This is a genomic window from Photobacterium sp. WH24 (genome assembly GCF_019204055.1).
Classification (GTDB): Bacteria; Pseudomonadota; Gammaproteobacteria; order Enterobacterales; family Vibrionaceae; genus Photobacterium; species Photobacterium arenosum.
Genome location: NZ_JAGSOZ010000011.1, coordinates 115,344 through 159,756 on the forward strand (window position 1 = coordinate 115,344; position 44,413 = coordinate 159,756).

The following is a 44,413-nucleotide window of genomic DNA, read 5'->3' on the forward strand; positions in this document are numbered from 1 at the left end:
CAGCGTGAAATACCCGTCCAGCATTCTCTCCATAGCCCGACCGACAAAACCAGACGCCCGGCCCACTGCAAGCCCATCGGCCGCCGTTAAATTATCCAGGCCAATATCCTGTACAGAGATCGCATCGTGCAAACCTGTATGCACCCCCAGTAACATACAAGGTGAATGGGTGGGTTCAGCAAAAATACAGTGGACGTGATCGCCAAACGCCATTTTTAATCCAAAGGCAACGCCACCCGGCCCGCCCCCGACGCCGCATGGCAGATAAACAAACAGCGGGTGCGCATGATCAACAACAATCCCCTGCTCTTCGAATTGCTTTTTCAGACGTTCACCGGCCACAGAATAGCCAAGAAACAAGGTACGGGAATTTTCATCATCAATAAAAAAGCAGCGCGGATCTTTCTCTGATTCTTTGCGCCCTTTTTCTACCGCAACGCCATAATCCTGTTCATACTCCACCACATTCACGCCATGGTCTCTGAGCTTCTGCTTTTTCCACTCCCTGGCATCCGCTGACATGTGAACCGACACAGAGAAGCCCAGTTTGGCACTCATAATACCAATCGACATCCCCAGATTACCTGTCGAGCCGACCGCAATACTGTATTGGCTGAAAAAATCCCTGAAAGCATCCGAATGCAATTTACTGTAATCATCGGAAACAGACAGCAGCCCGGCTTCTGTCGCCAGTTTTTCAGCGTGTGTCAGGACTTCATAAATACCGCCCCGCGCTTTGATCGAGCCGGAAATAGGCAGATGGCTGTCTTTTTTCAGCATCAAACGACCCGCAATCTCAGTGCCGTAACAAGCCTCAAGACACTGCTTCATCGCAGGAATATCAACCAACTCAGACTCAATCAAACCGTTTGTCTTTGCCGTTTCAGGAAATACAGTTGCCAGAAATGGCGCAAATCTCGCCAGCCTGTCACTGGCATCCTGAATATCCTGAGCATCTAAGCCTACGTAAGGTAAGGCTTCACTCACACTGGTGACAGCCGGGTTAAACCAGCACACTTCCTCCAAAGCAGTCAATTGATTAAGTAATGGGTAATCAGCCTTAAGCTTTTCCACATCATTGGGAGTCATTGCGGCTTCCTTTTGGTAACTAAAGACAACGAAGAGTTTACTGAGCAAAGTGATTCTAAGTGGAGTGATGACAGATGAAAAGCAGCCTCTTACAAAGACACAAATATGCAACAAAAATAAAACAATGATCACAAATGAGAAACATCCATGAGGCGGGGCTGAAATTTGCCACTATGATTCCAACTCATCGGAGGTCTAACAAGGAGTGTGACAATGAAACAGTTAATCAGCTTATTCATCTGCTGTATCGCAACCTTTACCAGTCAGGCAGGTACCAGTACTGCTGGTGTGTCAGAAAAAGGCTACACAGAAACCCAATACCCCATCGTACTGGTTCATGGTTTGTTTGGTTTTGATTCCCTGGCTGGAATTGATTATTTCTACGGTATTCCACATGCGCTCAATAAAGACGGCGCGACCGTCTATGTTGCCCAGGTCTCTGCCACAAACAGTAGCGAATTACGCGGTGAGCAGCTATTGGCGCAAGTGGAAGACGTGCTGGCCATCAGCGGCGCTGAAAAAGTGAACCTGATCGGACACAGCCACGGGGGCCCGACCGCCCGCTACGTCGCTTCAGTTGCACCTGAACTGGTTGCTTCTGTAACCAGTATCGGCGGTGTGAATAAAGGTTCGCGCATTGCTGATATTGTCCGGGGCACGATACCGGAAAACTCTCTGCCGGAAGGCATCGCCGTTAAACTGGCACAGGGACTGGTCACCTTGATCAACCTTCTATCCGGCGGCAGTGAATTACCGCAAGATCCGCTTAAATCACTGGCTGCTCTCACCACTGAAGGCTCGCTGGCATTTAACCAGAAGTATCCGGAAGGTATCCCCACAACCCGATGCGGTGAAGGAGACTATATCGCTGGCAATGGCGTGTATTACTTCTCGTGGAGCGGTACAGGTAACTTCACCAATGCGCTGGACCCGACCGATGCCGCAATGGCTGTATTAGGTCTGGCATTTGACGAACCGAATGATGGTCTGGTAGGCCATTGCAGTTCGCACCTGGGCAAAGTGATACGTGATGATTATAAGATGAATCATCTCGATGAAATCAACGGTTTGCTGGGCATTACGCATTTGTTCGAAACCGCGCCCACCACACTTTACCGCCAGCATGCGAACCGTTTACAGCTACAAGGCTTATAAATAATGAAAAAGACCGTACTTTCACTCATAGGTGTAGTTGCAGCAGCGAGTGCGGTCTGTTTCTACTACCCAACGACCTCCGATACACCCGTTATGCAAGTGCCTTCCCAGCAAGACACAAAGGTAGACACTTATTCATCTCGCGATACTTTTGATTATTTTCTGTCGGGACTTGGCGAGGCAGATCTAGAAACACTAAAGACACATTTCAACACTTACAATACCGGACAGCCGGAGGCTTATCAGCTGGACAACGACTTGTTCGAGCGATTCATTCAATATCGGGCGGCACTGAGCAATCTTAACCCTGACAACAGGCATCCATTAAATACTGAAAGCCTGCAGCGATTGAACGATCAGGTGATGCAAATCCAGTCTGCATTTTTCAGTATCGAAGAACAGCAAAGGCTGTTTGGCGAAGAAAATATGCAGCGCCAACTCGCCTTACGGCAGCTTGAATTAAAAGATCACATAATCAATCAGGACGATTACTACAATGCCTGGGAGCAGGAAATCAATACCCTTCCACCTGTCATGCAGCAGAGCTACCGAAATGCAGCCATGTTGTCGCAGCTGCAAGCTACAAACTCGCTAGAGGAACAGGACAGATACCTGAAACAGCAAGCATTAGTGGGGCCTGAAGCCGCTGACAGACTGGTAACTTTGCGCAAAGCACGGGAAGCATTTCAAACTAAGCTGGAGCACTATTTTCAGCAGCGGGATGCAATTTTAGCGGATAACAACCTGGCGAAGGAGGAAGAGCAGCAGGCGCTGAATGACCTCAGGCAGACCACATTTACTGCCAGCCAGATCCGCCGTGTTCAAGCTCTGGAATCTATCCGGGAGACTCAATCAGTCACGCCAGTTCAGTAACCCAGCGAGAGTGAATAGCGATACGCCCTGACTGTCCGGCCAGGGCGTATCGCTAATAAACAAGAAGTGACAACAATATCAGCCTTGCATCAGTCTTTTTGGGGACGTTTGTTTTTCGGGACGTAATTGAGCACAGTCACCGGCACAGGTTTTTTCGGCGCAAAACCTTCGACTTCCCGACGCTCAATCAAATGTCCAAGACGACTTTCGATCATGCACAGGTTTTTGAAGTTATCTTTTGACACAAAAGAGATCGCTTCACCTGTCGCATCTACACGTCCGGTTCGGCCAATACGGTGTACATACTCATCTGCCGGGAATGGCAAATCGTAATTGACCACACGTGATAATTCTTCAATGTCGATACCACGGGCGCCAACGCCAGTCGCTATCAGATACTTAATCTTGCCTGCTTTAAAATCCGCCAGCAATTGAGCACGTATAGCCTGGCTGCGGCCACTGTGAAACGCTTCGGCTTCAATACCGCGCTTTTCCAGTTGAGAGGCCAGTTTCGCTGCGCCGTGCTTGGTTTCGATGAAGATCAATGCCTGATCCCACTGATTTTCCTGAATCAGATGACTCAGGAGCGCAGATTTTTTGTCTTTATCAACCGTTATTAACCATTGTGAAATATTCGCTTTTGATGCCTGATTGGCCGCGATGCTTATTTCATACGGGTTATTGACAACCGATTTTGCCAGATCCCGCACCTTGTTCGACAAAGTAGCAGAAAACAACAGAAACTGACTATTGTCTGGCAGACGATCCAGGATCTTGTTGATGGCTTCAATAAAGCCCATATCCAGCATCCGGTCCGCTTCATCCAGCACCACCATCTCGATTTCTTCGAAATACACGGCACGCTGACCATACATATCAATTAAACGGCCCGGAGTGGCTACCAGCACATCCACACCGTCGATCAGACGTTGCTTTTGCTGCTGCTCATCGACACCGCCGTACATCGCCAGCGACGTCAAACCAAGGTGCTTACCGTAATGGGTGACCTTTTCTTCCACCTGCATCGCCAGCTCGCGGGTTGGCACCAGAATTAGGGCTCGAACGCGCTTTTTACGCTGGGTCTGACCTTGACTCAGTCTTTCCAGTATTGGCAACACAAAACTGGCTGTTTTACCTGTACCTGTCTGGGCGGCAGCAATAAGATTCTGCCCTTCCAGTATCACAGGAATGGCTTTCGCCTGAATCGTTGTCGGTTTTGTGTAACCCAGTTCGGCCACTGCTTTATTCAGTGGTGCACTAAGTCCGAGAGTAGAAAATGGCATGTATCGCCCCTGGTTGATCTGAACGCGGTAAAAGTAGAGCTGCCCCTACATCAAGCGCGGGAGTTTACCACGGAGTCTGCTTACCAGTGAGAAGAATTATCTTCCGATCTCCCTCTCTAAACATTGAGAGGGAAACCGAGGCTAAATCAAACCCTCTGTGCAACGTCTGTACCCGCTTCATCTTCCGGCACAATATCGGTTTCCAGCAATGCTTCTTTCAGCCAGGCTTTCACCGATGCCGACTGCAACACTTTATCCATATAGAGCTTGCTGAGATCGGACACTTCAATGCCATAGGTTTTAAAGCGAAGTACGACAGGCGCAAACATACAATCAGCGATACTCCACTCACCAAACAGCCAGCCACCATTGTCACTGTATTTCAGCATCTGTTCACGCCAGATCTGATCAATCCGGGCGACATCATTCTGCGCCGCCTCAGACAACTCAACATGCCGTCGGGCACGGCAGTTCATCGGCATTTCATTGCGCAGTGCAGTAAAGCCTGAGTGCATCTCACAACTGATTGCCCGCGCTTTCGCTCGTTCTGCGTTACCCTGCGGCCAGGCACGTCCCTGACAATAAGTTTCATTTACGTATTCACATATCGCCAGCGAATCCCAAACCGTGACATCACCATCAATTAGCACAGGTACTTTCGCAGCCGGTGAGTAAACTTCCAGCGTTCGGTAAAAATTGTCGGTAAACAGCGTGAGCTTATTTTCATTAAAAGGTATACCATTCTGAACCAGCATCAGCCAGCCACGAAAAGACCAGCTTGAATAGTTTTTATTGCCGATAATCAATTGCATATCTTGCCCTCATACTGAATAGCGTCTAAACATTTCAGTACACCCTACGCCTTTCTTGGCATAGTGACTAACGCATAATTCTGATAGCACATATCAGGATTCAGAATGTATATTCATCCATTTTTATGCCGTTATGAACTCATACACTCAACTCATACCTCGTATACCAGAATGTTTATGACCTTGAGCGCATTTTCACACTTAACATTTAATCTTTTTGCGAACCGCTCTGCAGTTTAAAAAACACCTGCAAAAAGAGTGAAAATGACAGGGGGAAACGACACTTAACCTACAAATAAACCATTCACATCAATAAGTTACACCTGTACAATCGCCAGACATTCTTTGGTCTCTTCGATAAAAACACTATGTCGCTTATTAACAATAAACCCAAACGGTTTGTAAAAGCGGGTTATAAACCACTGGAAGATTATAGCTCGTCGAACAAACCATCAGTCACTGCATCCAATAAGACTCAGCAACCTGTCGCTGAGTACGCATGTAACCTGCTGATTTATTGTTCTCTCGATGAACTCAGCAGCTTGCAGGTTGGCTGCTGGCTCCTGAAACGTACCGCCACAGAAAACGCGGTGACGAGCTGGGAAAAGTCACCAGGAAAGAGTGGACACAGCGTACTGACTGCTTACTGTATTGAACAGGAAGAAAAACACCTTTTGCACGAGGTTTTCCAGCAGGCGGGCTTAGCCTCCTCTTATACCATTCAGCCTCAGCCAATAAACACCGGCCATATTAACGCAGAATTTGTACCGGTAAAGTTAGCCGTACAATTGGAAAAATGGCTTGGTTGGCCCACCCTTGGCTACTTTTATTATTTTTGCGACAACAAGCTGGCTAAAGAATGTAAACTGACCGGTGATGACAGGTGGAGCTTTCAATTTACCCGCTCTGACGCCACAACACTGACCGACGAATTATTGTCTGATCATCATTACAGCAGCCTGCTGCTGCCTTATAAAATCGAAGGGCAGCCCGTCTCAGATCAGTACATACTGTTTCGCAAACAAAAGCTCTCTGACGACGAGTTTGCCAAACTCTCACCGGCCTGGCTGCAAGAGCATGCCGTTGCGCTGGATATGCAGAGTATTGTCGCCAGCCGCACGCAGCCACTACTTGAGCGCAGCACTCAGGAAACCGAACCGTCAGAAAACGCCGCCGCGAAAACACATCACACAGTCAAAATGCGGCCGGATACCCGACAACGTGAAAGCTGGCCGGATATTGCAGAACAATACGGTCTGACTGCAAAGCAATTACTGGATCTGAACCCGCAGTACAACGATGATCCCCTTAAACTACAAATCGGCGATACTTTACAAATCACCGAGCTGAGCAGTAACACACAGCCCAAACAACCCGATGCCCCCTCTCCGCTCACCGACATAGAAACAGGAAAAGCTTATCCTTTTGGTAATGTGTGGGGCACCTACAACCAGCGCTACATGATGCCGGACCTGCTGCATATTCAGGCGAACAGTAAAATTCTCGCCCATACACCTGTCGTCAATACTACGCAGGTAAAACAGCGCATCCTGCGAATCGGCGTATTCTTCGACGGCACCGGCCAGAACAAAGACAATGACTTGTATAAAGAGACCTATGGCAACAAGTCCCGTTCGAATATTGGGCGGTTGTATGAGGCTTATCCGCAAGAAGAAGGTAAATCTTATGCTATTTATGTCTCAGGAGTGGGAACGGTCGATGGTGCGCATCAAGATCCAACTCTAATTGATATTGGTGACGACGAATCAGGTATCGGTATGGGTTTAGGCGTTTGGCATAAAACAGGTGCATTTACAAAATGGCAAAATTTGATTCAACAACTTTCCACAATAATTAGAAAAGCCATTGCAGTTGGCTATTACAGTGAAATCACGGACATTGAGTTTGACGTCTTTGGTTTCAGTAGAGGGGCAGCTTTATCACGGCATTTCGTTAATGCAGTAAAAGCAGGCTTCCCAGACTACTCTCGTAAAAGAGATAATGGTAATCCAGTTAGCATCATCCCTAATTTGTTAGGTACTGAAAAAACAGAACAATTCGATGAAAATACAGGATATGAAATTGATCATTCACGCAGTGTAAGCGTTCGTTTTCTTGGACTGTTTGATACAGTTGGATCCTTTTATTGGCCGGGAAATGAAGATGATGGCGAATTTCAACTCCAGCTTAAGCCTGACTGTGCGCAGCGAGTTGTGCAGTTGTGCGCACATCATGAATACAGAGTGAACTTTCCGTTAACGACATTGAAAACCAACGGTACACTGCCAGACAACTTCTATGAAGAAATTTTCCCTGGCGCACATTCTGATGTTGGCGGAGGCTACTCATCAATTGAACAGTATGGAAAGCAAGGGTTAAATGAACGCTATGGTCTGCCTGTCGATACCACATTTAATCGTGAGCTTGTAAAATCAGAATCATTTGAAGGAAAATATATTCATACCAATAAGGGTTATACCGAGATCCGAAAACATCCTGATGCCAGCATGGTCGCTCACATTGAATATGTCAGAACACAAAGGGAAAAGGACTGGAAAACACATTGTATGACGAAATATGGACAGTATGGAGCTATTAAAAGAGATAAGGCCGTACTGTATTACTATCGGCTACAACCAGTAAACAATGCACTGTCTGGTTTGACTCAAGAAAGAATGAAACAGCAAGCAGCACTTATCGGAATTCAATGGAAAGAACTGGATTATGTTCAGCCAGCTGATTTCCATACAGATATCATTGCTAAGAATCTCTGGAATAAACTACACTTAAAACCTTTAGGCACGATTCAACCAATTGATTGGCAGCGTGAAATTGAACAAAATGGACATATTTTAATCCATCGTCCACACGACACAATGATCAACCCTGGCTGGAATTCAAGCTATGAATGGCTGGTAAATCGCCCCAGCAGGAATGACGATGACGAAATTGAAAGACAGGTTTTTGAAAATGCTTAAACTCTTGATTACATATATCTTTGTAGCTACTTTGTTTGGTTGCTCCTTTTCTCAAGCAACGACAATAGTAGCAAAAATTGGTAATGCAGGCAGCACTACCGGCTACCATAGTATTAGAGTAATGAATGTAAAAGATACGACAGGTGCAAATGCAGGTTTTGGGTATGGTGCAGTAAGCAGTTACAGTGGAAAAAGTGCAGATATTGGTGCTATCGGTACACCTGAAAAAATCACAGGATTTTGGGCTAAATACAATATAGAAGAAAATAAATTCTTAGCGTTTTACAATATAAATAAACAAATAGACAGTGAGCTTGCAGGGCTGAAAATTAATGCTCTCCGCAAATATTACAAGAGCTTTAAAACCGCAAATACTTCAATGCAATTAATTGTAGACGGCCCGCGCGTTCGCCTTCTTTACACAATGAATTGTTTTTCAAAACTGGATGACTGCACGCCAAGAAAAAACGCTGACCCCAATGGTTGGATTGTTCGCTCTCCGGATGACACCACCGAAGTAGTCGTACTCTTCGACGGCATTGGCGAAGCCTCCGATACTCCGTTTCCTGGTTCACCGTACGATAAATGAATAGCAAACTCTTCATCATACCCATGATTTGCTGCCTGTTTACAGGCTGTTCAATCACTTCAGCATCTAATGCCTCGATTGGAAATGCCGGAAGTACAACTGGTCCACATATTATTAAACGGATGACTGTGAGCGATACGAATGGCGGAAGGTCAAGCTTTGCTTATGGTGCCGTTAGTAGTTATCCCGGCGCTAGTGCTGATATCGGACGTATAGGAAAACCTAAAAAAATTGAAGGTTACTGGTCCAAAGGCTGGGATGATTATGAAAAGTACTACCATATTACGGCCTCAATCGACAGTAAACTGGCAGAAAAGAAAATCAGCACATTAAGAGACTATTACAAGAATCACGGGGATTATCTGGCAGCTATGGTACTTACTGTTGATGGCCCGCGCGTTCGCCTTCTTTACACAATGAATTGTTTTTCAAAACTGGATGACTGCACGCCAAGAAAAAACGCTGACCCCAATGGTTGGATTGTTCGCTCTCCGGATGACACCACCGAAGTAGTCGTACTCTTCGACGGCATTGGCGAAGCCTCCGATACTCCGTTTCCTGGTTCACCTTACGATAAATGAATAGCAAACTCTTCATCATACCCATGATTTGCTGCCTGTTTACAGGCTGTTCAATCACTTCAGCATCTAATGCCTCGATTGGTAATGCAGGCAGCACCACTGGTTACCACAGTATTAGAGTAATGAATGTAAAAGATACGACAGGTGCAAATGCTGGCTTTGGATATGGTGCACTAAGCAGTTATCCAGGTAAAAGTGCAGATATCGGAAGCATTGGTATACCTATGTATGTAGACGGTTATTGGGCTAAATATAATGCGGATAAAGATGGTTTTGCGGCTTTTTATCGTATTAGTAAAACTATTGACAGTAATCTGGCAAAGCAAAAGATTGAAGCACTTCGTAATTACTACAAAAACCATAAAACATTTAACACCACTATGCAGTTAGTTGTAGATGGCCCACGCGTTAGACTGTATTACACTATGAATTGCTTTTCTTATCGTATGGACTGCAGCCCGAAAGAAAATGCTGACCCCAATGGCTGGGTTATTCATCAGTCAAATGATGCCACTCAGCTCGTATTACTCTTCGACGGCACTGGCGAAGCCTCCGATACTCCGTTTCCTGGCTCACCTTACGATAAATGAATAGCAAACGCTTCATCATACCCATTATTTGCAGCCTGTTTACAGGCTGTTCAAATACCTCAGCACCAATTGCCTCGATTGGCACGGCAGGCAGTACATCCGGCGATCACAGCATCAAAAGGATGTACATAAAAGATACACAAGGTGGGGGAGCCAGTTTTGCTCATGGTGCAGTAAGTAGCTATTCGGGAGCTAGTGCAGATATCGGCAGTATTGGAATTCCTAAATACATTGACGGGTATTGGGCCAAATATCATGCTGACGAAGATGAATTGATTAATTTTTATCGTATATCGACATCCATTGACAGCAACCTAGCAAAGCAAAAAATTGAAACACTCCGGAATTACTACAGAATCCATAAAACATTGAATACAAGGATTAGAGTTGTCGTAGACAATGAAAGAGTGCGTGTTTTATATTCGATGAATTGTTATTCATATCGGATGGACTGCACCCCCAGAAAGAACGCCGATCCTAACGGTTGGGTAGTCCGCTCTCCGGATGACACCACCGAAGTAGTCGTACTCTTCGACGGCACTGGCGAAGCCTCCGATACCCCGTTTCCTGGTTCGCCGTATGACAAATAAAAGCTTACATAGCGCTTATAATAGATAAAAATTCCATTAAACATTCATCCATTATGCAGTCGCCTATCTGAAAGAGCTGATTACAGTATTAACCGTTTCGTCACGATCTTGTTTTCTTACTTAAAGGTACAAAATGAATTCATCTTTAAAGCCAACCAAAGCGTTCGTGTTCACATCGTGGGCGGCACTCGCGATTGCACTATGTGCCTATGCCGTCGGATTACTGAATGCCGATCTTCAGCTCAATGAAAAAGGCTACTATCTTGTTGTCATGCTCTTTGGCCTCTTCAGTGTGATCACTTTACAAAAGACGGTACGGGATGAAATGGAAGGCATTAAAGTCACCAGCGCATATAAAATGCTGGTGATTGCCTGTGTGGCTATCGCCTGTGCATTAATGGTCATTGGTCTGTGGAACGCCGATACACTGGCACTAAATGAAAAAGGCTTTTTTGCCATTGCATTTGTGCTCGCGCTGTTCAGCGCAATTGTGACCCAGAAAAATGTCCGTGATCTCTCTTATTTTGACCAAGAAACGCCTCATAACATTGCAAGTTCACCTTCAACGGAAACTGCCGATACTGCATCAGAAAAGCTGTAATAGTCTGTCTCTCAACTCTATCCCTCCCTGTCACGATCATAGGCAGCCCTCATGGCTGCCTGTGTTGTTTGCTGGGTTTAGCTTAGTGACATTTTGGCCACACTCGCTGTATGCTTGCCTGACTCTTACATGTAGATGGATTTTCGTCAGGGACGCTTATGGATATTGATGCGCTGCGCAGCTTTCTCGCTTTTATCGATACAGGGAGTTTCACCCGAGCAGCAAAACAGACCTTCAGAACACAGTCTGCTATCAGTATGCAGATGAAAAAACTGGAACAGGAATTAGATAAATACCTGTTTCAGCGTGAAGGTCGTCAATTGGTGCTGACTCACGAGGGGCAACAATTAGCAAGCTATGCCCGCCGCTTGTTAAGCCTGCATGACGAGGCAGTGTCCAGCCTGAAATCGAATACAGACACCCAACCTTTGCTGATCGGTTGCCCGGATGATTATGCTGAAACCTTGCTGCCGCACCTTGTTTTCCTGATTCGCGAGCAACTTGGTCCGGTTCAGATACATGTCACCTGTGCATCCAGCGTGCGTTTAAGGCAACTGATGGATAAAGGCGAATTAGATGCCGCCATGCTGACACGCCATCCAGACTCGGAAGAAGGCCACTTTCTGATGCATGATCAGGGAGTGTGGTACGGCACATCGCAATCCGATTTACTTCATCGTCGTCCACTGCCCATTGCGCTTTTCCAGGCAGATTGTAAATTTCATGCGGCGGCGCTGGATGGTTTGATGAAACAGGAAATCAGCTTTGATCTGATCAGTTGCAGCAGCAGTGCAACAGCACAACGCGGTATGGTGCGGGCCGGGCTGGCTATCGGGGCAATGGCACGAAGCAGTATGGCGCCGGATTTACGGGTCCTCATTGCCGATTGGCTGCCATCACTGCCGAATATTGATATCGTGCTGGCGCTGGCATCCCGGTCACAGTCCCGACTGACGGCCCAGTATGCAAAGTCGATCAGCCATGGGTTTCAACGCAATCCGCCCGTGATTCCATGTGATTCACAGCCGATGGACAAACCTCACGGAATCACAATGATGAAAACTGCAATCAAATGTGAATAGCACTCGCCTGCCGGTTTATTTTGTGGCATTGTCCCGCGACAGAAAACTGTCATACGCACTAACCCGAAGATATTAAAACTATGCCCGATACCCAGCCTAAATGGATGTCACTACTGACTAAAATCACTGTTTACCTGTCGCTGCTGATGCTGGTCATTGGTGGCGGACTCGCCTTGTACGCCATCGTGTACGGCCCCTAGTTTATTGACAATACTTTACGGGCCATGAATTGACGGGCCAGTGATGGCCCGTATTGCCTGAAGCCTTAGTCAAACAGAAAAACGCTGACTACATTCTCATACCGCCATCCACTTCCAGCACCCGTCCGGTGAAATAGTCATTTTCCAGAATAAATTTCACCGCATGAGCAATTTCTTTGGCCTGACCAACACGCTTTAACGGGATCATTTTCTCAAGCCTGTCTATCGCTTCCTGCGGCATTTGATCAGCCATTGCCGTTCTGACGACTCCCGGCGCGATAGCCGCGGCGCGAATGCCATAACGTCCCAACTCTTTTGCCCAGCAAACAGCCATAGTAGCTACTGCGGCTTTGGAAGCAGCATAGTTGGACTGACCAAAATTTCCGGCTCTGGCGACACTGGAAATATTAATAATCACCCCAGGCCGTTGCGTCTGGATCATACGGGCAGCAGCTTCACGCCCACAGAGAAAAGTCCCTGTACTGTTGACTGTCATCACGGCATTGAATTGCTCAAGGGACATTTTTGTTACTTCACCCTCTTTCACTTTTACCAGCAAGCCGTCACGCAGAATACCGGCATTGTTCACTAAGCCGTCCAACTGACCAAAATCGTCAATGATCTGATCGAATACCCGCTCAACCTGGCTTTCCTGAGTGACATCCGCTGCATAGGTCAACGCTTTGCTGCTTAACATCTGGCATTGAGTTCGCGTCTGCGCGAGGCCTTCCTGATTGAGATCTATCAAGGCCAGGTCAGCACCGGCCTGAGCCAGCGTCACGGCCATCATTTGCCCTAATCCCTGACCAGCACCGGTGATTGCAATCACAGCATTTCGTAGATCCATACTGATCTCCTTTCACTTTAATGTTGTTTTACTTCACCGTGATAAAACTCAAACAGGCTGGAAAAATCGCGCTGTTCATTGCCGTTCGCATTATGAAACGCATACAGATTGCGAGCCAGTGCTCCCATTGGCACCGACGTCTGACTTTGCAGTGCAGCATCCATGCCTAATCCCAAATCTTTGAGCATCAGTTTACTCATAAACCCAGGCTGATAACCTTTACTGGCAGGTGCATTGTCCATCACCCCAGGACAAGGGTTGTAAAGCTCCAGTACCCAGTTACGGCCGGAGCTTTGCAGCATGATGTCCGACAGCACCTTGGGATCCAATCCGTTTTCCATGCCCAGATTAATCGCTTCACAGGCACCCGCCATTTGAACGGCCAGCATCAGGTTATTACAGATTTTTGCCATCTGCCCGGCACCGGCCGGTCCCGCATGGAAAATATTTTTTCCCACATGCTGCAGAACCGCTTCGGCGCGATGAAAAGCTGAATCCGTTCCACCGACGATGAATGTCAGCGTACCGGCTTCTGCACCGGCAACACCGCCAGAGACAGGAGCATCAACAAACTCCAGCTGATGCTGCTGGGCATGGCTGGCCACTTCTTTTGCCGTTGCGGGATCAATAGTGGAAGAGTCAATCAGAAAAGTGCCGGATGAAACCAGATTGAACAGGCCGGCTTCAGGCTGTCCTTTTGGCCCCAGATAGACATCATGGACATGCTGACCTGCCGGCAGCATGGTGATCACGGTATCCGCTCCGGCCACTGCTTCTTTTAAAGAGGACGCCACCTTAGCCCCCTCATCTTCCAGCTTACGAGCCGCATCAGTATTGATATCGTAAACATTGACGTGATAACCCGCGCTGAGTAAATTCCTCGCCATCGGGCTGCCCATGTTGCCTAATCCAATAAATGCTATTGCTGCCATAACACACTCCTGTTCAGACTCTGTAAGCACGGCTCTATGCGTTGGGTGCAGGTATTACTCTACGCCTAAGTTGCGCAGCGGGTGATCATCATCACTCCACATGGGTGCAAAGAGATCATCAATCACGCTGCTATCTACTGCCGACACATTGGGGAAAATCCATTTCGGTTCGCCGCACTTATCAATCAATCGTGCCCGGACGCCTTCCTGAAACTCGCCCAGCATGCCGCAGCGAACAGATAAACCAAGCTCAAGGCGGAAACAATCAGCCAGAGAAAGGGCTTTGTAGTCCGTCATTTGCCGGTAGCAAATATGCGCCGTAACCGGACTGCCCTGTTTCAGGGTTGATTTCGCAGTTTCCAGCCAGGTACCTAAGCCGTCAATGGCCTGAATTTGCTGACAGATTTCGTTCAGGTCTCGCCCTACGCTGGCAGCCTGAATCTGAGGAAAATACGGGATCATCTGGCTGGGCGGCCATGCTGGTTTCGCGGTTTCCGCTAATTGACCCAAACACGCTGTGACCGCCAGGTCTGATTCCCCAGCCTGCTGCCAGTCAATCGCCTGCAAACCGGAAAGCACGGCCTGTTTGTGCTCAGACAATAAAATATAATCCGCCATTTTCAGATCGAGGGCATCGCTGGCATTCACACGTGCCCCCGTCAGCCCCAAAAACAGGCCAATGCCGGGAGGTAACTGATTCAGAAACCAGGTGCCACCAACATCCGGATACAAGCCAATCGTGACTTCCGGCATCGCCAGTAGGCTGGTCGGCGTCACTACCCTGTGGCTCGCCCCCATATACAGACCGATACCACCGCCCATTACAATGCCTTCACCCCATACGATGAGCGGTTTTTTGTACTGATGGATCTGATAATCACAGCGATACTCAACACTGAAATATTCAGTCAGAAAAGCTTCAGGTGATGCGCCGCTTTCACCGGCCTGCTTGTGGGCATCGGCTTCAATCATGGCATGGTACATGGCGCGCACGTCACCGCCGGCGCAAAAGGCTTTGCTGTGCTCGCTGTGAAGAAAAACACACGCGATATTGCTGTCATTTTCCCAGTCAGCCAGTTGAATGCTTAACTGCTTGAGCATTGGCAGTGTCAGTGCATTCAGTGCTGCGGGGTTTTCCAGTGCCGCGACACCAATGCGGGAGCCGTCTGCGCATTCCAGCTCGTTAAATTTGATTGTTCCTGTCATGATCTCTCCATTCATGAATTCTCCATTCATGATCTTTCCATCCTGCGTGTCTGCCAGAACCATTGTGGCGGACACGACATCCAGTCTTTCTGTATTATTCGTTTTTCCAGACAGGTGCACGTTTCTCCAGAAACGCATTCACGCCTTCTTGTTGATCGGCTGTATCAAACAGGCGGACAAAACGCTCCCTTTCCTGAATGAGCCCCTGATGTAAAGGCGCAAACCTTGCTTGCTGTATCAATGCCTTACAGGCTGTGACCGCTGTCGGGGACTGGTTAGCCACTTCCGCCGCCAGTTTCATTGCCGTCTCCAGCCCTTGCCCTGACGCCACCACTTCTTCAACCAGACGGATGTCCAGCGCCTGCGAGGCGCCCACCCGCTCACCACACAAAATCATACGTTTTGCCCAGCCTTCACCCACCAGCCAGGCCAGATTCTGCGTACCACCAGCGCAAGGAAGCAGGCCAACACTGGCTTCCGGCAATGCCATCACCGCATGGGCCTCAGCAATGCGGATGTCGCAGGCTAACGCCACTTCAAAGCCACCGCCCATTGCATAACCGTTAATCGCAGCAATCGAGACACCCCGGTACGACGACAATGTTTCAAAGGCCTGACCGAAGCAATAGGCCATGTCAGCCGCCACGCCTTTATCGCCGCTGGCAAAGAGTTTGAGATCGGCACCGGCAGAAAAGAATTTCTCACCTTTTCCCGTCAGCACCAAGGCATAAATGGATTTGTCTGCATTCAGTGCTTCGACCAGAGATTTCAGCTGATGAAGACTGTCTGCCGTCCAGGTGTTAGCTGGCGGATTATTCATGGTCAGTACTGCAACATGGCCATCAATCGTCACTTCAATCGGGCCGTTTGTTTGTGTCAGTGGGTGCATCATCCCGCCCTCTTTATCTTTAATTGCGTACTCTGTGATTACGTAGTTTGGGTAACTTCTTGCCTGTGGACTGAGCACAACGATTCAAAGCAGTGCAGTATCGTCGTTCAATAACCGGCGCGCGATGATCAAGCGCATGATTTCATTGGTTCCTTCCAGAATCTGATGTACCCGCACATCGCGGAAATGGCGTTCAATCGGATATTCCTGGATATAGCCATAGCCGCCATAGAGCTGCAACGCCTGATCACAGACCGCAAAACCCACATCGGTTGCAAAGCGTTTTGCCATGGCGCAATACGCCGTCGCTTCCGGATCGCCGCGATCCAGCTTGCTGGCGGCATATCGCACCAGTTGACGGGCCGCCACCAGTTCAGTCGCCATATCGGCCAGTTTGAATTGCAGGGCCTGAAAGTGAGCCAGCGGTTTACCAAACTGTTTGCGCTCTGTCATGTACTGGCGGGCCAGATTCAGCGCCTGCTGCGCGGTACCCACGGAGCAGGTTGCTATGTTGATCCGGCCGCCATCCAGGCCTTTCATGGCGAATCTGAATCCCTGGCCTTCTTCACCTAGCAGGTAATAAGCCGGAATCCGGACTTTATCGAATGTCACCGCGCGTGTTGGCTGGCTGTGCCAGCCCAGCTTAGGTTCTTTGCGGCCATAGCTGATACCCTCAGCACCGGCCGGCACTATGAACGCCGAGATACCGTCAGGCCCGGCTTCACCGGTTCGGGCCATCACAATCAGCAAATCCGTATCTCCGGCACCGGAAATAAAGGCTTTAGCGCCAGAGATCTCATAATGATCCCCTATACGCACCGCCTTGGTCGTCAGCGATGCCGCATCAGAACCTGCGTTAGCTTCAGTCAGACAATAAGATCCGAGCCATTCACCGCAGCTCAGTTTCGGGCAGCATTCAGTTCTGGCCTGATCGGTCGCGAAACTGGCAACCATCCAGCTCACCATATTGTGTATCGTCATAAACGCTGTGGTTGAGGTGCAGCCCATCGCCAATTGTTCAAAGATGACGGAGGCATCCAGCCGATTCAGCCCCATGCCACCTTGCTCCGGCGGTGTATACAGGCTGAGAAATCCCATTTCACCGGCCTGACGCAACACATCCTTGGGGAAAGTAGAGGTTTCGTCCCAGCTGGCAGCCATAGGTAATAACTGCTCCCTGGCAAACTGACGTGCTGCTTCTTCAAAGGCACGCTGATCTTCATTGAGTTCAAAATCCATCGCTTACTCCGGCACAGGTAATCATCAATGATCCATATTTATAGTCAGGTTAGGGCCTTTCGGGATGTCGTCATCAAACCACCGCGCTGTCACCGTTTTGGTCTCGGTGTAAAAACGGACGGCCTGCTTGCCATAAGCATGTAAGTCACCATAGAAACTGCCGCGCCAGCCCGTGAATGAAAAGAAAGGCAATGGCACAGGAATCGGCACATTGATACCCACCTGACCAACCTGAATCTCATGCTGAAACTTGCGCGCCGCCGCGCCGTTGGCGGTGAAAATAGACGTCCCGTTTCCGTAAGGGTTGTTATTGATGAGTGCAATCGCTTCTTCAAGCGAAGCCGCTTCGACACAGACCAGCACAGGACCAAAAATTTCCTCGCGGTAAATGCTCATTTCCGGGGTGACGCCACTGAATAACGTCGGCCCGACCCAGTTACCATTCGGGTAATCTTTCACTGTGCATTCAGTACCATCCAGCTCGCACACCGCCCCTTGCGCTTTGCCTTCCTGAATCAGTCGCAGTACCCGCGTTTTGGCCTCCGCGCTGATCAGAGGACCGTAAGCGGCATCTTCCTCATCCCAGCCGCCGGGCTTCATGGCTGCCATGGCTTCTTTCAGTTCGGGAATCCAGGCTTTTGCACCGTCAACAAACACGGCAACCGAAATTGCCATACAACGTTGACCAGCCGCCCCGACGGACGCCCCCACCAGATTGTTGATCACCTGTTCTTTGTTCGCATCAGGCATGACAACCAGATGGTTCTTCGCACCCGCGAACGCCTGAACACGTTTCAGATTGTGTGTACCGGTTTGATAGATATAGCGTGCGACCGGCACTGAGCCGACAAAAGACACAGTACGGATATCCGGATGTTCCAGCAGATGATCAACCTGGGCTTTGCGGCCATGTACGACCTGCAGCACACCGGGAGGCGCACCGGCTTGTTCGAACAATTCAGCCAGCCTGACTGATGTCAGAGGCACCTGATCGGAAGGTTTAAGTATGAAGGTATTACCGGCAGCGATAGCCAAAGGGAACATCCAAAGCGGGATCATGGCCGGGAAGTTGAACGGCGTAATACCGCTGCAAACACCCAGTGGCTGAATCAGCGAGTAAGTATCGATGTTAGTGGCGACATTTTCAGTGGTTTCACCCATCATCAGGCTGGCAATGTTTGCCGCCTGTTCAACCACTTCAATTCCGCGCCAGACATCCCCTTTGGCGTCGGCCAGAATTTTGCCGGTTTCACTGGAGAGCAAACAGGCCAATTCATCATGGTGTGCTTTGAGCAGTTGCTGGTAACTCAGCATCAGTCTGGCCCGTTCAGGCACGGGCACAGTTTTCCATTTCTCAAAGGTGGCTTTGGCACTGGCGATGGCTTTATCGATCTCGGATGTCAGCGCGCAAGGCAGATGGGCGATGACCTCGTTGGTCGCGGGGTTAGTCACATCAATCCATTCATCTGACTGCGACTGGCAAAATTTTCCTTCAATAAACAGAGGTACTTTCTCAATCATTTTCACGTCCTCTCACCTGTCTTTCCATAGCTGGCGTCACCGCTGCCAGGCACGAATAATTACTGAGCCGGTAATTCGATAGCGATTGCTGTGGCTTCCCCGCCACCAATACATAACGAGGCAATACCTTTGCAGACGGCGCCGTCTTCCTGCTGTTGTCGACGAAGGGCATGTATCAGGCTGACGATGATTCGTGCGCCACTGGCCCCTATCGGATGCCCCAGGGCGCAGGCGCCACCATGAATATTGACCTTGTCGGCATTTAAATGCAGTTCACGCACCGCAATTTGCGTAACGACCGCAAACGCTTCATTGATTTCCCACAGATCCACCTCATCGACTGACCAGTTCAGACGACCCAGCAACTGACGGATGGCGTCTACCGGTGCCAGGGTAAATTCAGACGGCAGGCGTGCATGGGTTGTCTGACCGCGAATGATCGCTATGGGCGATAAACCATGATGGCGGGCAGTTTCACTGTCCATCATCAGCAACGCGGCTGCGCCATCGGCAATGGAGCTGGAATTAGCGGCAGTCACTGTGCCGTCTTTGGCAAATACCGGCTTAAGCTGCGGGATCTTTGCCGGATCGACTTCATTGGGGTGCTCATCGGTTTTCACCAGATGCTCCCCGCGACGATCCGCCACCACCACCGGGCAGGTTTCCTGATCAAACCAGCCATGCTCTATCGCCAGACGCGCCCGCTCTACTGACATTGCAGCCCAGTCATCCATGTCTTCGCGGCTGAATTGCATCGCATCGGCAATCTGCTGTGCATACACGCCCATCAGTTCGCCTTCGTAAGCATCCTGTAAACCATCCAGAAAAATGTGGTCTTCCGTTGTCTGATGCCCGAGGCGAAAACCGCCCCTTGCCTGCCGAAGAAGATACGGTGCATTGGTCATGCTTTCCATGCCTCCGGCCACCGCAGTGTGAATACTGCCGGCACGGATCATATCCGCAGCCAGCATCACGGTTTTCATCCCGGATCCGCACACTTTATTTACTGTCACGCAGCCTGTAGAAATGGGTAAACCGGCATTCAGTGCCGCCTGACGGGCCGGCGCCTGACCACAGCCGGCCGGCAGTACACAGCCCATCAGCACTTCGTCAATGTTCAGACCATCGGGCTGATCGGGGGCTAATTCATCGGCGAAAATACCAATGCTTTCCAGTGCGCCTTTTATCGCATACGCCCCCAGTGTTGTTGCCGACAAAGAAGAAAACTGCCCCTGAAAACTGCCCAGAGGAGTTCGCTTGGCAGACACTATCCAGACTTCCTTTTCCGGTTGCTGAGACTCGCCGCGTTGGGGTGCGGCTGTCTTGGTGGTGGTTTCCATTACCCGGCTCCACTTTTCTTGACGTTTACGTAAGCATAGCACTAACATTTACGTAAACGTTAAGAAACAAAACAACAACAGTATCACTTCTATTTGGTTGATAGGCGTACAGAATTGTTGCCATGATGCCGGCCTGGCCAGCGTTCTGACTCCACTCTGTGACAGTCGGTTATTCAGTCCCGCTTAATCCGCAACGAGAGGACAGCAGCGTGGTGAACACCTTTAAGATCAGTGAACTTGCCAAAGAGTTTGGTATCACCACCCGCAGCATTCGTTTTTATGAAGATGTGGGGCTGCTCCAGCCAGACAGAGAAGGTGCCATACGCATCTATCAGCGGCGGGACAAAACACGGCTGAAATTAATTCTACGCGGAAAGCGACTGGGTTTTTCGCTGGCCGAAATCCGCGAGCTGTTTGACCTGTACGATACCAACCAAAGTGACGGCCAATTGCGGCAAATGATCACAATGATCGACGAAAAACAGCACAAACTTCAACGCCAGTTAGACGACATTAGGGTTGTCATGGAAGAACTGAACGCCGCCAAAAGCCGATGTAAACTGGCACTGAACGGTAAAACGAAAGAAAAATAGCCCGTTGGCTAATCGCCAACTGAGCATCACGACATCTTGTTGAGAATACAGCCGTTTCTCAGGACCAGTCCGGTTACCGGATAAAGGAGATCCTATGAAAGACCTGTTTACCCCGCTCAACTTTGGCCTCGGTGAAACACTGGATATGCTACGCGATCACGTCAACCACTTCGCCGCCGATGCCATTGCTCCCATTGCCGGACAAATTGACAAAGACAACCAGTTTCCCTCCCACTTATGGGCTGCGCTGGGTGAAATGGGTTTGCTGGGGGTGACTGTCAGTGAAGAATTTGGCGGGGCTGGTATGGGCTATCTGGCGCATGTGGTCGCCATGGAGGAAATCAGCCGGGCTTCGGCCTCGGTCGGGCTCAGTTACGGCGCACATTCCAACCTGTGTGTGAATCAGATTTTCCGCAATGGCACCCAGACGCAGAAAGAAAAATATCTGCCTGGCCTCATCAGTGGTAAGCAGGTCGGCGCGCTGGCTATGAGTGAAGCCAACGCGGGTTCCGATGTGGTCAGCATGCAGCTCAGGGCAGACCAAAAAGACGATCGCTACATTCTGAACGGCAACAAAATGTGGATCACCAATGGACCGGATGCCCATACCTTTGTCGTGTACGCAAAAACCGATCCCAAGGCAGGGTCGAAAGGCATCAGCGCCTTTATCATTGAACGTGACTTTCCCGGTTTCACCCGCGCCCAGAAGCTCGACAAATTAGGCATGCGCGGCTCCAACACCTGTGAGCTGGTGTTTACCGACTGCGAAGTGCCGGCGGAGAACCTGCTGGGCCAGCACAACAAAGGCGTCGAAGTGCTGATGAGCGGCCTGGACTACGAACGCGTGGTGCTGGCTGCCGGGCCGCTGGGTATTATGCGAGCCTGTCTGGATGTGTGTCTGCCCTATATCCACGACAGAAAACAATTCGGAAAATCCATCGGGGAATTCCAGCTGGTACAAGCCAAAATGGCGGACATGTACACGCGGATGAACGCAGCCCGTGCCTATGTTTACACTGTGGCTGCGGCCTGTGATCGCGGAGAAACCACTCGCCAGGATGCCGCGGGCGTCATTCTTTATTGCGCTGAACTGGCCACTCAGATGGCGCTGGATGCGATACAACTGCTGGGCGGAAACGGCTATATCAACGAGTTTCCTGCTGGTCGCCTGCTGCGGGACGCCAAGCTGTATGAAATTGGTGCAGGTACATCGGAAATTCGTCGCATGCTGATCGGCCGGGAGTTATTTGAACAAAGCCGTTAAACAGGATTTTAACGACTATTGCAGAAGACAGCCGCCAGAACACAGTCACCATAAGACAGTTAACAGGGACACGGCATCATGGCAATCATAGACAGTCATATCCAGACACATGACTCACAATTCCAGAACAACCAGCAAGCCATGGCTGAGCTGGTTGATGAGCTTCACACTCGCCTTGCTCTTCAGTTGCAGGGCGGCGGTCAGAACGCGCAGGCCAGACAACGCAAAAAAGGCAAACTCCCCGTCAGAGAACGTATCGACAGTTTGCTGGATTCAGGCAGCCCCTTTCTTGAAATCGGCCAGTTTGCGGCCTGGGAAGTCTATGATGAGGCCATACCCTGCGCGGGCGTTGTCGCTGGTATTGGTCGCGTGTCCGGCGCAGATGTGATGATCATTGCCAACGACCCGAGCGTTAAAGGGGGCACCTATTACCCGATTACCGTGAAAAAGCATTTACGGGCACAGGAAATTGCCGAACGCTGCCACTTGCCCTGTCTGTATCTTGTGGATTCGGGCGGCGCTAATCTTCCCCATCAGGCTGAAGTCTTTCCGGACAAAGATCACTTCGGGCGGATCTTCTTCAATCAGGCCAGAATGTCGGCCAAAGGAATCCCCCAGATTGCCATCGTCCTTGGCTTATGTACCGCAGGCGGTGCTTATGTGCCTGCCATGGCTGATGTCGCCATTATGGTAAAAAATCAGGGCACCATTTTTCTGGCAGGTCCGCCATTGGTAAAAGCAGCCACCGGTGAAGATGTCAGCGCGGAAGAACTGGGTGGGGCCGATGTGCACTGTAAAACATCCGGCGTTGCTGATTATTACGCCGATGATGAGCGCCACGCTCTGGCATTAGCCAGACAGGCTGTCGCCAGTTGTCACCGCCCTGCGTCAGTGGCTGAGCAACCAACCTCTGTTCTGCCTCCCCGATATCCTGCCAGCGAACTCTACGGCATTGTCGGCACCGATCTGCGCAAACAAATTGATGTCCGAGAAGTCATCGCCCGACTGGTTGATGGGTCAGATTTTGATGAATTCAAAGCCCTGTACGGCGAAACACTGGTCTGCGGTTTTGCACGATTACACGGATACCCCATCGGCATTGTTGCCAACAACGGCATTCTGTTTTCTGAATCCGCGCAAAAAGGGGCGCACTTCATTCAGCTTTGTAGCCAGCGCGACATCCCTTTGTTATTCCTGCAAAACATCACTGGATTTATGGTCGGGAAAAAATATGAAGCGGAAGGAATCGCCAAGCACGGTGCCAAAATGGTAATGGCGGTTGCCTGTGCCAATGTGCCGAAATTCACTGTCATCATCGGAGGGTCATACGGCGCAGGTAACTATGGCATGTGCGGCCGTGCTTATGATCCCACTATGATTTGGATGTGGCCAAACGCCCGGATATCCGTGATGGGCGGTGATCAGGCAGCCGGTGTACTGGCTCAGGTCACGCGGGACAGCAAACAGCGTCATGGCGAGACATGGTCGGCTGAAGAGGAAGAAGCCTTCAAAGCCCCGATTAAAGCACGGTATGAAAAAGAAGGATCACCGTATTTTGCCAGTGCACGCCTGTGGGATGACGGCATTATCGATCCCGCGCAAACCCGGGATGTACTCGGTATGGCATTGCAAGCGGCAGCCAATGCGCCTGTTGAAAGCACACAATTTGGCATATTCCGAATGTAACAGCCGACGACTGTGAGGATGGATCATGACCTCTATAATTACCCCGGTATTTCAATACAGCGATACCGCAGAAATTCTCCATGCGACAGCCAGTGACCCTGTGCTCTGTACTATCAGCCGTCAGGGGATTGCCACACTCACACTGAATCGCCCGGATAAAGCAAACGCCTTTGATGACCAGCTGATTGCGGCAATCCGGCATTATCTTCAGCAATTGGCGAGTCATTCAGAGGTCTCCGTGCTGGTGTTGCGCGCAGCGGGAAAACATTTCTCGGCCGGTGCTGATTTGCGCTGGATGAAAGCCATGGCCCGGAAAAAACGCCATGACAATCTGAACGACGCGCAGGCACTGGCCTTTTTGATGAATGAACTGGATACCTTCCCCCATCCGACCATTGCCCTGGTGCAGGGTTCGGCGTTTGGCGGCGCTCTGGGCCTGATCTGCTGTTGCGACATTGCCCTGGGCAGTCAGGATGCGCGCTTTTCCCTCAGCGAAGTAAAACTCGGACTCATCCCGGCAACCATTGGTCCCTATGTCTGCCGCACCATAGGACAACGGCATGCCAGACGGCTGATGCTGACCGCTGAAACCATGAATGCTGACATGGCGCATCAGCTTGGCATACTTCATGAGGTCAGTCGTAATGTCAGTGCCAATGACAGTGGCGCAGACACGGATAACTCTACCGGCTCTGGAACCTTGGAAAACCTGCTGCAACTGACCCTCAACCGCTTGCTGGCGAACAGTCCGGCGGCGATGACTCAGGTCAAAACCCTGTGCAAGCTTTGCGAACAGCAGCCAATTGATGCAGCCCTTATCCGACAAACCAGCGAAATGATCGCCGATATTCGCGTTTCCTCTCAGGGACAGGAAGGACTGAACGCTTTTTTTGATAAACGTCGCCCAGCCTGGGTGAAACACAACACCTCAGGGCAAGGAGAGCACAATGAGTAAACCAGGCGATTTGCTGCACCCCGTTTCCGAGCATCCGGCTCTGCACGCCCAGCACACTGCTGTAAGCGAAATGGACAGCGCGCAGACCCCCATTCGTCGCTTGCTGATTGCCAATCGGGGAGAAATTGCCTGTCGGGTAATTCACTCCGCCAAGTTAATGGGGATAACCACTATCGCGGTATATTCTGATGCCGATCGCCATGCCAAACATGTCAATATGGCGGACGAGGCGATATATCTCGGCCCATCCCCTGCGCTGGATTCCTATCTCGCCATTGATAAACTGATCAAAGCCGCTTCAGCCACTCAGGCTGACGCTGTTCATCCGGGCTACGGCTTTCTCTCGGAAAATGTGGCGTTTGCCAAGGCCTGCCAGCAGCATGGCATTATCTTTGTCGGGCCCGGTCCGGATGCTATGGCGGCCATGAGCTCAAAATCAGATGCTAAAGCCATCATGGAGACGGCTGGCGTCCCACTGTTACCCGGATACCATGGCGATGACGACAGCCTTGAAAATTTAACCACCGAGGCAGCACGCATAGGTTTTCCTGTCATCCTCAAACCGGCGCTGGGCGGTGGTGGTAAAGGGATGAAAATCGTGCGCCAGCAGAGCGATCTCGCCGAGGCTGTGTTGTCAGCGAAACGGGAGGCAAAATCCGCTTTTGGCGATGACAGATTACTGTTAGAAAAATACCTGACCGAACCCCGTCATATCGAAGTCCAGATTTTTGCCGATCAGCATGGCCACTGTGTTTATCTCTCAGATCGTGACTGCTCTGTCCAGCGACGCCACCAGAAAATTATTGAGGAAGCCCCAGCACCCGGCCTCAGCGACTCACTGCGCCAGCATATGGGCGAAGCGGCGGTTCAGGCCGCACAAGCCATCGACTATGTCGGAGCCGGTACTGTCGAATTTCTGTATGACGCCCGACAGCAAACCTATTTCTTCATGGAAATGAACACCCGATTACAAGTTGAGCATCCGGTTACTGAGATGATCACAGGGCAGGATTTGGTGCAATGGCAGATCCGGGTAGCCGAAGGCAGGCCTTTGCCGCTTACCCAGTCTGAGATCCGTCATCAGGGTCATGCCGTGGAAGCCAGGCTGTATGCTGAAGACACGCAGCAAGACTTTCTGCCGGCCTCAGGTCTGGTTCACTTTCTCAGCGAGCCGGAATCAGGCGCGTTTTCTGTCGGTAAAGCGCAAGCGATCCGCTCACGTATCGACAGTGGTATCGCGCAAGGTGACACTGTCACTACTTATTACGACCCTATGCTGGCGAAAGTCATTGCCTGGGGTGAAGACAGGGCTTCTGCTATCCATCAGTTACAGTCTGTCTTGTCTCAGTACCAGATTGGCGGTGTTGCCACCAATATCCAGTATCTGCAGCGGATTCTGGCCCACCCTTCTTTCACTCAGGGCCAACTGACCACACATTTCATCGAGCATTATCAGGATTCCCTGCAGACAGCGGCTGCCAGCGTTATCAATGTACAAACACCGGACGGCGCTGAATATCAGTTACCCCGGAATCTGGTGCTCAGTGCCGCCAGTCTGTGCGTGATTCAGAACGATATGGACCACCAGTCCGGCTGGCGGCTAAACCAAGCAGCACAACAGCTGATCACTCTGTATGATACAGAAATGGCGGCCAACACTTTCAGCTTCGTCACAGACAAAGACGATCACCATCATGTATTACTTAGCCGCTGTTCAGTGGCCCGAACGCTGCATACTGACAGTGAAGAACTGGTGTTATCCCCGCTGTCCCTGCGCTTGCTGTCAACAAGATCCGTTCAGCATGTCACGGACGTCACGCTTGAGAACGATGGAAAGCGCGAACATGTCCGTCTGGTATTCGATAGTGCTGCACAGACTGTATTGACCTTCACCGGACAGGAACAGTACGCTTATCAGCTTCGGCCGACCTTTGGCCCGCATGAGTCCGGCGCTAAAGACAGTCCGACGGCGCCGTTAAATGGCATAGTGGTTGACGTGCTGTGCCAGCCGGGAGACAAGGTAAACAAAGATCAGGGACTGATTGTGATTGAAGCCATGAAGATGGAATACACAGTGCGCGCCCCCCATCAAGGCCAGGTGTTGTCCGTATTGGCGAGCACAGGTGATCAGGTACAGCATGGCCAGGAGCTGGTTCAGCTCAGCCCGGCCACCGATTCAGCCGATTGAAACCAGAGTGTGTAAATAATGACAGCTTTTTTTCCTGCCACCAGCGATCTGCCGAGTCGGGTAAAAATCGTCGAGGTCGGCCCGCGAGACGGCCTTCAGAATGAAGCCAATGTCAGCCTCAGCGATAAAATTCAGCTAATTGATATGCTGTCAGCAACTGGGCTGACGCACATTGAGTCCGGCTCTTTCGTCTCACCGAAATGGGTGCCACAGATGGCCGACTCAAGCGAAGTGTTCCAGCGCATTCACAGAGCGCCGGGAATTGTTTATTCAGCCCTGACCCCCAATGCCAGAGGTGTTGATCTCGCCATTGCGGCCGGCGCTGACGAAATTGCCATTTTTGCTTCAGCGTCGGAAGGCTTCAGCCAGAAGAATATCAACTGCAGTATTGCCCAGAGCCTGGTTCGGTTCGAGCCTGTGTTACTGAGAGCCAGAGAGCATCAACTTCGTGTACGTGGTTATCTGTCCTGCGTCACCGATTGCCCTTACGACGGGCAGACAACGCCTGAGCAAGTTGCCAATGTCGCCAGACTGCTGTACCAGATGGGCTGTTATGAAGTGTCACTGGGTGATACGGTCGGCAAAGCCACGCCGCTGCGCTTTGCACGTATGCTGGACGCCTGCCTCTCCCATATCCCTGCCGATGCACTGGCGGTGCATTGTCATAACACCTGGGGACAGGCATTGACGAATATTTATCAGGCGCTTTTGATGGGGATTAGCACTGTGGATGCCAGTGTCGCCGGTCTCGGCGGTTGCCCTTATGCTCCGGGCGCAAGCGGTAATGTAGCCACCGAAGATGTGGTTTACCTTTGTGAGCAATCCGGAATATCGACGGGGGTCGATCTCATGAAGCTGGCTCAGGCGGGTGAGTTCATTTGCAAGCAATTGGGCAAACCCCCTGCTTCAAATACAGCATTGGCACTTTTAGCAGGCGACTCAGACAGATAACAGATAGCTTATAAAAAAACATGACCAGCCTTATTACTGGTCATGTTTTCTACTCCGGTGAAAACGTCAGTCAGAACGCAAAAATCGCTGTTCTGCTTCCAGCTCATTCACCACTCGCCATACCTTCTGCTCACGTCGTTGCTTGGTATCAGATGACATGTTCAACCCGGCGCCTTTCAGCGAATCATCAGGCCCGACATACTGATCAATATGTTCATTAAACATGGTCCGAAATTCTTCCATTGTCGGCATGCAATAATGTTCTTTTTCGTAGACTTCGAAAATATGTTCTACTTTTAGTGAGATATCACGTTTGATTCCATCAAAATCTGACATATCCATCTTACACCTCACCACAATAACCCATACAGGCATGTATAGATTTTCTAATCCAGATTAGTGTAGCCCAGTTCTGTGACAATAAAGTTGCCGGTTGAAGGGCAAAATATTCGTAAATCATTCCTATTTGCGATAACTCACCGCGGCAAAAGCGTTTTCCGCACATCCTGATTACGCGCCCACTTGTTAATTTCATTTGTTGCTTACAAAACTTAGATCACCTTCGAATTTTTTATTCTCAATATTAAATGGCTACACCCTATCCCTGATAGCTATACTCAATTGGCTTGAGTTTCAATTTGTTAGCATTCGGTTTCGAGGGCTTACATGAGATGTCTGCTACTTTTCAGCACCCTACTGATACCTGCCATCTGGCTTGCATTGCCTGTGGTATGCCTGGCAGATGACCTGCCAGAGACAGATCCCCGGCTGCTTCCTGAAGACGGTCCGGAAGACATTATTTTTTCAGGCTGGCTGGAAGAAACTCAAACATCGCTGTCAGAAACCATTATCGATATGAGCTCAAATATTGACCACTTCCTCAGTCTGGAAGACGATGAAGAGCCTATGATCAATGAAAGCTACCTGCGGATTCGCATTCAGCCTAACTACTCGCACAGGGAATACTTTGAATTTGATTCAAGCATATCGCTGCGGATGGATCTTCCCCACACCGAAAAAAACTGGAAACTGATCTTTGAAACGGATCCTGAAGACTTCGAAAGTCTCGAAGACAAAGAGCGGGGACTGGTGGAAACAACCCGAACCGGCAATCGGGGGGCCATTGGCGGCGTGCGGCTTGAAAGCCGTCAGATTGGCGAGTGGTATGCCGATTTTGATATCGGTCTGAAACTGCGTTTACCGTTAGATCCTTTTACCCGGGCACATTTCCGGCGCGTAGACAAACTGGGCGAAGGCTGGACAGCCTTACTGCAGCAGGAGTTTTTTTATTTCCACAGCCGAGGCCCCGGCAGCGTCACTTCTGCTGACTTCTATTACACTGTCGATCCCACAGAGCTGACCATTCTCAGAGCCGGCACCAGCGCACAATTTCTCGATGATGACAATAACTGGCAATTCGTTAACCTTGCAGAGATTTATGACAGAGTCAGCAGCCGTAATCTGTTCACTTACACCATAGGCGTGAGTGCCAACAGCCGGCCTGATCTGGCGGTTGAAAACGCCTGGCTCGCTTTCAGCTGGCAGCGGCGGCTGCATAAAAACTGGCTGTATATGAAATTAACGCCAACAATCAACTTCCAGGAAGAGTTCGACTATAAAGCCAATCCTGGCCTGCTGGCCGAAATAGAACTGTATTTCACCAAAAACCGGCAATTTAACCAGCTCTACCGCAGCATTCCGCGGCCCTGATGTTACGACAGGGTAAACCACACAAAGCCAGTGTGTAACAAATCAGTACCAGAACGAATAGTTAAGGCGAAGCACAGTCTGGGTTGGTACAATAGCGGCCATTATGCCTATAAGCACGGTTCGGCGTTTATCATGAACACAGCTAACTTTAATGGCAGATCGTGCTAACCCCCTATTTCTTCGTGGTTAGTCATATTAACCACCTATTACAGGACACATACCTTGAGCCATGCCGACATTGCTTCGACTCCGTCGAACGATAACCCGCTGCTTTTTTCAGCACTGTCATTGAAGCCTGAACTGTTGGAAAACCTCGCCACTATAGGTTTTACTTCTATGACGCCGATTCAGGCACAAAGCCTGCCGTCAATTCTGAACGGTAGCGATGTTATCGGCCAGGGTAAAACCGGTTCAGGTAAGACCGCCGCTTTTGGATTGGGTCTGCTGAACAAACTGGATGTAAAACGTTTTCGAGTGCAGTCGCTGGTGCTGTGCCCTACCCGCGAACTGGCCGATCAGGTCGCGCAGGACATCCGTACTCTGGCTCGTGGTATTCACAATATCAAGGTACTGACATTGTGTGGCGGTGTGCCTATGGGCCGTCAAATCGGCTCTCTTGAACACGGTGCCCATATTATTGTCGGCACGCCTGGCCGCGTGCTCGATCACTTAGAGCGCGGCCGTTTAAGCTTAAGCCATCTGAATATGCTGGTGCTTGATGAAGCCGATCGCATGCTGGAAATGGGTTTCCAGCCCGCACTGGATGCCATCATTGAACAGGCCCCGCAACAGCGACAAACCCTGCTGTTCAGTGCAACGTTTCCCAAACAGATCCAGTCTGTCGCGGAACAAATCCTTCACAAACCTGTGATGGTGAAAGTCGCCTCGACGCATGAAAAAAGCACCATTGCCCAGTCCTTTTTCCGTCTGGAAGACAACAAAGAACGCATGCAGGCGCTGCGTCTGCTGCTGCTGGATAAGCAACCGGAAAGTGCCGTGGTGTTCTGTAATACCAAGCGCGAAACACAGCAAGTCGCAGATGAGCTGGCCGATTCAGGCTTCAGCGTGTTAGCGCTGCACGGCGATCTGGAACAAAGAGACAGAGATCAGACGCTGCTGCAATTTGCCAATAAGAGCGCCTGTATTTTAGTTGCCACAGACGTTGCCGCCCGCGGACTGGATATTGATGCTCTGGACGCTGTCTTTAACTACCACATGGCCCACGATACCGAAGTGTATATTCACCGTATCGGCCGAACAGGCCGTGCCGGCAGCCAGGGTAACGCGTATACCTTCTATGGCGAAAAAGATGGCTACAAAATGGCGTTGCTTGCTGATCATTTCGAGCGCGAGATCACCAGCGATCCCTTGCCGCCAACGACATTACTGAACAATACACCTGCGGCACCTGCCATGGTCACTATCCAGATTGATGGCGGCAAGAAGCAAAAACTGCGTCCTGGTGACATTCTGGGCGCACTCACAAGCAATAACGGTATTGAAGGTACGCAAGTCGGAAAAATTCACATTACCGATTTTCGTGCTTATGTTGCCGTTGACAGAAAAGTCATGAAAAAAGCGCTCGCTAAAATCACCAGCGATAAAATCAAAAGCCGCTCTTACCGGGCCAGAGCTTTACGCTGATTGTTGATTGCTGACTGTTGGCTGTTGGCTGTTGGCTTAGCCATCAGACCGTAGACAAGAAAAACGGACCGTCATTAACTATGACGGTCCGTTTTTTTCAGGACATATTGCCGTTAGACGCTCAGTGTCCGGCAACGAAAGCAAGCACTGGCCCTGTACCTGTTTCGTAAATCAGTTTAACCGTCATCAATAAAGTGACCGTGATGAATATCGGCCGCACGACTCTGTCGCCATTGCGAATCACCACTTTGCTGCCCAGCACAGCCCCCAGCACCTGAGCGACGCCCATGACCAGTCCGATCTGATAATTCACGCTGCTGATTGAGATAAAGAAAATCAGCGAAACCAGATTACCCATCAGATTTAATGGTTTAGTGGCAATACTGGCCTGTTTGATCGTGTATCCCAGCAAGATTGCAAACGCGATCATCCAGATCGCACCTGTGCCCGGCCCGAAGAAACCATTATAGAAACCAATGATCAGCCCCATAGACAGCATGAAAGTTCGGGAAGACACCTTCGCCTGTTCAGCAACGACATTTTTCAGACGTTTAGACAAAATGGAATAAACAGTGATAGCCACCATCAGTATGGGCAGCAGCGCCCTCAGAATATCAGCCGGGAACAAGCTGACGGCAAAAGAACCCGCCGTTGCTCCTATTGCCGTCGCTATCATGCCAAGCAACAGGCCGGAGAGGTTCACTTCTCTGTGCCACAAATAGGTCACAAAAGACGTCAGTTCACCAATAACGGCCTGTAAGCGGTTAGTACCGAGAGCCGTCAGCGGCGGCACACCTGCCAGCAAGAGACTCGGAACCGTAATTAAACCGCCACCACCAGCAATAGCATCGACAATACCGGCAATAAATGCCGCACAGAACAGCATAATTAATACACTGTCTGAGGGAACAAAGGTTATGGATTCCAACATATTTTTTCCTTTCTTTTTCAACTACTTCATTCATCAACCACATGTACAGCGCTGCAACAAATTGTCGGGCGCTGTACATGTATGTTGTTTAACGCATTGCCGAACGGACAATAATACGGTGCATCACACGCAACTGGCCGTAATAGTCGTTCACGGCATGGTGCTGAAGGCCACGGTTATCCCACAATACAATCGTATCGTTTTCCCACCGCACTCTGGCCGTGAACTCATCACGGGTAATATGGCTAAAGAGATATTCCAGGATAGGCGCACTCTCTTCTGCTGACATAGACGTAAAGCGGCTGGTGTGCTCAGCGTTCACGTAGATCCCAGGGATCCCTGATTCTTCATGTCGCTTGGCAGCAAAATGTGAGGCACTAAAGAAGGTATTAGCCATTGCGATATCTGTAAAATTCACCAGATGCGGGGCTTTATTACCGGCTTCCTGAATTTTATTTGAAATGAATTCCGCTTTTTCCGACAGCAGAAATTTCTGCATCCCTTCCGACAAAGCAGCAAACGCTTTCTGAGAATCTGAAAATACCGTATCTCCGCCAACTTCCGGTGTCTGTTTAGCCGCCAGCAGAGTGAAATCGGGCGGAGATTCCAGATAAGTGGAGTCGATATGCCATACACCACTGAACACATTTTTCTGATCCGGCTCTTTACGGATTTCGACAATTTCCGGGAAGCCTTCAATGCCGCTCGAAAATGGATAGCGTTGCACGTTACCAAGCTGCTCCGCAATCTGCATCAGCTGCTGAGACGATGTGTCCTGCTTGCGAAAAATGAGTAACTTATGCCGGACCAATGTCGAGTACAGTTCGTCGAACTGCTCTGATACTAAAGTAGCGAGTTGCTTGTTGGTAAACTCCAAACCAAAGCTTGGAGCCAGGGGCTTAGCTTCACTAGCCAATGAAGCAATTGTTGCGTCAAGACGAGTCATTGTAATTATTCCACTCTTAATCAGTTAGAAGGAGCGGACATAGTTGTAACAAGGTTGCATATTAAGTTAAATTAATCATTATTTATTGCCATATTAAGATAGAGATTAATGATAAATTCTCAGGATATTGAATTTTTCAGTGTGATTGCAGACAGTCCCTCTCTGGCGGCTGCCGCCAGAAAACTCAATGTGACACCACCCAGTGTCACCCAGCGTCTACAGGGATTAGAGCGGAAAATGTCCGTCACTTTGGTAGACAGAAATCTGAGAACCACCAAGCTGACGCAGGAAGGAAAAAAGCTTGCCCGAGAAGGCAGAGAGATACTGCTGGCACTCGAAGCACTACAAAATGATCTCCTGTCGAACCAGTCAATGATCGAAGGCAGACTGAATGTCCTTGCCCCGCTGGGATTTGGCACAACCCACATTGCGCCACTCATCGCCAGGTTTCAGAATCAGTACCCCAATCTGATTATTGATTTAACGCTCACCGACAAACCGAGCTGGTCGCACCCTATCAAGCCGGATGTCATGATCTATATCGGGCGACTAAAAGATTCATCGCTGCGATGTATTCACCTGGTTGAGAACAAACGCTTTCTTCTCGCGTCGCCCGGTTACCTGGCTTCCGCGCCACCGCTGAAAACACCGGAAGACCTTCACCATCATTCGTGTATTGCACTGAAAGAGAATGACGAAGATGTCACCATGTGGAAATTCAATCTTCCGTCGAAGCAAACTATCAGTATTCGGATCGAACCCAAGTTATCCTGCAATGTCGGTCAGGTTGCCAAGCAATGGGCTCTGGATGGCTACGGAATTATTCAGCGTTCTGAATGGGATGTCAGGAAGGAAATTGATGCCGGTCTGCTGGCCCCGGTGCTGACTGACTATCAGTTACCTAAAGCCAATATCGTAGCATTGGTATCGGCGGAGAAAAGTAAGCGATCCCGTAAACTCAGTCTGTTCCTCGATTACCTGAGCACCCATCTGCCTGAAAGTTGGTAGCGCGAAACCGATACGACTATCAATGCGATAGCCTGCAGGTGACAAGAATACCCGGAGGATGAAACAGTTTTCAGCGAAGCTGAAGATCCCAGTTTATTTAAACGGGATAATCACGCCCATGCTGTATAAAGTGGGGTTCATATCATTTAACCCAACCAGCGTACTCGCTTCAGCGTAGCCGATCCATTTGTCATTAAATGCACCAGACACACCGGCGTGAAACCGACCGTAAAATTGATCGTCCGACTGAGTAATCACAGGCAAATTACTGCTGCTGTAGGCAGATTTAAACTGGCTGATAATACGCTCTGAATCGAACTGATAGTCATAATGCAGATAGCTTTTCACATAAGGCTGGAACAGCCCTAAGCTGGTTCGGAAGGGTTTTGAAATCGATGCACCAGTAATAAAGGTGGTCCCTTCCAGGTTATTGACATCATCAACCTGTGAAATCACATAGTTTGAATTGCCTTTCGACAACCTTTCGTTGTACCTGTCCTGATCGGACAAGGTGTACTGCACCGAACTTTCTAATGCAATGGTCGCATAGGGATAGTCAACCACATAGCCGCCGCCCAGAGTAAATACCCACACGTCAGAATCGGCATCATCCATGCTGCTGACCACAGGATCGGTATACATATTGACCTGACGTTTCATGTCTTTGTCTATCAGTGCATAGCTGGCGGAAAAATCGAGAAACCACTCGTTCTCAAAATAGCTGAAATAGCCAGATGCCACTAAGCCTTCAACGCCACTGCTGCTTTCATTTTCAGTACCGGATGTTCGGTACGACGGCATACCCAGCGCTAAACCAAACAGGTAATTATTATTCAGCAGATAGTCACCGCCCATGGTCAATGAGTAACCATCACTAACAGGCACAGTGCGATCAACCGGCGACGATTTGAAATGAAGCTGCGGCTGCGAGCGATCGACTCGCATATAGGTGCCCAAACCGCTCTGCGAATTTTCGAAATAGGATGAATTAGCGTAATCACTGCCAAAGTATGAAGAACTGAATGTGCGAAGACGGTTATCTTCCCTGACACTGCTTGTTCGTGTACTGACATCACCGGGATATAAAGCAAAAGATGAAGTATTGAGACTGGCGGCTGGGTGAAGGGATTCTTTCTTACTGCGTTTATCTACTCTGACGTCGCTGGCCATTGACGATAAAGAGTCGATCACCTCATCAGATACAGAACTGACAAAGCTGAATTTATCGCTGTCTGCCCATGCAAGTGATGGTAAAGTGACTGCCACAACCACGACAGACAACCCGACACCGCGACACCGATGTGCGCTCTTCATACAGCCCCCTAAACTACACGCTTTATGTTATCCGTACGCCTTCATTAGACGTATCTAATACATCGTCACAAGTGCTTTCCTCTTGAGTATAGGGAGGTGAAATTTTGAGCAGCGTCTCAAAAATAACACTACGATTTTTTTGCGATTCGAAGTATTACGCCTCAGTATGTAATGGATACAGGATCCTTGAGCAACTCGTTGAAGTCAGGCTATTTACTTTTCTGACACTGTACCTGATGCATAGCACCAAACTTTTTCTTTTTTTATGGACATGCCAGGAGGTAGAGATGAAATTCCTGATAGCCCCCTTGTTTATCGCCTCCCTGACGGCTTTTCCTGTTCAGGCCGATGATCTGGACCAGGCCGCAAAAGATGTCTGCGGCTGCCTCGCCCAGCCCTATGCCGAACTTGAGAAAGCGTTACAGGCGGTGAAAACAGATAAAGGTAATGACCTTTCCAGCCTGATGAATTCCAAAGACGAGCTCACTAAGATGATGGAAGCCACGCAGACGTGCATGGAAGATCTCAGGAAACAGTACCCTGAGATCGAGGCTGATAAAGCCTTGCAAAAACAGGTGATGGAGAAGACCCGGCAGTATTGCCCTAACCCGTTAGAAACGCTGGATCTGAAAGCGCCGGCCGTGCCGGCGGCTTGAGGTTTGATCTGAGTTTTTCTCTGGGGTTGGGGATTACGTCAATTTGGCGCAGACGATAAATAAGCGATTTCCGGTAAAGCTGAATGTATGTCGCGCTTGAGTTTGGTGTATCTCTCAGCATTGTGTGACGCGCGCCAGACACTCTTTGTTGGGCCAAAGAGTGCCCAGAAAGCCCCTTTTTGTTCTGTGGTGTGGCCCGGGACGGTTGTAGGCGCTCCCGGCGCCGACAACCTGAAAATTCGTCCTGAATTTTCCCCTCGTTTTTCAAAAAATTGTATTTCTAACTCGTTGTTAGGTAGACACTATTTAAATATCTTGTGCCGAATCTCTCAGATTCAATTTAATTAATTGAAGCATGAAGTTTTGGTCGTTTGCGTGCCAAAATGACACAAAGATGAACACCAGACTCAAATTGGCTTCTGAACGCTATGAGAACAAACCTCAAGGATAAATTCAGCCCTTTCTCGAATAGAAAGCTTTGGAACCTCAATCAGTTCATAACCGAACTTTTTGTATGCGTTCACCATTTCATGATATGTCGCAACCGCTTCATTAAAATCTTGTTTACGCTCGATATCATTTTTATAGATTGTTTCCAAAGGTGGGAAAATAAACACATTTTTGTGATAAGTCAGTTCGCGACAACTTCTTAACAAGAGCTCTGAAACGGCTATTTGTTCAAGCTGACTATAACCATATGAATCGATGATACTCCGATCAAAGAAGGTCAAAACTGTATTATCGTTTACTTTGTAGTTGTTCAGTTCTTCAAGAACCATTGCATCACGAAATGCCACTTTATCTTTCCAGGGTAAAGCGCCCCCATTCCGCTCAACCTGTGTTTGAATAACTTTACGGCCAACTTCTGTCGCACTTGGGTATCCCAATTGCTCTAAAAACTTGATCACTGAGGTTTTCCCTGAGCCAGGACCACCCGTAAAAACGACCCGATTATTCAAAAAACCTCCCAAAACGGCTAACAGATGACATGGATTCCTCCCACATCAGGCTCTGTCAACCAGCAGAGTAATCCTGACAGCCTAGTCAATACAGTTTCCTTCCTGATATTACTTTCTTAATAAGAAACGGCGTAAGTCTCTTTCTACTCGCATGACAAACAAGATATACACTTTTTCAGCCTCATACTTGTAAAAAATGCGGCAGGGATTAATCACAACTTCACGGTAATTTAAATAATCCAGTTCAGGCGGTACACGTCCTGATTCCGGGAAGGTTTCCAGGCGTCCAACTTTTGCAAAAATGGTTTGAACAAGTTCTTTGGCAGCATCAGTATTTTCAAGGGCTATATATTCAGCAATCTCGTTAAGATCAGATAACGCTGGTTCCGTCCAGATTATTTCAGCCATTTTGACATTCTGTCCTTCGCTCCTTCATGACTCACAGTCTTACCGTCCGCTAATGCGCGCTCACCACGAGCGATCCCTTCAAGGATTGCTAAACGATTTTGCATAAATTCATAATCATCAACATCAACGAGATAAGCTGACGGCTTACCGTGCTCAGTAATCAGCACTGGCTCTTTTGTTTCATGAAGATCAGCAAGGATCTTAGTCGCTTGACGCTTCAGTGATGTCACCAGTTCTACTTTCATTCGAACCACTCCAAGAAAAAGCAAAAGTGATACTATTCTATCACTTAGAGTATAGCAAGCTCCATACTGGCGGATGAATGACATGCCCTGCCCTCAGCAGTCTTTGCCAAAACAGCCAAGCCTGATACTGAAATTAGAGGAACCCGTCATGACGAAACCTATTTAAAGGTATGATTTGTATAGCATATTAATAAATCATATCCTGAAAATGCCACAGTTTCACAATCCCGCGAAGCCGGTTGTTATAAAGACTGTGCAAAGTCACGTAACGCTTTGCCTTCAAAACGGAAATACTCTTTCTCCTGGACCAAACTGGCCCCAATAGATACATAGAATTTGCCTGCTGTCGGATTCGTACGCTCTGCAGTCCAATCCAGACGCTGACAATCATGGCTCACTGCAATTGAAGCCAAGTGCCTCATCAACGTCAAACCAACACCTTTACCCCGCGCTGAAGCAGAAACAAACAGGTCTTTCATATACATCTGGCCAGAGAGTTTTGGGGCGGGAAACATCATCGCATAGGTCGCGAATCCAACAACCTTATCGTTATCAAAGGCCGCAACCACTTTCACACCAGAGTGCTCAGAAAACACTTGCTGGCTTAAGTAGTTAACCAATTCACTCTCTGACGCAGCTTTATCCCCGAAATAATACTTTTCAAGCTCAATAAAAATTGAGAGGAGATCGAGACAGTATTCCTTACTCACTTGCTTTAGTTTCACCAATATTCCTTATCTGTGATGCTCTGAGAATGCGGCGGGCATGTTTAGCGCCTTTTAATGAATGAAGAACCGTAACCGCATCGTGTCATTAGGATCAAGTCATCAATGCCAATAAACAGACCGAATTTAGAGCAAGGAGACATAGCGATTAAGTACCTTTTCAATACCGCTGCTTGCAATATGGTTTCCATCAACCGCGTCATGATAAACACGGTAAAGCGATCCGTTTTCGCCTTCGGTGGTTTTTATATAGTAATAATCACCACTACCCGCTAAACACATCGCAACCGGTACATAACCCTCTTTTAACGCTACGATTCCTGGATAGCATTCAGTTGCTTCGGATATGCATTGCTCAATGCTCATGATTCTCATATCAGCACCAAGCTGAGACAAGTCGTCTTCTTCCGACACTTCAAAGTCACAACCAATTATGTCATTAACAGAAATAAAACTACGCCAATATGCAGGAATCATGGTTACCTCTTAACGCCCAAAGCAGCTGTGCGCGTTATCCCGTCCAGCCCGTTGGGCGATGCTGCCTTTGCTTGTTATGTTTTTACTCTGGGACAATTCTAATACCTCTGTTTTCTGCCACACCTTCATTGAAGATGGAAAGAACTTTTTGCTGAAATTCAGCCAAATATCCAGGAACACTACCTGAGTTGATACTATGGATCGTATATGGAGGTTCTATGGAGTTTATACCCCCAGTAACCACGCTATCTGCAAGAGCGTCAAGGTTTCTACCGTGCCACTCTGGCGCTTTTACTTGAATGAGAAAAATGTTGTAGAAATCTTCTTCTCTCTCGACTTTCTTCCAGTCTACAATTATCTCCATGATGCATCCTGAAACATAACGAATAACATAGCTCTCCCTCGTCAGGCTTTGCCACACTTGGTAAGTCTGACTACGAAATTACCGGAGGCCACCAAGTCGCATTTGTCTATGGCATTGATTTAGCCAAACATAGCTTCAGTATCCACGGTGAAGATCACCAAGGCAAGCTGTTGATCCGCAGAACAATATCACGCTCAATATTTCTCTCGGCATTTGCCAAAGGTCATGGCATCTAAGTGCGTGATATCTTTCAGCACATTCATGTAACCCACTGAAGTTATTTCCTTAATCATGCCTCTTTGGACTTGTCCAACACCCGGATAAAGTGCCGGTGACGAGACACATATCCTTATTTATCAGTTTTTATATTTCCTTCTAAGCAATTCAATTTTTTGTGATCTCCCTGAGATCACTCTTAAAAATCCTCTATTTGCATTATCAGGGAAAGCCAGTTCCCAACGAGCAAGGCATGAAACGCACTGAAAATCATATAAGCCAAATGGTTTAAGTTCACCAGACACTTTCATTGCTTCAATTTGTGCATGAGCCTTCACAAAATCATCATGTGTAGTAAACCCAACACATTCAAAAGTCTTCAATTTTTGGCAAGTTGTACATCTCATATAAAAACTAATACTTTGCTAAGTTGCAGTTAAATACCATACTGTGGCAGTTTGGTTGATATATGCAAAACGTCTGATAGCCATGAGCCTTGTTCTTGGCTAGGTAATTACCACTACCACACCTTCCACCATGGATTACGATTTAAACCAAAAACGTTATTTGCAATTTTGTTTAGTTCCAGAGCTTGTCGTTCTGAAAGATAAAACCAAATACTCGCTTGACCATTACCTTTTGGGTAAAAGTCATATCCTGGCTCTTTTAGGTCGTTCATTATGGCCTCAACAACACCAGCATCAGCCCAGTCATTGTCTACGACAGGTTCGAATTTTCTTTCTACACCATCGATTTCATAATGTAACTCTGCGTGCGATTTCTCAACATCCACAAGATCGGCCAACCTTTCAATGCATTTTGACCTTCCGCTTATACGATGGAACTGCTTAACAATATTAATGTAAGAACCGTTATCTTCAATCGCTTCAACATCAAAATTCCATGCTTTATCACAAATGAAACGACCCCAGGGTTCTTCTTCAATCTCAATACCATAGACAAATAGAATTAAATCGAATGGAGTGCTTTCATACTCGTCTCTAGAGAACGATATGAGAAGATCATCAATAGAAACACCCTCATTTAAAACCAAACCTATCTCAGACAGCTTTTCAATTTGTTCTTCAAGTTTCATCTACTTTCTCTATTTGCTCTATTTGCATACCGTCCAAAGCAGTGGTGCGCGTTAGCACGCCCAGCCCGCAGGGCGATGCTGCCTTTGCTTGTTATATAGTTACTCATGTTTTTGCCAGCGTGCTTTTACATTTTGGTACTGTTCAGGAATTTTTTCTTTTGCCTCATCCACAGATTGATAATCTGAATCTTGCTCAGTCTCCCAGTTAGAGCCGCAGCTAAAACGATAGATAACATCTGAATCACTATACTTACAAATTGCGATACCAAATATTTCATAAGCAACTTCACCTGACTCAAAACAAATCACTCCAAAAGGCTGATCGCCTGACCAAGCCCACTCAAGAACCTTTGCGCCGTCTATTTTTTCTGGAGGTTTACTCATATTTTCTCTGACATACAACGAATGACATGGACTCCTACTCATCAGGCTTTGCCACACTTGGTAAGTCTGACTACGAAGTTACCGGAGGCCACCATGACACATTCTGTCTATAGCATTGATTTAGCCAAACATAGCGTCAGTATCCACGGCGAAGATAATCAAGGCAAGGTGTTGATCCAAAAAACAATAACATAGCCAGAACTCTTGAGACATTTGTCAATATCTCGTCTGTAATCATCACGGTGAAAGCTCATTTCTTAGAACGAGAGTTGGATAAGCTCACTCATACGCCAAAGTTCATAGCATAGAAGTATGTAGTGCTATTCAGAACAGGAGCCAAAATTGATCTTAATGACGCTGTTGCAATTTGCAGGACTGTCACTCTATCCTTCCGCGCGCTCCGTTCAGATCAAACCTGTTCTGTCCGAAATTCTATAAACTCCCGCCATGAAGAAGTTAGCTTTAGCTTTGCCCTTTCATCTTGCGTCAAAAACTCCCAGTAAGGTGTCCAGAGCCAAGTAAACCAAAAATCTATATCTCCCTGTAAACTCCCATACTCATCCGGGTTTATGTCAGGGAATGAAATCATTGGTTCTGGTGGGGATAAATAGGCATCTAAAATCGCGTCGACAATTGAGTGATCGTTCGTGATCAGATGGACTACACACCCTCCGAAATCATCCAGTAAATTTAATTGAAATATTGATTAATCAGAGCCTTTTATCTCCTGTGTCTTTCTATAGACCTCAACACTGACCTCTGGGTACTGGATTTGCAAAATGCTCTTCAACTGAGACAGGCATTCAATATTTATCAGGAATAAAAGGTTATAAGCCCGTTATTGAACGCGTTAGACAATGTGACTGTCGGATAAGACTGATGAAAATCCAATGTTAACGGAACAACAGGGAACTGCTGTTTCTTTTTAATAAAAAATCTTTCAATAAATTTAATTTTCATAAATAAAATCTGCTACCCAGCCTGCACCAAAATATCCAGCAGCACCAAAAAGGACTCACCTATTGCTCCGGTAATAATGACTCCAGGACCAGTATCAATACTAAATTTGGAAAGTCTGAACACAATATCACTGGAGGCCATCTCATCATAATTTTTCTATGGCATTGATTTAGCCAGTCACTAAACTAAAAAAGCACACTGAACTTCACATCAAAACCACCTAGAGTAACGGCTCACCTTGATTATCTGAACTCTGCAGCACTCGATATTTCTAAGCTCATCGCTAAAAAGCAAATTCCCGAACCTGACTCAAAGTTTTGAACCTCAATTTGGGCATGGGACCATTGACGACAACTAATGTCTACAATAACCATGCCTCCTAAATAACCAGTAAAGCCGTCTTCTATGATTAGGTTTGATACATTCTTAAACTTGAACCTTCGAAAACGACCTGTCCTGTCATGAGAAACCATTTCAATCGAACTATTCAGTGAGTCCCAAGGATCTATGTTATATTTGAACTCAACCAAATCTGTGTTTACGAAATCGGCAAAAAGCACTTTTTCTGACAAGTTTACCTCCTGACGCATAACACCCAAGCTACCGACCATGTAAATGCCGAAAAAATTACGGGTATACCTATTCAATAGTCAGTTATCTTAGGAGCATTTTCATTTTCAGAAGCTAATGGATTATTCATTTTTGTGTTCTTAATTGTAGATTGTCATGTTCTCTAGTTTATATGCGTGGTTCTTTGGATAAGTTTCAATACAATTACCAGAGCCATTCACCCATACTTGCTTATTGGACATCTGTGCTGATAACAACATAGATAACAAAGCTCTGTTGTAATCAGTGTCTGGTTTAAAATAATACCGACTCCCACAACTAGAATTACTGCCGCTTAGCTGAAGGATGATTTCTCCATCAACCGCAAAGAGCTGAACATTTCCACTGGCTTCCTTTCCTGAAGCTATCGCACCAGCAGATACAAAAAGTAGAAACACTGTCACAAATATTTTCATATGAAATTTCCTCACTTGATTAGAACATAGCGCATGACATGGACTCCACCCTCATCAGGTTTTGCCACACTTGGTAAGTCTTATCCTGTAGCTACCGGAGGCCACCATGTCACAATTTGTCTATGGCATTGATTTAGCCAAACATAGCTTCAGTATCCACGGTGAAGATCACCAAGGCAAGCTGTTGATTCAAAAATCAATATCACGCTCAAAGGTTCTCTCGACATTTACCAATATGCCACCCGCAATGATCCGGATGGAAGCCTGCGGTGCTTCTCATTACTGGACACGGGATCTGGTGAAATTCGGTCAAATGCCAGAGACACTGCATGAAAACCAGTTAACAGACTGAATGCAGATGTACCGGACTTACGCGGCTTGCCGGACTGACAAGCCTGAACTGCAGCAAGCTGCTTTTTTATCAAACACTGAACCAGTCTGTTGCAATACTGCGAGCCCACCAGAACCTGTAAAATTTTTAAGCGAAGCCCAGAAGAACAACGTGACCAATACCCGAAAACCTGCAAACGCTCAAATTTAGCGCGGAAAACCTCGCTGCGGGTTGACCTTTTTGCTGGCGATAAAATTAGTTTATTCGCGTCTGTACTCGCAAAGACGTGCTACTTCATCTTGTGTTTCTGGTGAAAATAGCGTCAATTGTTCATCAGTTAACACGCCATAATGCTTTAAAGCTGCAATCTTAAACAATGCATTACTTCGTTTGAGATCATTAAACATCTCAGCGATGGCGTCATCTTCTTTGCTAATCAACTTCCAAAGCTCTAAATAGCTCTCATATTCCCGACCTTTACGGTTAGATGATACTTGCTCAATACGTTGAAAGATCGTCTCGCATACCGAATTGAGCAGGTTCGCCTTGAGACCACTAAGCACTTTCCAATCATTTTCAGATACAGATGACATCTGAAGTTTCTCCTCAAGACGCTAACAACACCAACAGCGGCCAAACGTAACGAGATCCAGCCCCCAGGGGCGATGCTGCCTTTGTTTGTTATGTGCCCACTCACAATTTTCTAACCCACAGATTTGTGTGCCATTGTCATTGTGCTTCCTTACAAGACTAATACACTTAAATGCCTTGCCACATGTTACCCACTCAAGATTTGTCTACTTTATCGTTCACTATATGCACTGATTGAGCTGGCACATCACGCGACTATAGGCGCTGGCAGCACACTACCATCAAACTTCATCGCAACAGCCCTAACCACTTCAGGCCATTGGGACTGGAAACGCCACGCGTTGACAGTCTCTCTTGAGGCGTTTGCTATCTGCGGCTTATGATGACCA

46 protein-coding genes (1 of these 46 running past the window's edge) are annotated in these 44,413 nt (G+C 48.3%); 21 read left to right on the forward strand and 25 right to left on the reverse strand.

Annotated elements, in window-relative coordinates; translation table 11 throughout:
• Positions 1-1,089, reverse strand: the 5' portion of a protein-coding gene (locus KCG43_RS14510; RefSeq protein WP_218385786.1) for a D-serine ammonia-lyase. Its footprint begins 255 nt before the window's first position; 1,089 of the gene's 1,344 nt are visible here — the first part of the coding sequence; it begins with the start codon at positions 1,087-1,089; its stop codon lies off the left edge, out of view.
• A 213-nt stretch (positions 1,090-1,302) separates the two neighbouring features.
• On the opposite strand from KCG43_RS14510, the gene KCG43_RS14515 reads away from it, so the two are divergent.
• Positions 1,303-2,244 carry a triacylglycerol lipase gene (locus KCG43_RS14515; protein ID WP_218385787.1) on the forward strand — a complete coding sequence of 314 codons (942 nt, stop codon included), beginning with the start codon at positions 1,303-1,305 and terminating at the stop codon, positions 2,242-2,244.
• Positions 2,245-2,247: 3 nt separating this feature from the next.
• Complete coding sequence (locus KCG43_RS14520; protein ID WP_218385788.1) at positions 2,248-3,117, forward strand: lipase secretion chaperone; 870 nt, start codon at positions 2,248-2,250, stop codon at positions 3,115-3,117.
• A gap of 89 nt (positions 3,118-3,206) precedes the next feature.
• Here KCG43_RS14520 and KCG43_RS14525 read toward each other — a convergent pair whose 3' ends face one another.
• A complete protein-coding gene (locus tag KCG43_RS14525) occupies positions 3,207-4,400 on the reverse strand; it encodes a DEAD/DEAH box helicase (protein ID WP_192013654.1) in 1,194 nt (397 codons plus the stop codon).
• 146 nt (positions 4,401-4,546) lie between these two features.
• Entirely contained in the window at positions 4,547-5,212 is a 666-nt protein-coding gene (locus tag KCG43_RS14530) for a glutathione S-transferase family protein (protein WP_192013652.1), read from the reverse strand.
• Between the two features lie 368 nt (positions 5,213-5,580).
• Here KCG43_RS14530 and KCG43_RS14535 point away from each other — a divergent pair, with 368 nt between their 5' ends.
• From KCG43_RS14535 to KCG43_RS14570, 8 genes are all read left to right on the forward strand, one after another.
• Positions 5,581-8,190, forward strand: a complete 2,610-nt coding sequence (locus tag KCG43_RS14535) for a phospholipase effector Tle1 domain-containing protein (RefSeq protein ID WP_218385789.1) — start codon at positions 5,581-5,583, stop codon at positions 8,188-8,190.
• Entirely contained in the window at positions 8,153-8,779 is a 627-nt protein-coding gene (locus tag KCG43_RS14540; protein ID WP_218385790.1) for a hypothetical protein, read from the forward strand. Before KCG43_RS14535 ends, KCG43_RS14540 begins: the two co-directional genes overlap by 38 nt.
• Positions 8,776-9,360 (forward strand): hypothetical protein, encoded by a 585-nt coding sequence (locus KCG43_RS14545; RefSeq protein ID WP_218385791.1) that lies wholly within the window; start codon positions 8,776-8,778, stop codon positions 9,358-9,360. The genes KCG43_RS14540 and KCG43_RS14545 overlap by 4 nt, the downstream gene beginning before the upstream one ends.
• Entirely contained in the window at positions 9,357-9,950 is a 594-nt protein-coding gene (locus KCG43_RS14550; RefSeq protein WP_218385792.1) for a hypothetical protein, read from the forward strand. The genes KCG43_RS14545 and KCG43_RS14550 overlap by 4 nt, the downstream gene beginning before the upstream one ends.
• Positions 9,947-10,540, forward strand: a complete 594-nt coding sequence (locus tag KCG43_RS14555) for a hypothetical protein (protein WP_255558053.1) — start codon at positions 9,947-9,949, stop codon at positions 10,538-10,540. Before KCG43_RS14550 ends, KCG43_RS14555 begins: the two co-directional genes overlap by 4 nt.
• A 133-nt stretch (positions 10,541-10,673) precedes the next feature.
• Positions 10,674-11,141 (forward strand): inner membrane protein YiaA, encoded by a 468-nt coding sequence (gene yiaA, locus KCG43_RS14560; protein ID WP_218385795.1) that lies wholly within the window; start codon positions 10,674-10,676, stop codon positions 11,139-11,141.
• A 158-nt stretch (positions 11,142-11,299) separates the two neighbouring features.
• Positions 11,300-12,223, forward strand: coding sequence for a LysR family transcriptional regulator (locus KCG43_RS14565; RefSeq protein WP_218385797.1), 924 nt, complete (start codon positions 11,300-11,302; stop codon positions 12,221-12,223).
• Positions 12,224-12,303: 80 nt separating this feature from the next.
• Positions 12,304-12,423: a 3-ketoacyl-ACP reductase gene (locus KCG43_RS14570; RefSeq protein WP_225444986.1), complete on the forward strand. Its 120-nt coding sequence runs from the start codon at positions 12,304-12,306 to the stop codon at positions 12,421-12,423.
• 88 nt (positions 12,424-12,511) lie between these two features.
• On the opposite strand, the gene KCG43_RS14575 is transcribed toward KCG43_RS14570, so the two are convergent.
• The 7 genes from KCG43_RS14575 to KCG43_RS14605 all read right to left on the reverse strand — a co-directional run bounded on the left by KCG43_RS14575 (position 12,512) and on the right by KCG43_RS14605 (position 20,397).
• Positions 12,512-13,270: an SDR family oxidoreductase gene (locus KCG43_RS14575; protein WP_218385799.1), complete on the reverse strand. Its 759-nt coding sequence runs from the start codon at positions 13,268-13,270 to the stop codon at positions 12,512-12,514.
• Between the two features lie 17 nt (positions 13,271-13,287).
• Complete coding sequence (gene mmsB / locus KCG43_RS14580; RefSeq protein WP_218385802.1) at positions 13,288-14,202, reverse strand: 3-hydroxyisobutyrate dehydrogenase; 915 nt, start codon at positions 14,200-14,202, stop codon at positions 13,288-13,290.
• 54 nt (positions 14,203-14,256) lie between these two features.
• On the reverse strand, positions 14,257-15,408 hold the full coding sequence (locus tag KCG43_RS14585) for an enoyl-CoA hydratase/isomerase family protein (protein WP_218385804.1): 1,152 nt from the start codon (positions 15,406-15,408) through the stop codon (positions 14,257-14,259).
• Positions 15,409-15,502: 94 nt separating this feature from the next.
• Positions 15,503-16,297 carry an enoyl-CoA hydratase gene (locus tag KCG43_RS14590; RefSeq protein ID WP_218385850.1) on the reverse strand — a complete coding sequence of 265 codons (795 nt, stop codon included), beginning with the start codon at positions 16,295-16,297 and terminating at the stop codon, positions 15,503-15,505.
• Positions 16,298-16,381: 84 nt separating this feature from the next.
• On the reverse strand, positions 16,382-17,536 hold the full coding sequence (locus KCG43_RS14595; protein WP_192013636.1) for an acyl-CoA dehydrogenase family protein: 1,155 nt from the start codon (positions 17,534-17,536) through the stop codon (positions 16,382-16,384).
• A 24-nt stretch (positions 17,537-17,560) separates the two neighbouring features.
• Complete coding sequence (locus KCG43_RS14600; RefSeq protein ID WP_192013634.1) at positions 17,561-19,057, reverse strand: CoA-acylating methylmalonate-semialdehyde dehydrogenase; 1,497 nt, start codon at positions 19,055-19,057, stop codon at positions 17,561-17,563.
• A gap of 59 nt (positions 19,058-19,116) precedes the next feature.
• Positions 19,117-20,397 (reverse strand): acetyl-CoA C-acyltransferase, encoded by a 1,281-nt coding sequence (locus KCG43_RS14605; protein ID WP_218385806.1) that lies wholly within the window; start codon positions 20,395-20,397, stop codon positions 19,117-19,119.
• A 212-nt stretch (positions 20,398-20,609) separates the two neighbouring features.
• On the opposite strand from KCG43_RS14605, the gene KCG43_RS14610 reads away from it, so the two are divergent.
• The 6 genes from KCG43_RS14610 to KCG43_RS14635 all read left to right on the forward strand — a co-directional run bounded on the left by KCG43_RS14610 (position 20,610) and on the right by KCG43_RS14635 (position 28,034).
• Complete coding sequence (locus KCG43_RS14610; protein ID WP_370630697.1) at positions 20,610-20,990, forward strand: MerR family DNA-binding transcriptional regulator; 381 nt, start codon at positions 20,610-20,612, stop codon at positions 20,988-20,990.
• 94 nt (positions 20,991-21,084) lie between these two features.
• Positions 21,085-22,254, forward strand: a complete 1,170-nt coding sequence (locus tag KCG43_RS14615; RefSeq protein WP_218385810.1) for an isovaleryl-CoA dehydrogenase — start codon at positions 21,085-21,087, stop codon at positions 22,252-22,254.
• Between the two features lie 78 nt (positions 22,255-22,332).
• A complete protein-coding gene (locus tag KCG43_RS14620; RefSeq protein WP_218385812.1) occupies positions 22,333-23,940 on the forward strand; it encodes a carboxyl transferase domain-containing protein in 1,608 nt (535 codons plus the stop codon).
• A 25-nt stretch (positions 23,941-23,965) separates the two neighbouring features.
• Positions 23,966-24,895 carry an enoyl-CoA hydratase-related protein gene (locus KCG43_RS14625; protein ID WP_218385814.1) on the forward strand — a complete coding sequence of 310 codons (930 nt, stop codon included), beginning with the start codon at positions 23,966-23,968 and terminating at the stop codon, positions 24,893-24,895.
• The gene (locus KCG43_RS14630) at positions 24,888-27,083 is read left to right on the forward strand and encodes a biotin carboxylase N-terminal domain-containing protein (protein ID WP_370630693.1); all 2,196 of its coding nucleotides are present in this window, start codon (positions 24,888-24,890) and stop codon (positions 27,081-27,083) included. The genes KCG43_RS14625 and KCG43_RS14630 overlap by 8 nt, the downstream gene beginning before the upstream one ends.
• Before the next feature lie 18 nt (positions 27,084-27,101).
• On the forward strand, positions 27,102-28,034 hold the full coding sequence (locus KCG43_RS14635) for a hydroxymethylglutaryl-CoA lyase (protein ID WP_218385816.1): 933 nt from the start codon (positions 27,102-27,104) through the stop codon (positions 28,032-28,034).
• Between the two features lie 66 nt (positions 28,035-28,100).
• Here KCG43_RS14635 and KCG43_RS14640 read toward each other — a convergent pair whose 3' ends face one another.
• Positions 28,101-28,376: a hypothetical protein gene (locus tag KCG43_RS14640; RefSeq protein WP_218385818.1), complete on the reverse strand. Its 276-nt coding sequence runs from the start codon at positions 28,374-28,376 to the stop codon at positions 28,101-28,103.
• A 324-nt stretch (positions 28,377-28,700) separates the two neighbouring features.
• Here KCG43_RS14640 and KCG43_RS14645 point away from each other — a divergent pair, with 324 nt between their 5' ends.
• On the forward strand, positions 28,701-29,744 hold the full coding sequence (locus KCG43_RS14645) for a hypothetical protein (protein ID WP_218385820.1): 1,044 nt from the start codon (positions 28,701-28,703) through the stop codon (positions 29,742-29,744).
• Positions 29,745-30,011: 267 nt separating this feature from the next.
• Entirely contained in the window at positions 30,012-31,388 is a 1,377-nt protein-coding gene (gene dbpA / locus KCG43_RS14650; RefSeq protein ID WP_218385853.1) for an ATP-dependent RNA helicase DbpA, read from the forward strand.
• 121 nt (positions 31,389-31,509) lie between these two features.
• Here the strand turns inward: dbpA and KCG43_RS14655 are convergent, their stop codons facing one another.
• The gene (locus KCG43_RS14655) at positions 31,510-32,319 is read right to left on the reverse strand and encodes a TSUP family transporter (RefSeq protein WP_192013617.1); all 810 of its coding nucleotides are present in this window, start codon (positions 32,317-32,319) and stop codon (positions 31,510-31,512) included.
• Between the two features lie 88 nt (positions 32,320-32,407).
• Entirely contained in the window at positions 32,408-33,265 is an 858-nt protein-coding gene (locus tag KCG43_RS14660; RefSeq protein WP_192013615.1) for a TauD/TfdA family dioxygenase, read from the reverse strand.
• 108 nt (positions 33,266-33,373) lie between these two features.
• Between KCG43_RS14660 and KCG43_RS14665 the strand changes: the two genes are divergently transcribed.
• A complete protein-coding gene (locus KCG43_RS14665; RefSeq protein ID WP_218385822.1) occupies positions 33,374-34,273 on the forward strand; it encodes a LysR family transcriptional regulator in 900 nt (299 codons plus the stop codon).
• 93 nt (positions 34,274-34,366) lie between these two features.
• Here the strand turns inward: KCG43_RS14665 and KCG43_RS14670 are convergent, their stop codons facing one another.
• Positions 34,367-35,587 carry an autotransporter outer membrane beta-barrel domain-containing protein gene (locus KCG43_RS14670; RefSeq protein WP_218385824.1) on the reverse strand — a complete coding sequence of 407 codons (1,221 nt, stop codon included), beginning with the start codon at positions 35,585-35,587 and terminating at the stop codon, positions 34,367-34,369.
• A gap of 287 nt (positions 35,588-35,874) precedes the next feature.
• Between KCG43_RS14670 and KCG43_RS14675 the strand changes: the two genes are divergently transcribed.
• Positions 35,875-36,243, forward strand: coding sequence for a hypothetical protein (locus KCG43_RS14675; protein ID WP_218385827.1), 369 nt, complete (start codon positions 35,875-35,877; stop codon positions 36,241-36,243).
• A gap of 407 nt (positions 36,244-36,650) precedes the next feature.
• Here the strand turns inward: KCG43_RS14675 and KCG43_RS14680 are convergent, their stop codons facing one another.
• From KCG43_RS14680 to KCG43_RS14725, 10 genes are all read right to left on the reverse strand, one after another.
• Positions 36,651-37,202: an AAA family ATPase gene (locus KCG43_RS14680; protein ID WP_192013606.1), complete on the reverse strand. Its 552-nt coding sequence runs from the start codon at positions 37,200-37,202 to the stop codon at positions 36,651-36,653.
• Between the two features lie 108 nt (positions 37,203-37,310).
• Positions 37,311-37,610, reverse strand: a complete 300-nt coding sequence (locus KCG43_RS14685) for a type II toxin-antitoxin system RelE/ParE family toxin (RefSeq protein ID WP_192013604.1) — start codon at positions 37,608-37,610, stop codon at positions 37,311-37,313.
• On the reverse strand, positions 37,598-37,855 hold the full coding sequence (locus tag KCG43_RS14690) for a type II toxin-antitoxin system Phd/YefM family antitoxin (RefSeq protein WP_192013602.1): 258 nt from the start codon (positions 37,853-37,855) through the stop codon (positions 37,598-37,600). Before KCG43_RS14690 ends, KCG43_RS14685 begins: the two co-directional genes overlap by 13 nt.
• A 242-nt stretch (positions 37,856-38,097) precedes the next feature.
• Entirely contained in the window at positions 38,098-38,586 is a 489-nt protein-coding gene (locus tag KCG43_RS14695) for a GNAT family N-acetyltransferase (RefSeq protein ID WP_192014513.1), read from the reverse strand.
• A 120-nt stretch (positions 38,587-38,706) separates the two neighbouring features.
• The gene (locus KCG43_RS14700; RefSeq protein WP_192013600.1) at positions 38,707-39,057 is read right to left on the reverse strand and encodes an SMI1/KNR4 family protein; all 351 of its coding nucleotides are present in this window, start codon (positions 39,055-39,057) and stop codon (positions 38,707-38,709) included.
• Positions 39,058-39,139: 82 nt separating this feature from the next.
• A complete protein-coding gene (locus tag KCG43_RS14705) occupies positions 39,140-39,421 on the reverse strand; it encodes a barstar family protein (RefSeq protein ID WP_192013598.1) in 282 nt (93 codons plus the stop codon).
• Positions 39,422-40,157: 736 nt separating this feature from the next.
• Complete coding sequence (locus KCG43_RS14710; protein WP_218385829.1) at positions 40,158-40,733, reverse strand: hypothetical protein; 576 nt, start codon at positions 40,731-40,733, stop codon at positions 40,158-40,160.
• Between the two features lie 99 nt (positions 40,734-40,832).
• Positions 40,833-41,117 carry a hypothetical protein gene (locus KCG43_RS14715; RefSeq protein WP_218385831.1) on the reverse strand — a complete coding sequence of 95 codons (285 nt, stop codon included), beginning with the start codon at positions 41,115-41,117 and terminating at the stop codon, positions 40,833-40,835.
• A gap of 1,202 nt (positions 41,118-42,319) precedes the next feature.
• Complete coding sequence (locus KCG43_RS14720; protein ID WP_218385834.1) at positions 42,320-42,649, reverse strand: hypothetical protein; 330 nt, start codon at positions 42,647-42,649, stop codon at positions 42,320-42,322.
• Between the two features lie 138 nt (positions 42,650-42,787).
• Complete coding sequence (locus tag KCG43_RS14725) at positions 42,788-43,102, reverse strand: hypothetical protein (protein WP_218385836.1); 315 nt, start codon at positions 43,100-43,102, stop codon at positions 42,788-42,790.
• A gap of 106 nt (positions 43,103-43,208) precedes the next feature.
• On the opposite strand from KCG43_RS14725, the gene KCG43_RS14730 reads away from it, so the two are divergent.
• Complete coding sequence (locus KCG43_RS14730) at positions 43,209-43,454, forward strand: hypothetical protein (RefSeq protein ID WP_218385838.1); 246 nt, start codon at positions 43,209-43,211, stop codon at positions 43,452-43,454.
• A gap of 239 nt (positions 43,455-43,693) precedes the next feature.
• On the opposite strand, the gene KCG43_RS14735 is transcribed toward KCG43_RS14730, so the two are convergent.
• Positions 43,694-44,026: a hypothetical protein gene (locus tag KCG43_RS14735; RefSeq protein WP_218385840.1), complete on the reverse strand. Its 333-nt coding sequence runs from the start codon at positions 44,024-44,026 to the stop codon at positions 43,694-43,696.
• Between the last annotated feature and the right edge of the window lie 387 nt (positions 44,027-44,413).

What these genes read in the sequence shown, in the direction of transcription:
- KCG43_RS14515 (WP_218385787.1), top strand. Translation starts at nt 1,303, where the DNA reads ATGAAACAGTTAATCAGCTTATTCATCTGCTGTATCGCAACCTTTACC.
- KCG43_RS14520 (WP_218385788.1), top strand. Translation starts at nt 2,248, where the DNA reads ATGAAAAAGACCGTACTTTCACTCATAGGTGTAGTTGCAGCAGCGAGT.
- KCG43_RS14525 (WP_192013654.1), bottom strand. Translation starts at nt 4,400, where the DNA reads ATGCCATTTTCTACTCTCGGACTTAGTGCACCACTGAATAAAGCAGTG.
- KCG43_RS14530 (WP_192013652.1), bottom strand. Translation starts at nt 5,212, where the DNA reads ATGCAATTGATTATCGGCAATAAAAACTATTCAAGCTGGTCTTTTCGT.
- KCG43_RS14535 (WP_218385789.1), top strand. Translation starts at nt 5,581, where the DNA reads ATGTCGCTTATTAACAATAAACCCAAACGGTTTGTAAAAGCGGGTTAT.
- KCG43_RS14540 (WP_218385790.1), top strand. Translation starts at nt 8,153, where the DNA reads ATGACGAAATTGAAAGACAGGTTTTTGAAAATGCTTAAACTCTTGATT.
- KCG43_RS14545 (WP_218385791.1), top strand. Translation starts at nt 8,776, where the DNA reads ATGAATAGCAAACTCTTCATCATACCCATGATTTGCTGCCTGTTTACA.
- KCG43_RS14550 (WP_218385792.1), top strand. Translation starts at nt 9,357, where the DNA reads ATGAATAGCAAACTCTTCATCATACCCATGATTTGCTGCCTGTTTACA.
- KCG43_RS14555 (WP_255558053.1), top strand. Translation starts at nt 9,947, where the DNA reads ATGAATAGCAAACGCTTCATCATACCCATTATTTGCAGCCTGTTTACA.
- yiaA (WP_218385795.1), top strand. Translation starts at nt 10,674, where the DNA reads ATGAATTCATCTTTAAAGCCAACCAAAGCGTTCGTGTTCACATCGTGG.
- KCG43_RS14565 (WP_218385797.1), top strand. Translation starts at nt 11,300, where the DNA reads ATGGATATTGATGCGCTGCGCAGCTTTCTCGCTTTTATCGATACAGGG.
- KCG43_RS14570 (WP_225444986.1), top strand. Translation starts at nt 12,304, where the DNA reads ATGCCCGATACCCAGCCTAAATGGATGTCACTACTGACTAAAATCACT.
- KCG43_RS14575 (WP_218385799.1), bottom strand. Translation starts at nt 13,270, where the DNA reads ATGGATCTACGAAATGCTGTGATTGCAATCACCGGTGCTGGTCAGGGA.
- mmsB (WP_218385802.1), bottom strand. Translation starts at nt 14,202, where the DNA reads ATGGCAGCAATAGCATTTATTGGATTAGGCAACATGGGCAGCCCGATG.
- KCG43_RS14585 (WP_218385804.1), bottom strand. Translation starts at nt 15,408, where the DNA reads ATGACAGGAACAATCAAATTTAACGAGCTGGAATGCGCAGACGGCTCC.
- KCG43_RS14590 (WP_218385850.1), bottom strand. Translation starts at nt 16,297, where the DNA reads ATGCACCCACTGACACAAACAAACGGCCCGATTGAAGTGACGATTGAT.
- KCG43_RS14595 (WP_192013636.1), bottom strand. Translation starts at nt 17,536, where the DNA reads ATGGATTTTGAACTCAATGAAGATCAGCGTGCCTTTGAAGAAGCAGCA.
- KCG43_RS14600 (WP_192013634.1), bottom strand. Translation starts at nt 19,057, where the DNA reads ATGATTGAGAAAGTACCTCTGTTTATTGAAGGAAAATTTTGCCAGTCG.
- KCG43_RS14605 (WP_218385806.1), bottom strand. Translation starts at nt 20,397, where the DNA reads ATGGAAACCACCACCAAGACAGCCGCACCCCAACGCGGCGAGTCTCAG.
- KCG43_RS14615 (WP_218385810.1), top strand. Translation starts at nt 21,085, where the DNA reads ATGAAAGACCTGTTTACCCCGCTCAACTTTGGCCTCGGTGAAACACTG.
- KCG43_RS14620 (WP_218385812.1), top strand. Translation starts at nt 22,333, where the DNA reads ATGGCAATCATAGACAGTCATATCCAGACACATGACTCACAATTCCAG.
- KCG43_RS14625 (WP_218385814.1), top strand. Translation starts at nt 23,966, where the DNA reads ATGACCTCTATAATTACCCCGGTATTTCAATACAGCGATACCGCAGAA.
- KCG43_RS14630 (WP_370630693.1), top strand. Translation starts at nt 24,888, where the DNA reads ATGAGTAAACCAGGCGATTTGCTGCACCCCGTTTCCGAGCATCCGGCT.
- KCG43_RS14635 (WP_218385816.1), top strand. Translation starts at nt 27,102, where the DNA reads ATGACAGCTTTTTTTCCTGCCACCAGCGATCTGCCGAGTCGGGTAAAA.
- KCG43_RS14640 (WP_218385818.1), bottom strand. Translation starts at nt 28,376, where the DNA reads ATGGATATGTCAGATTTTGATGGAATCAAACGTGATATCTCACTAAAA.
- KCG43_RS14645 (WP_218385820.1), top strand. Translation starts at nt 28,701, where the DNA reads ATGAGATGTCTGCTACTTTTCAGCACCCTACTGATACCTGCCATCTGG.
- KCG43_RS14655 (WP_192013617.1), bottom strand. Translation starts at nt 32,319, where the DNA reads ATGTTGGAATCCATAACCTTTGTTCCCTCAGACAGTGTATTAATTATG.
- KCG43_RS14660 (WP_192013615.1), bottom strand. Translation starts at nt 33,265, where the DNA reads ATGACTCGTCTTGACGCAACAATTGCTTCATTGGCTAGTGAAGCTAAG.
- KCG43_RS14665 (WP_218385822.1), top strand. Translation starts at nt 33,374, where the DNA reads ATGATAAATTCTCAGGATATTGAATTTTTCAGTGTGATTGCAGACAGT.
- KCG43_RS14670 (WP_218385824.1), bottom strand. Translation starts at nt 35,587, where the DNA reads ATGAAGAGCGCACATCGGTGTCGCGGTGTCGGGTTGTCTGTCGTGGTT.
- KCG43_RS14675 (WP_218385827.1), top strand. Translation starts at nt 35,875, where the DNA reads ATGAAATTCCTGATAGCCCCCTTGTTTATCGCCTCCCTGACGGCTTTT.
- KCG43_RS14685 (WP_192013604.1), bottom strand. Translation starts at nt 37,610, where the DNA reads ATGGCTGAAATAATCTGGACGGAACCAGCGTTATCTGATCTTAACGAG.
- KCG43_RS14690 (WP_192013602.1), bottom strand. Translation starts at nt 37,855, where the DNA reads ATGAAAGTAGAACTGGTGACATCACTGAAGCGTCAAGCGACTAAGATC.
- KCG43_RS14700 (WP_192013600.1), bottom strand. Translation starts at nt 39,057, where the DNA reads ATGATTCCTGCATATTGGCGTAGTTTTATTTCTGTTAATGACATAATT.
- KCG43_RS14705 (WP_192013598.1), bottom strand. Translation starts at nt 39,421, where the DNA reads ATGGAGATAATTGTAGACTGGAAGAAAGTCGAGAGAGAAGAAGATTTC.
- KCG43_RS14710 (WP_218385829.1), bottom strand. Translation starts at nt 40,733, where the DNA reads ATGAAACTTGAAGAACAAATTGAAAAGCTGTCTGAGATAGGTTTGGTT.
- KCG43_RS14715 (WP_218385831.1), bottom strand. Translation starts at nt 41,117, where the DNA reads ATGAGTAAACCTCCAGAAAAAATAGACGGCGCAAAGGTTCTTGAGTGG.
- KCG43_RS14725 (WP_218385836.1), bottom strand. Translation starts at nt 43,102, where the DNA reads ATGAAAATATTTGTGACAGTGTTTCTACTTTTTGTATCTGCTGGTGCG.
- KCG43_RS14730 (WP_218385838.1), top strand. Translation starts at nt 43,209, where the DNA reads ATGTCACAATTTGTCTATGGCATTGATTTAGCCAAACATAGCTTCAGT.
- KCG43_RS14735 (WP_218385840.1), bottom strand. Translation starts at nt 44,026, where the DNA reads ATGTCATCTGTATCTGAAAATGATTGGAAAGTGCTTAGTGGTCTCAAG.